At 65.3% G+C, this 56936-nt stretch carries 53 protein-coding genes and 1 pseudogene (2 of these 54 cut by a window edge); 32 read left to right on the forward strand and 22 right to left on the reverse strand.

Annotated elements, in window-relative coordinates; all coding sequences use genetic code 11:
- From ABCN56_RS06470 to ABCN56_RS06525, 12 genes are all read left to right on the forward strand, one after another.
- Positions 1-1067, forward strand: the 3' portion of a protein-coding gene (locus tag ABCN56_RS06470; RefSeq protein ID WP_343079938.1) for an alpha-amylase family glycosyl hydrolase. It extends 526 nt beyond the left edge of the window; only the last 1067 of its 1593 coding nucleotides appear in the window; the start codon falls outside the window, past its left edge; it ends in the stop codon at positions 1065-1067.
- 141 nt (positions 1068-1208) lie between these two features.
- On the forward strand, positions 1209-2606 hold the full coding sequence (gene ligM / locus ABCN56_RS06475; protein ID WP_343079939.1) for a vanillate/3-O-methylgallate O-demethylase: 1398 nt from the start codon (positions 1209-1211) through the stop codon (positions 2604-2606).
- A 69-nt stretch (positions 2607-2675) separates the two neighbouring features.
- The gene (locus ABCN56_RS06480) at positions 2676-3551 is read left to right on the forward strand and encodes an NAD(P)-dependent oxidoreductase (RefSeq protein ID WP_343079940.1); all 876 of its coding nucleotides are present in this window, start codon (positions 2676-2678) and stop codon (positions 3549-3551) included.
- A 145-nt stretch (positions 3552-3696) separates the two neighbouring features.
- Positions 3697-4704, forward strand: coding sequence for a TRAP transporter substrate-binding protein (locus tag ABCN56_RS06485; protein ID WP_343079941.1), 1008 nt, complete (start codon positions 3697-3699; stop codon positions 4702-4704).
- Positions 4705-4723: 19 nt separating this feature from the next.
- Positions 4724-5209, forward strand: a complete 486-nt coding sequence (locus tag ABCN56_RS06490) for a TRAP transporter small permease (RefSeq protein WP_343079942.1) — start codon at positions 4724-4726, stop codon at positions 5207-5209.
- Positions 5206-6510 (forward strand): TRAP transporter large permease, encoded by a 1305-nt coding sequence (locus ABCN56_RS06495; RefSeq protein WP_343079943.1) that lies wholly within the window; start codon positions 5206-5208, stop codon positions 6508-6510. Before ABCN56_RS06490 ends, ABCN56_RS06495 begins: the two co-directional genes overlap by 4 nt.
- A gap of 127 nt (positions 6511-6637) precedes the next feature.
- On the forward strand, positions 6638-7924 hold the full coding sequence (locus ABCN56_RS06500) for a LysR family transcriptional regulator (RefSeq protein WP_343079944.1): 1287 nt from the start codon (positions 6638-6640) through the stop codon (positions 7922-7924).
- A gap of 257 nt (positions 7925-8181) precedes the next feature.
- On the forward strand, positions 8182-9681 hold the full coding sequence (locus ABCN56_RS06505) for a serine/threonine-protein kinase (RefSeq protein WP_343079945.1): 1500 nt from the start codon (positions 8182-8184) through the stop codon (positions 9679-9681).
- A 296-nt stretch (positions 9682-9977) separates the two neighbouring features.
- Positions 9978-10931, forward strand: coding sequence for an LOG family protein (locus ABCN56_RS06510; RefSeq protein WP_343079946.1), 954 nt, complete (start codon positions 9978-9980; stop codon positions 10929-10931).
- 37 nt (positions 10932-10968) lie between these two features.
- On the forward strand, positions 10969-12360 hold the full coding sequence (locus tag ABCN56_RS06515) for an MBL fold metallo-hydrolase RNA specificity domain-containing protein (protein WP_343079947.1): 1392 nt from the start codon (positions 10969-10971) through the stop codon (positions 12358-12360).
- Positions 12361-12478: 118 nt separating this feature from the next.
- The gene (locus ABCN56_RS06520; RefSeq protein WP_343079948.1) at positions 12479-12763 is read left to right on the forward strand and encodes a hypothetical protein; all 285 of its coding nucleotides are present in this window, start codon (positions 12479-12481) and stop codon (positions 12761-12763) included.
- 14 nt (positions 12764-12777) lie between these two features.
- On the forward strand, positions 12778-13152 hold the full coding sequence (locus ABCN56_RS06525) for a SpoIIAA family protein (RefSeq protein WP_343079949.1): 375 nt from the start codon (positions 12778-12780) through the stop codon (positions 13150-13152).
- 7 nt (positions 13153-13159) lie between these two features.
- On the opposite strand, the gene ABCN56_RS06530 is transcribed toward ABCN56_RS06525, so the two are convergent.
- From ABCN56_RS06530 to atpD, 8 genes are read right to left on the reverse strand one after another with little or no spacing between them, the layout of a single operon-like run.
- On the reverse strand, positions 13160-13987 hold the full coding sequence (locus ABCN56_RS06530) for a F0F1 ATP synthase subunit gamma (protein WP_343079950.1): 828 nt from the start codon (positions 13985-13987) through the stop codon (positions 13160-13162).
- Positions 13988-15523, reverse strand: coding sequence for a F0F1 ATP synthase subunit alpha (locus tag ABCN56_RS06535; RefSeq protein WP_343079951.1), 1536 nt, complete (start codon positions 15521-15523; stop codon positions 13988-13990).
- A 4-nt stretch (positions 15524-15527) separates the two neighbouring features.
- Complete coding sequence (locus tag ABCN56_RS06540; RefSeq protein ID WP_343079952.1) at positions 15528-16271, reverse strand: F0F1 ATP synthase subunit delta; 744 nt, start codon at positions 16269-16271, stop codon at positions 15528-15530.
- Between the two features lie 2 nt (positions 16272-16273).
- Positions 16274-16522, reverse strand: a complete 249-nt coding sequence (locus tag ABCN56_RS06545) for a F0F1 ATP synthase subunit C (RefSeq protein WP_343079953.1) — start codon at positions 16520-16522, stop codon at positions 16274-16276.
- A 13-nt stretch (positions 16523-16535) separates the two neighbouring features.
- Entirely contained in the window at positions 16536-17204 is a 669-nt protein-coding gene (atpB, locus tag ABCN56_RS06550; protein WP_343079954.1) for a F0F1 ATP synthase subunit A, read from the reverse strand.
- Between the two features lie 47 nt (positions 17205-17251).
- The gene (locus tag ABCN56_RS06555) at positions 17252-17542 is read right to left on the reverse strand and encodes an AtpZ/AtpI family protein (RefSeq protein WP_343079955.1); all 291 of its coding nucleotides are present in this window, start codon (positions 17540-17542) and stop codon (positions 17252-17254) included.
- 29 nt (positions 17543-17571) lie between these two features.
- On the reverse strand, positions 17572-18000 hold the full coding sequence (locus ABCN56_RS06560; RefSeq protein WP_343079956.1) for a F0F1 ATP synthase subunit epsilon: 429 nt from the start codon (positions 17998-18000) through the stop codon (positions 17572-17574).
- An 8-nt stretch (positions 18001-18008) separates the two neighbouring features.
- The gene (atpD, locus tag ABCN56_RS06565) at positions 18009-19457 is read right to left on the reverse strand and encodes a F0F1 ATP synthase subunit beta (protein WP_343079957.1); all 1449 of its coding nucleotides are present in this window, start codon (positions 19455-19457) and stop codon (positions 18009-18011) included.
- Between the two features lie 421 nt (positions 19458-19878).
- On the opposite strand from atpD, the gene ABCN56_RS06570 reads away from it, so the two are divergent.
- From ABCN56_RS06570 to ABCN56_RS06580, 3 genes are read left to right on the forward strand one after another with little or no spacing between them, the layout of a single operon-like run.
- Positions 19879-20832, forward strand: coding sequence for an HlyD family secretion protein (locus ABCN56_RS06570; RefSeq protein ID WP_343079958.1), 954 nt, complete (start codon positions 19879-19881; stop codon positions 20830-20832).
- On the forward strand, positions 20829-21752 hold the full coding sequence (locus ABCN56_RS06575) for an ABC transporter ATP-binding protein (RefSeq protein WP_343079959.1): 924 nt from the start codon (positions 20829-20831) through the stop codon (positions 21750-21752). Before ABCN56_RS06570 ends, ABCN56_RS06575 begins: the two co-directional genes overlap by 4 nt.
- A complete protein-coding gene (locus tag ABCN56_RS06580) occupies positions 21749-22885 on the forward strand; it encodes an ABC transporter permease (protein WP_343079960.1) in 1137 nt (378 codons plus the stop codon). Before ABCN56_RS06575 ends, ABCN56_RS06580 begins: the two co-directional genes overlap by 4 nt.
- A 12-nt stretch (positions 22886-22897) precedes the next feature.
- Here ABCN56_RS06580 and glgP read toward each other — a convergent pair whose 3' ends face one another.
- Positions 22898-24592, reverse strand: coding sequence for an alpha-glucan family phosphorylase (gene glgP / locus ABCN56_RS06585; RefSeq protein ID WP_343079961.1), 1695 nt, complete (start codon positions 24590-24592; stop codon positions 22898-22900).
- 230 nt (positions 24593-24822) lie between these two features.
- Between glgP and ABCN56_RS06590 the strand changes: the two genes are divergently transcribed.
- From ABCN56_RS06590 to ABCN56_RS06605, 4 genes are all read left to right on the forward strand, one after another.
- Entirely contained in the window at positions 24823-25404 is a 582-nt protein-coding gene (locus ABCN56_RS06590; RefSeq protein ID WP_343079962.1) for an OsmC family protein, read from the forward strand.
- A gap of 57 nt (positions 25405-25461) precedes the next feature.
- Complete coding sequence (locus ABCN56_RS06595; protein WP_343079963.1) at positions 25462-25620, forward strand: hypothetical protein; 159 nt, start codon at positions 25462-25464, stop codon at positions 25618-25620.
- 183 nt (positions 25621-25803) lie between these two features.
- A complete protein-coding gene (locus ABCN56_RS06600) occupies positions 25804-27054 on the forward strand; it encodes a flavin-containing monooxygenase (protein ID WP_343079964.1) in 1251 nt (416 codons plus the stop codon).
- Positions 27055-27068: 14 nt separating this feature from the next.
- Positions 27069-28229 (forward strand): NAD(P)/FAD-dependent oxidoreductase, encoded by a 1161-nt coding sequence (locus ABCN56_RS06605; protein WP_343079965.1) that lies wholly within the window; start codon positions 27069-27071, stop codon positions 28227-28229.
- 125 nt (positions 28230-28354) lie between these two features.
- Here ABCN56_RS06605 and ABCN56_RS06610 read toward each other — a convergent pair whose 3' ends face one another.
- Positions 28355-28510, reverse strand: coding sequence for a YjiS-like domain-containing protein (locus ABCN56_RS06610; protein WP_343079966.1), 156 nt, complete (start codon positions 28508-28510; stop codon positions 28355-28357).
- A 295-nt stretch (positions 28511-28805) separates the two neighbouring features.
- On the opposite strand from ABCN56_RS06610, the gene ABCN56_RS06615 reads away from it, so the two are divergent.
- From ABCN56_RS06615 to ABCN56_RS06650, 8 genes and pseudogenes are all read left to right on the forward strand, one after another.
- Positions 28806-29162: a group I truncated hemoglobin gene (locus ABCN56_RS06615; protein WP_343079967.1), complete on the forward strand. Its 357-nt coding sequence runs from the start codon at positions 28806-28808 to the stop codon at positions 29160-29162.
- A 4-nt stretch (positions 29163-29166) separates the two neighbouring features.
- Positions 29167-30219, forward strand: coding sequence for an adenylate/guanylate cyclase domain-containing protein (locus ABCN56_RS06620; RefSeq protein ID WP_343079968.1), 1053 nt, complete (start codon positions 29167-29169; stop codon positions 30217-30219).
- Positions 30220-30221: 2 nt separating this feature from the next.
- Positions 30222-32165, forward strand: coding sequence for a hybrid sensor histidine kinase/response regulator (locus ABCN56_RS06625; RefSeq protein WP_343079969.1), 1944 nt, complete (start codon positions 30222-30224; stop codon positions 32163-32165).
- Positions 32162-32866 (forward strand): response regulator, encoded by a 705-nt coding sequence (locus ABCN56_RS06630; protein ID WP_343079970.1) that lies wholly within the window; start codon positions 32162-32164, stop codon positions 32864-32866. The genes ABCN56_RS06625 and ABCN56_RS06630 overlap by 4 nt, the downstream gene beginning before the upstream one ends.
- Before the next feature lie 196 nt (positions 32867-33062).
- Positions 33063-33194, forward strand: a complete 132-nt coding sequence (locus ABCN56_RS06635) for a hypothetical protein (protein ID WP_343079971.1) — start codon at positions 33063-33065, stop codon at positions 33192-33194.
- Between the two features lie 30 nt (positions 33195-33224).
- A pseudogene (gene cysK, locus ABCN56_RS06640) lies at positions 33225-34262 on the forward strand (cysteine synthase A); the annotation flags it as partial.
- A 63-nt stretch (positions 34263-34325) separates the two neighbouring features.
- Positions 34326-34709 (forward strand): glutaredoxin, encoded by a 384-nt coding sequence (locus ABCN56_RS06645; protein ID WP_343080130.1) that lies wholly within the window; start codon positions 34326-34328, stop codon positions 34707-34709.
- On the forward strand, positions 34706-36130 hold the full coding sequence (locus ABCN56_RS06650) for a pyridoxal phosphate-dependent decarboxylase family protein (protein WP_343079972.1): 1425 nt from the start codon (positions 34706-34708) through the stop codon (positions 36128-36130). The genes ABCN56_RS06645 and ABCN56_RS06650 overlap by 4 nt, the downstream gene beginning before the upstream one ends.
- A 16-nt stretch (positions 36131-36146) precedes the next feature.
- Here the strand turns inward: ABCN56_RS06650 and ABCN56_RS06655 are convergent, their stop codons facing one another.
- Entirely contained in the window at positions 36147-36737 is a 591-nt protein-coding gene (locus ABCN56_RS06655) for a TetR/AcrR family transcriptional regulator (protein ID WP_343079973.1), read from the reverse strand.
- Positions 36738-36976: 239 nt separating this feature from the next.
- On the opposite strand from ABCN56_RS06655, the gene ABCN56_RS06660 reads away from it, so the two are divergent.
- The 3 genes from ABCN56_RS06660 (at position 36977) to ABCN56_RS06670 (ending at position 39649) form a co-directional block, all read left to right on the forward strand.
- Positions 36977-37582: a YgjV family protein gene (locus ABCN56_RS06660; protein ID WP_343079974.1), complete on the forward strand. Its 606-nt coding sequence runs from the start codon at positions 36977-36979 to the stop codon at positions 37580-37582.
- A 74-nt stretch (positions 37583-37656) separates the two neighbouring features.
- A complete protein-coding gene (locus tag ABCN56_RS06665; RefSeq protein WP_343079975.1) occupies positions 37657-38751 on the forward strand; it encodes a PLP-dependent cysteine synthase family protein in 1095 nt (364 codons plus the stop codon).
- Positions 38752-38881: 130 nt separating this feature from the next.
- Positions 38882-39649 carry an SDR family oxidoreductase gene (locus tag ABCN56_RS06670; RefSeq protein ID WP_343079976.1) on the forward strand — a complete coding sequence of 256 codons (768 nt, stop codon included), beginning with the start codon at positions 38882-38884 and terminating at the stop codon, positions 39647-39649.
- A gap of 158 nt (positions 39650-39807) precedes the next feature.
- On the opposite strand, the gene ABCN56_RS06675 is transcribed toward ABCN56_RS06670, so the two are convergent.
- The 10 genes from ABCN56_RS06675 to ABCN56_RS06720 form a co-directional block, all read right to left on the reverse strand.
- Positions 39808-41604, reverse strand: a complete 1797-nt coding sequence (locus ABCN56_RS06675) for a feruloyl-CoA synthase (protein ID WP_343079977.1) — start codon at positions 41602-41604, stop codon at positions 39808-39810.
- A gap of 105 nt (positions 41605-41709) precedes the next feature.
- Positions 41710-42471, reverse strand: a complete 762-nt coding sequence (locus tag ABCN56_RS06680; protein ID WP_343079978.1) for a crotonase/enoyl-CoA hydratase family protein — start codon at positions 42469-42471, stop codon at positions 41710-41712.
- A 202-nt stretch (positions 42472-42673) separates the two neighbouring features.
- Positions 42674-43351, reverse strand: a complete 678-nt coding sequence (locus ABCN56_RS06685) for a DUF2270 domain-containing protein (protein ID WP_343079979.1) — start codon at positions 43349-43351, stop codon at positions 42674-42676.
- A 149-nt stretch (positions 43352-43500) separates the two neighbouring features.
- Positions 43501-44622, reverse strand: a complete 1122-nt coding sequence (locus ABCN56_RS06690; RefSeq protein WP_343079980.1) for a Gfo/Idh/MocA family protein — start codon at positions 44620-44622, stop codon at positions 43501-43503.
- Positions 44623-44842: 220 nt separating this feature from the next.
- A complete protein-coding gene (locus ABCN56_RS06695) occupies positions 44843-46144 on the reverse strand; it encodes a TRAP transporter large permease (RefSeq protein WP_343079981.1) in 1302 nt (433 codons plus the stop codon).
- 1 nt (position 46145) lies between these two features.
- The gene (locus ABCN56_RS06700) at positions 46146-46637 is read right to left on the reverse strand and encodes a TRAP transporter small permease (RefSeq protein ID WP_343079982.1); all 492 of its coding nucleotides are present in this window, start codon (positions 46635-46637) and stop codon (positions 46146-46148) included.
- Between the two features lie 51 nt (positions 46638-46688).
- A complete protein-coding gene (gene dctP, locus ABCN56_RS06705; protein ID WP_343079983.1) occupies positions 46689-47813 on the reverse strand; it encodes a TRAP transporter substrate-binding protein DctP in 1125 nt (374 codons plus the stop codon).
- 30 nt (positions 47814-47843) lie between these two features.
- Positions 47844-48719 carry an amidohydrolase family protein gene (locus tag ABCN56_RS06710; RefSeq protein WP_343079984.1) on the reverse strand — a complete coding sequence of 292 codons (876 nt, stop codon included), beginning with the start codon at positions 48717-48719 and terminating at the stop codon, positions 47844-47846.
- Entirely contained in the window at positions 48716-49204 is a 489-nt protein-coding gene (locus ABCN56_RS06715; protein ID WP_343079985.1) for a MarR family winged helix-turn-helix transcriptional regulator, read from the reverse strand. The genes ABCN56_RS06710 and ABCN56_RS06715 overlap by 4 nt, the downstream gene beginning before the upstream one ends.
- On the reverse strand, positions 49197-49991 hold the full coding sequence (locus ABCN56_RS06720) for a crotonase/enoyl-CoA hydratase family protein (RefSeq protein ID WP_343079986.1): 795 nt from the start codon (positions 49989-49991) through the stop codon (positions 49197-49199). Before ABCN56_RS06720 ends, ABCN56_RS06715 begins: the two co-directional genes overlap by 8 nt.
- Positions 49992-50095: 104 nt before the next feature.
- Here ABCN56_RS06720 and ABCN56_RS06725 point away from each other — a divergent pair, with 104 nt between their 5' ends.
- Both ABCN56_RS06725 and ABCN56_RS06730 read left to right on the forward strand, forming a co-directional pair.
- Positions 50096-51943, forward strand: coding sequence for a feruloyl-CoA synthase (locus ABCN56_RS06725; RefSeq protein ID WP_343079987.1), 1848 nt, complete (start codon positions 50096-50098; stop codon positions 51941-51943).
- A 243-nt stretch (positions 51944-52186) separates the two neighbouring features.
- A complete protein-coding gene (locus ABCN56_RS06730) occupies positions 52187-54562 on the forward strand; it encodes a DUF3772 domain-containing protein (RefSeq protein ID WP_343079988.1) in 2376 nt (791 codons plus the stop codon).
- Positions 54563-55238: 676 nt separating this feature from the next.
- On the opposite strand, the gene ABCN56_RS06735 is transcribed toward ABCN56_RS06730, so the two are convergent.
- Positions 55239-56936, reverse strand: the 3' portion of a protein-coding gene (locus ABCN56_RS06735; RefSeq protein WP_343079989.1) for a glycosyltransferase family 2 protein. It continues 93 nt past the right edge of the window; the window shows 1698 of its 1791 coding nt (coding positions 94-1791); the start codon falls outside the window, past its right edge; the stop codon is at positions 55239-55241.

A 56936-nucleotide genomic window follows, 5' to 3' on the forward strand; every position in this document is an offset into this window, starting at 1 on the left:
ACCCGGAGGTTCAGGACTATCTCCTCGGCACGATGCGGTTCTGGCTTGAACGCGGCGTGGACGGCTTCCGGCTCGATACGGTCAACTTCTACTTCCACGACAAGCTGCTTCGCGACGACGCGGCCGACTACCGCGTGAAGGAAAAGCCCGACTTCAAGCCCTACGACATGCAGTACCACCTGTTCTCCAAGAACCAGCCGGAGAACCTGGTCTTCCTGCAAAGGATGCGGAAGCTTCTGGACGAATACGACGCCCGCACGACGGTGGGCGAGGTCGGCGAAAGCCACCACCCGATCGAGATGATGGGCGAATACACCTCCGGCGGGCGGCTCCACATGGCCTATTCGTTCGAAATGCTCGGCCATGTGTTCACTGCGGCGCATTTCCGGAAACAGATCGTGCGCTTCTTCGAGGGTGCCCCCGCGGGCTGGCCCTGCTGGGCCTTTTCGAACCACGACGTGATCCGCCACGCGAGCCGCTGGGCAAAGCACGGGGGCGACACGGATCGGCTCGCCAAGCTTGCCGGCGCGATGCTGCTTTCCTTCGAAGGGTCCGTCTGCCTCTACCAGGGCGAGGAATTCGGACAGTTGGAAACCGAACTGGCGTTCGAGGAAATCCTCGACCCGCAGGGCATCGCCTTCTGGCCCGAGGAAAAGGGCCGCGACGGCTGCCGGACCCCGATGGTCTGGGAAAAGGCTGCCCCGAACGGAGGCTTCTCGACCGCCGGGAAGACGTGGCTGCCGATAAAGGAACCGCAGCTCGCGCGCGCCGCCGATATGCAGACCGGCGATCCGGACAGCGTGCACGGCCTCTACCGCGAGATGCTGGCGCTCCGCCGCCGGACGCCCGCGCTCAGGACCGGGCGGACGCATTTCCTCGGCACGCCGGAACCCGTCCTTGCCTTTACGCGGGGCGACGAGATCCTCTGCGCCTTCAACCTCTCGCCCATGAAGGCCAGTGTTCCGCTCGGGCCGCATGGCGAGCACCTGCTTTCGCAGGGCGTGACGCGGGACGGCGACCAGCTGGACCTCGCGCCCAACGGATTCCTGATCGCGCGCTGCAAGTGATTTTCCAACCACTCGGGGCCGCCTCCGACGCCCCGAGCCGCGAACGGCTCGACGCAAAACTTATTTCGGGCACGGAAATCGAATTACCACCGCGCGTCCCGCTGCGCTATCCCCTTCCTCAGCCAGAGGGAGGAGATGATCATGGCAAAATCCCTTGAAGACCTGCTGAAGGAACGCGGCGACACTGTCGGCATGCTCCGCAATTCCCAGATCGGGATGTATGTCTATCCGGTCGTCGCGAACGAGTTCACCAACTGGCGCGACGAACAGAAGGCGTGGCGCGACTCCGCCGTGCTTTTCGACCAGTCGCACCACATGGCCGAGATCATGGTCGAGGGCCCGGACGCCAGGGCTTTCCTCGAGCATCTGGGCATCAACAGCTTCGCCAAGTTCCCGGTGGGCAAGGCCAAGCACTTCGTGCCGGTCACGCCTGACGGCTACGTCATCGGCGACGTGATCATGTTCCACGAGGAAGAGAACCGCTACAACCTCGTGGGCCGCGCGCCGACGATCAACTGGGTGGACTACAATGCCCAGAAGGGCGGCTTCAGCGTGAAGGCCACGCGCGACGAACGTTCGCCCATGCGCCCCGATGGCAAGGCGGTCACGCGGCGCCACTACCGGTTCCAGATCCAGGGGCCGAACGCGGATCATATCCTGACGGAACTGAACGGCGGCCCTCTACCCGACATCAAGTTCTTCAACATGGACTGGATCAACATCGCAGGCCGCAAGGTCCGCGCCCTGCGTCACGGCATGGCGGGTGCGCCGGGCCTGGAAATCTGGGGCCCCTACGCCGACAAGGACGAGATCCAGAACGCGATCATCGAGGTCGGCCGCAAGCACGGGCTGCACCAGGTCGGCAGCCGCGCCTATTCGACGAACACACTTGAATCCGGCTGGATCCCCTCGCCTCTCCCCGCGATCTACACGGGAGACGGGCTGGCCGACTACCGCCGCTGGCTGCCGGCCAACGGCTACGAGGCCACGGGCTCCATCGGCGGCAGCTTTGTTTCCGGCAACATCGAGGACTACTACTCGACGCCCTACGAACTCGGCTACGGGTTCTACATCGGCTTCGACCACGACTTCATCGGCCGCGAAGCGCTGGAGAAGATGAAGGATCGGCCGCACCGCCGGAAGGTCACGTTCGAATGGAACGCCGAGGACGTGATGAAGGTCATCTCCTCCGCCTTCCAGCGGGACGAGGACCCCTTCAAGTGGATCGACTTCCCGCAGCCGAACTACGCCTCGGCGAGTTTCGACAAGGTGATGATGGGCGACAAGCTGGTCGGCCTGTCGATGTTCAACGGATATTCCTTCAACGAACGGTGCCTCCTGTCGCTCGGCGTCGTGGACCCCGAGATCAAGGAAGGCGACGTCCTGACCCTCGTCTGGGGCGAGGAAAACGGCGGTACCGGCAAGACCTCGACCGAACGGCACCGCCAGACGACGATCCGCGTGAAGGTCTCGCCCACTCCCTATGCGCGGGAAGCGCGCGAGAACTACGTCGAAAGCTGGCGGACCCGCTCGCACTGACCCGAGAAACCTCCGGGGGCGGCCACCCGCGCTGCCCCCGGCATCCCGGAAGCGGAAGAAGGTTTCGCCATGCGGATCGCCTTCATTGGCTTTGGAGAGGCCGCCAGGGCCTACGCCGCCTCGCTCCGCGAGGTTGACCCGGCGCTGGACCTCTCTGCCCATGACATCAAGCAGGACGGGCCCGAGGCGGATGCCTTCGCCGATGCCGCGCTGGCCCGTGGCGTGACCCTCGCGGCTTCTTCGGACGAAGCCGTCGTCGGCGCCGACGTGGTGATTTCCGCAGTAACTGCGGCCTCCAGTCTGGAAGCGGCACAGTCGGTCGCGCATGCGTTGCCCGGCGGCGCAGTCTTCATGGACATCAACTCCGTCTCCCCAGCGCGAAAGCGCGAGACGGCGGCGTTGATCGCCGGGACGGGGGCGACCTATGTCGACGCCGCCGTCATGGCGCCGGTTCATCCGGCGGGGCATCGAACCGCCACGCTTCTGGCCGGAGCCCTGCCCGAGAGTTTCCTCAAGACCCTCACAGCGCTTGATTTCCGGTTCGAGGTGGCGGGGGAGGAAGTCGGCTCCGCCACGGCGGTGAAGATGCTGCGCAGCCTGTTCGTGAAAGGGCTGGAGGCGCTGACCGTCGAGGCGCTGACCGCAGCGCGCGCCGCGGGCTGCTATCCGCAGGTCTATGGATCGCTCGCGAAGTCCTTCGCGAGCCTCGGCTGGCCCGACTTCCCGTCCTACCAGTTCGAGCGGGTCATGACGCATGGTCTCCGCCGCGCGGCGGAGATGCGGGAATCTGCGGCGACGCTGAGCGAACTCGGGCGGCCGGAGGCCTCGGTACTGGCGCAGGCGATCGCGTCCGTTCACCAATCGGTGGGCGCGGCGGCCCTGCGCGCGGGGAAGGGCGAAGACCCGGCCCAAGAGGCCGACAAGCTGCTCGCGGTACGCAAATGACCGGCACCCCTACTCTAGGAAGAACTTATATCCCCGTCCCGGCTCGAACTGGACCGGGCGGGAGTCGTCACCTAAGCTTGGCAATCACAAAGCCGTCGCCGGGGCAGCGACCTGCGGGACGGAATAAGAGGGAGGAAATGTCACCATGCTGCACAGGATCCTGAAGAGTGCCGCCGCGCCAGTCGTCGCGGCCGCCATCGCGTTTCCCGGTCTCGCCGGCGCGGAAACGTTGAAATTCGCGCATTTCGTGCCGCCGGCGCACACCATTACCGAAGCGATCGTCGATCCCCTCGTGACGGGAACCGCCGAGGCCACCGGCGGCTCGCTCGAGATCCAGGTCTACCCGGGCGGGGAACTCGGCCCCGGCCCCGTCGAACAATACGTCCGCGCCGTGACCGGCGTTGCCGACATCGTCTGGGGCCTCGCCGGTTACACCTCCGCCCAGTTCCCGCTGTCGATGATCGTCGAGCTGCCCGGCGTGGTCGACGGGAACGGAGACGGCTACGAAAAGATCTGGCGCGCGTATGACGAACACCTCACGGGCGAATTCCCCGGAACGCGCCCGCTGGCGCTCTGGACCAGCGAACCCAACGTCCTCATCATGAAGGACAAGGAGATCCGTGCCCCGGCCGACATGGCTGGCCTGAAGATCCGCGTCTCCGGCGCCGTTCCGGGCCGGGTGATGGAGGCGCTCGGCGCGACCCCGGTGCAGATGCCCGCGAACGAGATGTACAACGCGCTTCAGACGGGCCTCATCGACGGCATCCTGACCGGCGCCAGCGCCATCCGCGACTTCAAGCTGAACGAGGTTTCGAGCGTCTATATCGAGGGTGCGAGCCTCGGCAACATCCTGTTCTACGTCGTCCTGAACGAAGAGAAGTACCAGTCCCTTCCGGACGCGGAAAAGGCGGCGATAGACGCGAACTCCGGCCTGGCCCTGTCGAAATCCGGCGAGGAGACCTGGAACCGCAACGCCCAGAGCATGATGGACGAACTGAAGGCCGACCCGGCCAAGACGGTCATCACGCTTTCGGCTGACGAGGCCGCCGCGTTCAACGCCGTCACGCTTGGCATCCGCGACACGGTGATCGACGAACTCGAGGGGCAAGGCCTGCCGGCGAAGGCCGTTCTGGCCGCGATGCTCGGCGAATAAGTCAGGCGGACGCCCAGCCATGCTCGCTCTTGCGCGCACCATCGCCGACAGGCTCGTCAGCCTGTCGGCGTTCCTTGGCGCCGTGGCTCTTGCAGTGATAAGCCTTACGGTGATCGTGGACGTGGTCGGCCGGCTCTTCGGCGCGCCACTCTACGGGTCGCGCGACATCGTGCAGATGGCCGCCGTATTCGTCGTCTTCGGCGGCATGGCCTATTGCGAGCGAACCGGCGGGCACATCACCGTCGACATTCTCGAACCCGTCTTCAGCGCCCGGGTGAACCGGGCGCTGAACATCCTCGGCAGCCTCATCGGCGCGGTCGTCTTTGCCTTGATCGCCTGGCAGATCTGGGAGGCTTCCAAGCTTTCGGTTCTCCTGAAAATGTCCACGAACATCCTCTTCCTGCCGCGCGCACCGTTCCAGTACGCCATCGCCGCGATGTCGGCGCTGGCGAGCCTTTACCTCGTTCTCAAGGCCCTGGCCGGGCTTCTGGAGCGCAGCGAATGAGCCCGGAAGCCTTCGGCATAACGGGCGTCGCCGCGCTTTTCGCCTTGCTTGCGCTGCGTGTGCCCGTCGCCTTCGCGATGATCGTGGTCGGGCTCGGCGGGGTCAGCATCCTGAACAGCCCGAAGGCCGCCCTGTCGCTCCTGGCCTCCGAGGGGTTCAACCTCGCGTCGAATGCCGACCTGATCGTGATCCCCCTGTTCATTCTTCTCGGCAACATTGCGACCGAGGCCGGGATGAGCCGCAAGCTCTACGATGCGGCTTATGCCTGGATAGGGCGGTTCCGCGGCGGCCTCGCCTCGGCGACGGTCGTCGGCTGCGCGGGCTTCGCCGCCCTCTCGGGGTCATCGGTCGCGTCGGCCCTCACCATGGGACGCGTGTCCTTGTCGGAGATGAAACGGTTCGACTATTCGCCGAGATTGTCGACCGGGGTCGTTGCCGCCGGCGGAACGCTCGGCATCCTGATCCCACCCTCGACCGGGTTCGTCCTCTACGCGATCCTGACGCAGGAATCGATTGGTCGTCTCTTCCTCGCAGGCGTCCTGCCCGGGCTGCTGCTTTCCTTCCTCTTCATCCTGACCGTCTGGTTCCTGACGCTGATGCGCCCGGAACTCGGGCCCGCCGGGCCCTCCACGAACTGGGCGGAAAAGGCCCGGAAGAGTTTGGGCGCCCTCCCGATCGTCATGATCGTCTTCATCACCATCGGCGGCATCTACTTCGGCGTCTTCTCCCCCGTCGAGGCTTCGGCCGTCGGCGTCGGCCTCGCAGCCGTCATCGGCGCCGCCTCCCGGACGCTGTCGCTCCGCGGCTTCATCGTCGCGCTCAAGGACAGTGTCGCGACGACTGCGACGGTCATGCTGATCCTGATCGCCGCGCATGTCATCGGTCCGTTCCTCGCGTTGAGCCACCTGCCCACGCTCGTGGGCGATACGCTGACCGGGCTCGACATCGGCCGCTATGGCGTGCTGGCTGTGATCCTCCTGTCCTACCTCGTTCTCGGCTGTTTCATGGAGGGCTTCGCGATGCTCGTCCTGACCATGCCGATCTTCCTCCCCGTCATCACCGCGCTCGGCTTCGACCCGATCTGGTTCGGCGTTCTCGTGGTCATCACGCTGGAAATGGGGCTCATCACGCCGCCCGTCGGCATCAACGTCTTCATCGTGAAGTCGGTCGCGCGCGACGTGCCCGTGAACGACATCTTCCTTGGCGTCCTGCCCTTCCTTCTCGCAATGATCGTCACGGTCGTGCTGATCGTGCTTTTCCCTTCGCTGGCCCTGTACCTTCCAACGACGATGATCGGATAGGCCCCGGCGACCGTGCACGGGCGCGCTCGTGTGAACCCTCGCCGGCGAGCCCGCCCTTGCCGGGCCGCTTGACCCCTCGTCCAATGTAGCCAAAGCTGCGGACCTCAAGACGGCAGGAAGCTCTTCGATGGGTAAGTCTCCGGACGAGAAGACAAGACCGCACGACACACAGCGCCCCGAGTATCCGAACCTGAGGCACATACGCCTTCTCACGGCCGCGATCCGCCTGCAGTCGCTGTCGGCGGCGGCAGAGACGATCCACGTCTCGCAGCCGGCGGCCTCGCAGGCGATCGCGAAGCTTGGAAAGCTTTTCGGCGCGGACCTCCTGACCCGTCAGGGCAATGGGGTTTCGGCGACCCCTTCCGGCGAAATCCTGGACCGCCGCGCCCGCCGTGCGCTGGCCTATCTTGCCGAGGCGGCCCGCCGGATGGCGACGAAGTCGCGCCTTTCCAAGGGCCTCGTCGTCGACTCGCTGGAAAGACACGCAACCGTCGCGCAGCTCCGCGCCATATCCGCCTTCGCCGAAAACGGTAGCTTCGCGGCCGCCGCCCGCGCTCTGGGTCAGGCCGAGCCATCGTTGCAGCGCGCCGCTCGCGATCTGGAACGGATCGTCGGCGTGCCTCTTTTCGACGGGGCCTACCGAAGCCTTCACCTGACCCCGGACGGAGAGATGCTCGCGGCGCGGGCGAGCCTGACACTCAAGGAATTCCAGGCCGCGAGGGAAGAACTTCGCGCGCTGCGGGGCGTATTCGACGGCCGCCTCGTGATCGGAGCCCTTCCGATGGCCCGCACGCGGATCGTACCTTCGGCCATCGTCGCCGTGGCGGCGAAATACCCCAGCGCGCGGATCGCGCTGGTCGAAGGCTCCTACGAGTCGCTCGCCCACCAACTGGCCATAGGCCGGCTGGACATGATCGTTGGCGCTTTGCGTGAAACCGGGGTCCCCGCCTCTTTCGTCGAGGAACCCCTGTTCGAGGACGAGCTTTCCGTCGTCGCGCGCGCGGGCCACCCTCTGACCGGGATCGCATCTCCTACCGCCGCCGACCTGTCGCGGCACCCTTGGGTTCTTGCCCGCCAAGGCACGCCGAACCGCGCGATCTTCGACCGGCTGGCCTCCGGTTTCCCTCCAGGCGCGCCCGAAGGCCATGTGGAGACCGGCTCGCTCGTCGCGCTGCGCGGCATTCTCCTGCAGTCCGACCACCTTACGCTGATCTCTCCGGCGCAGGTCGAATACGAGCTGGCGACCGGCCTTCTCGCCGAAATCGCCTTCAACGTTCCGGGAACCCGGCGCTCGATCGGAATTACGACCAGGGCGGACTGGCAGCCGACCGCGCTACAGCAGGATTTCCGGTCCGCACTCATGGCCGCGATTGCCGAAAAACCGGCGCTTCGGGGCCAGCGACATCTCGGCTGAATCAGGACCCCCGCAGGATGTCGACCGATCGCCTGAGTCGGTGGTCGAAGTAATTCGAGTCATTTAATCGTTGCGATTCGGGCAAAATCTTGCCCATAGTTCAACTAACGATTGAATGGTGGATATTGTTTGCAACCGGTGTGTAATGGCCGACCTAGTGAAGTTTTGTCGCCGCACGCGAAACAAACAAATGTGATAGTGGAGTAGATCCCGCGCATTCGTTTCGCTGCGAGCAGCGAAGGATGACGGGGGATCGGATGTCTGTTGCACTCGCCACCGAAAGCGCGCCCGGCCTTTCGGACTACGTTGACGAGCTACTTCCGGGCACGAAGCTGTTCCACGGCCAGTATACGATCCAGAGCTTCCTCAACAGCGGCGGCTTCGGGATCATTTATCTTGCCACAGATAGCCTCGACCGGAAGGTCGTGGTGAAGGAATGCTTCGCGGACGCCCTGTGCCGACGCGCCAACAATGCCGTGGCGGTGCGGACCCGCGACCACAAGGAGGCGTTCCGGTCGCTCGTCCGCCTCTTCATCCGCGAGGCCAAGGCGCTTTCAAGGCTCGCACACCCGAACATCGTGGGCGTGCACCAGGTCTTCGAAGACAACGACACGGCCTACATGGCGATGGATTATGTCGAGGGACACGACCTCCTCGCGCTGATCGAAGACGAACGCGCGCCCCTCGCACCAGACGAAGTCATCACGCTTCTGAAGAAGCTCCTGCGGGCCGTGGCGTTCATCCACCGCAAGGGTGTGCTGCACCGCGATATCTCTCCCGAGAACATCCTGATCAGGCCCGATGGCGAACCCGTCCTGATCGATTTCGGCGCCGCCCGCGACCAGGTGTCCGCGACGGGACGCGCCGCCTCCGCCATGCGGGTGGTCAAGGACGGATATTCGCCGCAGGAATTCTACCTCGCCGGCGGGGCACAGATCGAATCCAGCGACCTCTATTCGCTCGCGGCGACCTTCCACCACCTGATCGCCGGCACGGCTCCGCCGGACAGCAAGCACCGTCTGGCGATGGTGGCCAAGGGCAGGCCCGACCCGTGTCCTCCTCTGTCGGGCCGCATCGTGGGCTATCCGGAAAGGTTCCTCACCGCGCTGGACAAGGCGTTGCGCGTGCTGCCCGAGGATCGCATTCCGACCGCCGATGTCTGGATCGACATGATCGAGGACGGCATCGCCCCGGCCCGGCATGAGCCTGCGGCCGCACCGCACGATGCCGCCCAACCCGGCGGCGGGTCGGACCCGAAGTCACCGTCAGAGATGCCGGCGACCGCCGCTCTGCCGAAGTCTTCCGACACGGTCGACCGCCTCATCAGCGAGGTCCTGAGGACGGCTGCGGAGCGCACCAACGCAGCTGAAGCAGAGGTGGTTGCGGCGAAGCCCGAGCCGCCCGTCGTCGCTCCCTCCGCGCAGCGCATCGTCCCGCCAGAAGTGGCGCAGGAGCCTACGGCCGAAACCGAAGTAGCCGTCGCCGAGCCGGCAAAGGCTCAAACGGCCCCGACGAGTTCCCGTCGCGGCTTGCCGATCAGCCCCCTCGCCATCATTGCCGCGTTTGCCGGACTGACTCTCCTGCTGATCGGCAGCGTGCTGATTCCGCAGCGCAGCTCCGGCGAGGATCTGAGCGGCGCGGTATGCGAGGAACGGGTCGTTGCGTCCTTGGCCGGGTCAACTTCGGCAGCGGCCGCACTCGAGACGATCCGCGGTGGCGGCACGTCCGTCCCGCTCCAGTCGCAGGCGAGACAATAGCCGGAAATCAGCATCCGAACGGCTTTCGGGACGGGCAAGTGCCAGGCCAAAGGGCGATGCCGGCCACGGCATCTCTTTGACCTCCCCGAGGTTCGTGCGCTCGGAATGAAGCGCGATCCCATTGCTGCCCGGCATCGCGACGGCACGCTTGACGCGGCCGCAGGCCGGCGTTCGGATTACCGTAGCGGACAAGGCGGCGCATCGTCTTGTCCGGCCACCGACGGCCGGACAACGAAGCCCAGACCGCAGCGGGCGGACAGCCCGGTCTCGCCGGAACATTACGGAGCAATCATTCCATGCCGAAAACCACGGAACCGCCCCCCGGAAAACCATCGCCCGCGCATCCGCTCCAACGGCGCTGCGGCCTGCCCTGGTGCGCGCCGAAACCCGGCCACGAGGATGCGGCCGCCCCCGGCCTCGTGGCGGCCATCATGCAAAGCCCGAACTACCGCCAGGCCGATCAGGACGTCGAGTTCCTCGAACGCGACGACACCCGCGGCATCCGTCTGCAGCTTGACTATCAGAAGGCGGAAACGCTTCTGGAAGAACATGGCATCGCCCATTCCATCGTGGTCTTCGGAAGCACTCGCGTAGGCGAGCCGAAAGCCGCGCGCCGGCGGGTTGAGGAATTGACCTCGGAACTGAAAGCCGACCCGACCAACCCGGAGCTTCGGCGGAACCTGTACGTCGCCGAGCGCATTCTGGCCAAGAGCCGCTTCTACGAAATCGCCGCCGAATTCGGGCGCATCGTCGGCAAGGCGGAAAACCGGATGGGCGACCGGCTGGCGATCGTCACCGGCGGCGGGCCAGGGATCATGGAGGCCGCGAACCGCGGGGCGCACGATGTTGGGGCAAGATCGGTCGGCCTCAATATCACACTGCCGCACGAACAATACCCCAACCCCTACATCACTCCCGAACTCTGCGTCAGGTTCCACTATTTCGGGCTGCGCAAGCTCCACTTCCTGCTCCGCGCGCGGGCGCTTGTCGTCTTTCCGGGAGGCTTCGGAACGCTCGACGAGTTGTTCGAGACGCTGACGCTGATCCAGACCCGAAAGATCACTCCCGTCCCGGTCATCCTCGTCGGACAGGATTACTGGATGAACGTGTTCAACCCCGATTTCCTCGTCGAAGAGGGCGTCATTGACCCCGAGGACCGGGATCTTTTCTGGTTCGCGGAGACGGCGCAGGAGATATGGGACGACATCGTCCGGTGGTACGAACTTGCCGGAAGGCCCCTTACCGAATAGCCTCGAGGCACAAAGCGTTGGAAATCAGGGGGCTGCCATGCATGTCTCATTTCATGGCGCTGCGGAGGGTGTTACCGGCTCCTGCCATCTGATCGAATGCTCCGGGCAACGGATCCTCGTCGATTGCGGCATGTTTCAAGGCGGGCGCGAGCTGCACGAGGAGAATGCCGAGCCGTTCGGCTTCGATCCCGCCGGCATCGACATCCTGCTGCTGACGCATGCGCATCTCGACCATTGCGGACGTATTCCCCTTCTCGTCAAACGCGGCTTCAAGGGCGAGATCATCACCACGGCGGCGACGCGAGAGCTGGCGCGGCTCGTTCTTCTGGATTCCGCGCACCTGCACGAGGAGGAAGCGCACCGCCGGCACCGGAAAGCCTCGCGGAACCACAAGGGCGAACAGCCTGCCGGCCCGCTCTACGACACGATGGACGCGCTGAACAGTTTCGACTGCTTCGGCCGGACGGCCGAATACGGCACGCCGATCACGCTTGGGGACGGCGTGAGGGCGACCTTCGTGGATGCCGGGCACATCCTGGGTTCGGCCAGCGTGCTTCTGGAATTGGAAGAGCACGGTTACCGCAAGCGCGTCCTGTTCTCTGGCGACATCGGCGGCCACGATCGGCCGCTTCTGAACGATCCGCAACCGCCGTCGAACGTCGACGTGGTCGTCATGGAGACGACTTACGGCGACAGGGATCATCGCTCCCTCGAGGACTCCGTGGATGAATTCTACGAGGCAATCCGGGATGCCGACGCGCGGGGTGGCAACGTGATCATTCCGACCTTTGCCCTCGAACGCGCGCAGGAGCTGCTTTTCTTCCTGCGTGAAGGCATGGAACGGGAGGAGATCCGGAAGAACCTCCGGGTCTTCCTCGACTCGCCCATGGCGATCTCGGCCACCGAGCTGTTCCGCCGTCACCCGGAAGCCTACAAGCCCGGTATCGCCGAGATGCTGAACCACGGCAAGGATCCATTCCGGCTGCCAGACCTGCATTTCACCCGGGACGCTTCGGAATCCATCGCGCTGAACCAGATCCGGTCCGGAGCCATCATCATGGCGGGGTCCGGCATGTGCACGGGCGGCCGTGTCCGACATCACCTGCGCCACAACCTCGCGCACAACGATTGCAGCGTGATCTTCGTGGGATACGCCGCGGAGGGAACGCTGGCCCGCATCATCATCGACGGCGCCAAGAGCGTGAAGCTTTTCGGCGACGAGATTCCCATCCGCGCGCGCATCCACACGATCAACGGTTTCTCCGCGCATGCGGACAAGACCGAGCTTCTCGAATGGTATCGCCGCACCGGACAGCCGGAAAGAACCTTCCTTGTCCACGGCGAACGCCGTGCAATGGACGTCTTCGTGGAAGAGCTTGGCGAGACGCAGGTCGAAGTGCCGGGGATGCATCAGCGGTTCCGGCTTTGACGCCTCGACGGCAGCTTCAGGACCCTCACGCAAGCGCGGGTTGACCGAAGTTAATGCCCGCTCCTTCCCCCGCGCTACGCAGTCTGTGCGAAGGCTCGGATGCTGGAGGGCTCGGCGCATGACGGCTCGCACATATGTCGACCACCTCAAGGAACAGCTCGAACGGGTCGACGGGGAAATCGAGATGGCGCGCCGTAACCTGGATGAAGCCGGCATGGCAGGCAAGGTGGAGGCGTTGAAGGCTCTCGTGGTGCTGAAGGACCGCCACGACGAACTGCGCGACCGGATCGAACACGCCTCGGAACGACATGCCGAGGAGTGGTCCGCCCTTCACGCGAGTTTCCAGGAAGAGGCGGACGCGCTGAAGGATGAACTCGAGCGGTGGATCACGAAGAACACGTAAGGGCGGGTGATGGCATGATAGAATTCATGGAAGGCAGCATGGGCAGGATCGTCGGCCTGAGGGCCACGGGTCGTCTGAAGGAAGCGGATTACCGTGATCTCCTGCCGAAACTCGAAGAGCTGTTCAGACAGCACGGCAAGCTCGACCTTCTCTTCTACATGGACGAGGGGTTCGAAGGCTGGGACATGCAGGCCGCCTGGGACGACGCCTCCTTCGGCTTTTCCCACGCCGGGGATTTCGAACGCCTCGCGGTCGTCGGTGCTCCTGCCTGGGTGAACTGGTGCATCCGGCTCAGCAGCTTCCTGTTCAAGTGCGAGGTTCGGATCTTTCCCGGCGAAGCCCTTGAAGAAGCCTGGGGCTGGGTCAAGGGCGCGAGCGTGGTGATCTAGACCGGCCTCAGTCCTCGATGACTGCGGCGACCCCCGTGACGACATCCAGAAGATCGGACGTGATCTCTTCCTGGCGTACGGCCCGTTCGTCCCGGCGCAGCTTGTCCAGCTTGTCCTCGATGTTCCGGCTCGCGGCCTCCATCGTGCGCAACCGCGCGGCGTTCTCGCTGGCGAGGCTTTCGACGAGGGCATCCGCGACCTCCGCGAAGAGGTATTCCGAGGCCAGCCCCTGCATGAGACGCGCGAGGGGCAGATGGTGCAGCGGAGCCGCGTCCTTAGCGGCGCTGCCGGTCAGGCTCCTTTTCAGAGGCAGGACGCGCTTGATCGTCACGTCGTATGCCGCCCCATGGCGGTAACGGGCGAACGCGATCCGCGCGCTGCTCGCCTCCGTCAGCCGGGCGCTGATCCTGCGGGCCAGGGGCGTGATGCCGGCGACATTGGACGTCATCGGGAAGCTTCGCTCGACGGCCAGACCGACCTCTCTGGCGCGTGCCTCACCCCGCCGGCCAACGACGATGAGAGCCTCCCCCTCCTCCATCTCCGACCGGACCCGGTCAATCAGTTGCTGGTTGAACCCGCCCACGAACCCGTGCTCGGAACCGACAGCGATCAGGACCCGGTCGTTTTCCGCCCCGCCGCTGACGGCCGCACCGTTCGCCATCGCAGCCAGGCTGCCGATCGCCCGTTCGATAATGCGGCAATAGCTGCGCGTGGCCTGGAACGCCGCCTGCGCCGCGCGCGCATGCGAAGCCGACATGGACCTCAGCGCCCCGACGAGATCGTCCAGCTCGCCAAGGCTTTCGATCCGCGCCTCGATCTTTGGCAGCTGCTCCACCTATCCGGTCGCCTCCTTCGCTTCGGCTTTCATGTCGGCCAGGCAGTCGTCGATCACCTCCACAAGCGCGGCGCGGTTATCATCGGACAGCTGTTTCGTGTTCTCGATATCCGCAACGGCGCGCGGGCGAGCATTCGGAAGGCGCTCGGCGAGCATGGACTTGAACTCGCCGACGCTCCCAATGGGAAGCTTGTCGAGCCGCCCCGTGGCGACCGCGAGAAGCAGTGCGACCTGCTGCGACAGCGGGACGGGTTCGTATTCCACCTGCCCGAGGATGGCGCGCAGGCGGCGGCCGTGCTCGATCTTCTGAGCCGTCCGTTCGTCCACCATCGTGCCGAAGCGGGTGAATATCTCCAGTTCCAGGAACTGCGCGTAGTCGAGCTTGAGCGACTCCGCGAGCGCCCTGATAGCCTTGGCCTGCGTCGCGCCGCCCACCCGCGACACGCTCATCCCGACGTTCACGGCTGGCTTTTGCCCTTCGTAGAAAAGCTTCGGCTCCAGATAGACCTGCCCGTCCGTGATGGAGATGAGGTTCGTGGGGATGTAGGCCGTCAGGTTCCCGGCCTGCGTCTCGGCGATTGGAATCGTCGTGAGAGAGCCGCCGCCAAGGTCATCCGACAGCTTCGCCGCCCGCTCCAGAAGCCGCGCGTGAAGGTAGAATACGTCGCCGGGATAGGCTTCCCGCCCGGGCGGCTTCCGAAGGAGGAGGGAAATCTGGCGGTAGACGATGGCGTGTTTCGTCATGTCGTCGAGGATCAGCAGCGCGTCCTGCCCGCGATCCCGGAAATATTCCGCCATCGTGCAGGCGGCGTAGGGCGTGATCCACTGGGCGCCGGGAACGGCGTCGGCGGAACCGACGACAAAGATGCAACGCTCCGGCGCGCCGTATTTGTTTACCGCCTCGATCACCCGCGCGACGGTCGAAGCCTTCTGCCCGATCGCCGCGTAGACACAGATGACGTCGGACCGGCGCTGGTTGATCATCGTGTCGATGGCGATCGTGGTCTTCCCGGTCTTGCGGTCGCCGATGATCAGCTCCCGCTGCCCCTTCCCCAAGGGGATCATCGCGTCGATCACCGTGAGCCCGGTCAGCATCGGATCGGTGACGAGTTCGCGGTCCACGATGCCGGGGGCCGGCCGTTCGATGGGGTCGAAGCGCTCCGCCTCGATCGGCGGCCCCTCGTCCAGCGGTTCGCCCGTCGGAGAGATGACGCGCCCGAGCAGCGCCTCTCCAACTGGCACGCGGATGATCTCGCCGGTTCCGAAGACCTTGCCACCGGCCGAGATACCCTCGCCCGCGGCTAGAAGTACGCAACCGATGGACTGTTCCCCGACCTTCATGGTGAGCCCGACGGTTCCGTCCTCGAACCGGAGAAGCTCGTCGAGCTTCGTGTGGGGAAGGCCCGAAACCGTCGCGACGCCGTCCCCGATTTCCTCGACGCGCCCGATCCGCTCCAGCCTGGGTCCTGCGGATAAGCGGCTCAGCCTGTCGCGCGCTTCGGAAATCCAGGCTCGGGCTTCATCCTCCAGCGCCATCCGCCTATCCCCTCACCCGTTCCGCTGCTGCCCTGAGCGCCTCGGCGATGGAAAAGCTGAGAACTCCATGCGCGAAATGAAGCTCCACGCCTCCGATTATCTCCGGCTTCACCTCGAATTCGATTCGCGCACCCTGCCCGATCCATTCCCGAAGGCGCGATCGCCACCTGGACTGCTCATCATCCGGGATCGGGGCGGCGGAGGTGACGACAACCGACGCCCCGGCGCGGGCGGCGTCTTCCTTCAGTTCCGTCAGATCCTTTTCGGGCAATGCAGAGAGGTGCCTTGCCACCCGCTCGAGCATCGCTTCACCCGCACCCGCCATTCCCGCCCCGGCGAGGGCCTTGGCGGCGAGGTCGGCGGCAAGCGACGTGATCTCTTCCCTGAGCGCGTCCAGCGCTTCTTCCCGTTCCCGTTCTATCCTCTCTTTCGCATCGGCGAGCAGGTGGTCGGCCTGCTTCTTCGCCTCGCCGATCGCCGCCTGCCGTTCCTTCTCCATCTCGGTGTGAAGCTCGGCCTCGCGCTCACGCTGCGCCGCAGCCAGGTTGGAACGTTCCTCTTCGTAGTTTCGGCGGGCCTCCTCGGCTTCCTCGGTTTTCTTCCGAGCCCCCGAAAGGGCCTCCTCGGCAATGGCCTGCCGCTTCGCGATGACATCCTTGACCGGCCGGTAGAGGAACCGGGTCAGAAGCCAGACGACGACGATGAAGTTGATCGTCTGGATCGCCAGTGTCCACCAGTCGATCTGCATCGTCAGCCGACGAACGGATTGGCGTAGAGGAGCAGGAGCGCGATGACGAGGCAGTAGATCGCCATGGTCTCGATCATCGCGAGGCCCACGAAGAGCGTCCGCGAAAGCGTGCCCGCCGCTTCCGGCTGCCGGGCGATGGCCTCCATCGCGGCTGCCAGGGCGCGCCCCTCGCTGAGCGCGGGGAAGATCGCCCCGAAGGACACTGCCACCACCGCGCCGATGATGCTCAGGAGTTCTGCGGCATTTTCCATGAAGTCTCCTCTGTCAAGCTTCCACGGCCCCGACGGCGGCGGCCACATAGACCGTCGCGAGGATCGTGAAGATGTAGGCCTGGATGATCCCGATAAGGATGCCGAGCAGCATGAATGGGACGGGAAGGAACAATCCGGCCAGGAACACGACGATTGCGATGACGAACTCGTGGCTCATCATGTTCCCGAACAGCCGGATCATGAGCGAGAAGGTGCGGGTCAGTTCGGACAGCACGTTCAGCGGAAGGAGGAACGGGTTGGGCTGGAGGTAGTGGCGCAGATACCGGCCAAGCCCGCGCGACCTGACGCCATAGAAATGAACCGACAAGAAGACGATCGCGGCCAGCGCGGCGGGCGTTTCGATGTGGCCCGTTGGCGGCGCGGCGCCGGGAAAGACCGCCGCGAGGTTCGCAAGAACGAGGAATATGAAAAGCGAGCCCAGAAGCGGCAGGAACGGCCCGGGATCACGCGCCAGGACGTCCTTCAGCTGTCTCTCGATCGTGTCGACGATGACCTCCAGGAATGCCTGCAGGGGACCTGCCTCGACCTTGGGCCTGCGCAGGGCGATCAGGAGGAAGGCGGCAAGGGCCAGCATGATCGCCCATGTCGTGACGACGGCCCGGCTGATCTGGACCGGGCCGAGTTGCAGGACGATATCGGGAACGAGCGGGTTGCCTTCCATCCCTCAGCGCCCTCCGGCCGGGCGAGACCTGAATGGCTCGGTCCGTTTCACTCTTCGTTCATCCTCTTCCAGGCCAGGTAGAAGCCCAGGCTGACACCGAGAAACGTGAGCGACCCGCTGAAGAAGACGCCGGTGTCGAACCGGCCATCGATCCATCTTCCTATCATCACGCCGAGGAGCGTCGGCGTCACGATGAGCCAACCGAGCGCGCCGACCATCGACAGGTTTCTCCAGACCGGCCTTTCGCCCTCCTTTTCCCACTGCTCGCGGCGCGACTGGCGGAGGCGTATGGCCTCCTTCATCTTCTCGCGGCCTTCGTGGTTCGAGTTTTCCGTCATGATCCGGTCCGGTCCTGAGCCAATTCATCTTAGTCCTCGGGTGACTGCGGCGAAAGCGCTCCGGGCTGCGAATTCCGCCCTCCCTGGAGCACCCGTTGGATTTGCCGGATCGTCGCCAGATGCAGACGCGTCGCGGTCGTGCGCGAAACCTCCTCGGTCTCGTCAGAGCGCTGCAATTCCTCCAGCATCGTCGTGTCGAGGTTGGCGAGGTCGTCCTCGCAGAAGGCTCCTCGTGCGGCGATCTCGACACGCTCGCCCGCGTTGACCGTCAGAACGCCGCCATGCACCACGACGAAACGTTCCGCGCCGTCCGTTCTTCGCCATGAGACGACGGAAGCCGGCAGGATGGTCAGGAAATCGGCGTGCCCCGGAAGAATTCCGAAGGCGCCGGTCTCGTCTTCGGCCCGGATGTGGCTGACGTCGGACGCGTCCGCGATGACCTCAGTCGGTGTTGTCACGACCAGCCTCATCCGTCCTCGCTCACGCCGGCTTCCTTGGCACGCGCATCGTCGAGCGTCCCGACCATGTAGAGCGAGCTTTCCTGCCAGTCGTCTGTTTCTCCGTCGAGGATAGCACGGCACCCGGCCAGAGTATCCTTGAGCGACACGGAGGCCCCCTTCCGCCCCGTGAACTGCGACGTGACCGCGAACGGCTGGGTGAGAAAACGTATCAGCCTGCGCGCGCGCCCAACAGCCTGCCTGTCCGCCGCGCTGAGTTCCTCGATCCCGAGGAGCGAGATGATCTCTTGAAGTTCGCGGTACTGCTCGATCAGGCGCCGCACCTCCTCCGCCGTCTCGTAATGCTCCTGGCCGATGATCGCCGGATCCTGAAGCGTCGAGCTTGACGCAAGCGGGTCCACGGCTGGGTAAAGGCCCTGGCTCGCCATCTCGCGGCTGAGGACGATTGAGGAATCGAGATGCGTGAAGGTTTCGGCCACCGCCGGGTCCGTGAAGTCATCGGCAGGAACGTAGACCGCCTGGATCGATGTGACCGCTGCCCCCTTGACCGAGGCGATGCGCTCTTCGAGTTCCGCGATCTCGGTCGCCAGCGTGGGCTGGTAGCCGACGCGCGAGGGAAGGCGCCCCAAGAGGCCCGACACTTCGCTACCCGCCTGCACGAACCGGAACACGTTGTCGATCAGCAGCAAGACATCCTGGTGGGCCGCATCCCGGAAGAACTCCGCCACGGTCAGCGCGGTGAGGCCCACGCGCCAGCGTGCCCCGGGCGGTTCGTTCATCTGGCCGAAGACCAGAACAGCGCGGTCGAGGACGCCCGACCGCTTGAGTTCCAGCCAGAGTTCGTGACCTTCCCGCGACCGCTCCCCCACGCCGGCAAAGACCGAAGTGCCCTTGTAGCGGTCCGACATCGTGCGGATCAGTTCCATGATCAGAACGGTCTTCCCCACGCCGGCGCCGCCGAACATCGCTGCCTTGCCCCCGTGCGCCAGCGGAGCGAGCAGGTCTATGATCTTGATGCCGCTCAGAAAAAGCTCGCTCGACGTGCTCTGCTCCGACAGGCTCGGCGGCTTGCGATGTATTCCGCGCCGGGGAACCTCGTCGTCCAGTGGCGCCCCGTGATCGATGGGCTCTCCAACGACGTTGATGAGCCTTCCAAGCACCTTTTCGCCCACCGGTACGGCGATCGGCGCTCCCGTGTCCCGGACAGGCGTTCCGCAGGCCAGCCCGGCCGTTTCCTGGATCGCCACGCAGCGCGCGGTCCGGGGGTCGGAGTGATGCTGGACCTCGAGTGTCAGGCGATGCGGCCCATCCCAGAGGACCTCCAGCGCCGTGTTGATCTCGGGCAGCTCACCCGCGGGGAACCGGACGTCGACAACCGAACCCGTCGCGAAGGAAACGACGCCTCGCGCGGCGGGATGGGTTTCGGCCCGTTCTGACATCTCGGTGGCGCCTGTCATCCGGCTACCGTCCGATCCGGCCGCCTAGGCGCAGCCCCTGCGCGGTCGGAGGCGCCGTGAGAAGGTTCAGGTGCGGGTTCGAACATAATGCGGCATCCCAGGAATGCTCCCTCGCGTCGCGGCGCCGGCCCAGCAGCGGGGGATGGCCGCCTTGACACCGGGTGACCAAAGGGGCTCTGCAATTGGCCCAAACTTCACAAGTCCCGCATGGAAGGGCATTGATCCACGTCAAGCGCCGACCGTCCTTGGGGCTTTGGGCTGCCTGGCGGCAACAGAAGCCGGCATGGCATAAGCCGGGGCTGGCATCGGTGGGCAATCTCGGTGATCCTCTGGAAAAACTGGGAATGCCGGACCGAGCTTCCGGACTTCGCCCCCCGGCGATCCGGAACGTGTCCGGCCCTGACCGTTGGAAGTCGAAACGATGTCAGATCTTGTCTGTTCGATCACCGTCCTTGCCAGCTTCTTCGCGGCCTGCGCGTCGCCGCCCCCGCTCGCGACCGGCTATGTCGAGGGCGAATTCGTACTGATCGCGCCGGTCGCCACCGCGCGGATCGAGGAGATGGCCGTTCGGCGCGGCGATCGCGTGGCGCAGGGGCAGACGCTCGCCCGGATGGAGACGCGCGACGCCGAGATCGCGGTGGCAGAGGCTGTCGCGGCTCTCGCCCAGGCCGAGAGCCAGCTTTCAAACCTCAAGGAAGGCATGCGGGAAGCGGAGATCAGGGTTATCGAAGCCTCGCTCGCCTCGGCCCAGGCGCAGGAACGCGAAGCCGAGAGGGAAGCGAACCGGCAGATCGACCTGTTCGACCGCGGAATCACGCCGCAGTCTCAGGTGGACGACGCGCTGACGCGGCTCGACGTGGCGCGAGCCCAGGTGGCGGAGATCCAGGCCAATCTGTCGGTCGCCCGGCTTCCGGCGCGGCAGCACCAGATCGAAGCGGCCGGGGCCGCGGTCTCGCAAGCCAGTGCCCGGCGCGATTCCGCCTCCTGGCAACTGGAACAGCGCACCCTCACGGCACCGGCCGAGGGCGCCGTGTTCGAAATCCTGCGCCGACCGGGCGAAATGGCCGGCCCGCAGGCGCCGGTCCTTTCGGTCCTGCCGGACGGAGCCGTACTCCTGAGGCTTTACGTGCCCGAGGCCTCGATCGCCGATATCGCGCCCGGCACCCGACTTGCCGTCGATTGCGACGGCTGCGCGCCGGACGAATCCGCCACCGTCACCTATGTTTCGGACGCGCCCGAGTTCACGCCGCCGGTCATCTACTCGCTCGAGAACCGGCAGAAGCTCGTCTACCTGGTCGAGGCGCGCCCATCGGATGACTCGTTCGCGCTGAAACCCGGCCAGATCGTCGACGTAAGGCTGGACGAGACGAAATGACCGACGCGGCCATCGACGTCAAAGGCCTCGTGAAACGGTTCGGCGGGAAGGCGGTCGTCGACAAGGTCTCCATGACCGTCCAGAGAGGCGAAATCTCGGGCTTCCTCGGACCAAACGGATCGGGAAAGACGACGATGATCCGCGTCATGTGCGGGCTCCTGACGCCCGACGAGGGCAGCGGCACCGTGCTCGGGTATGACCTGCTGACCGAGGCCGACCGGATCAAGCGAGAGATCGGCTACATGACGCAGAGCTTCTCGCTCTACCAGGATCTCACGATCGAGGAGAACCTGCGCTTTGTCGCTGGCCTGTACGGGCTCGACCCCGCTGGCACCGACGTCCGCGACACGCTGGAGACGCTCGGACTCACGGCCCGCCGTCACCAGCTGGCCGGGACGCTGTCCGGCGGATGGAAGCAGCGCCTCGCCCTTGCCTCCTGCGTCATGCACCGGCCGAAGCTGCTGCTGCTGGACGAACCGACGGCGGGTGTGGACCCGAAGGCGCGGCGCGAATTCTGGGAAGAAATCCACGAGCTTGCCGCCGGCGGGATGACGGTTCTCGTCACCACGCATTACATGGACGAGGCGGAACGCTGCCACCAGATCAACTACATCTCCTTCGGAACACTCATCGTCAGCGGCACCGTCGACGACGTGATCGCCCGCGCCGGGCTTCATACGTTTCTTCTTGAGGGAGGCGGGATCGACGAGGCGGAGCGGCTGCTACTGCACCAACCCGGCGTGGACCAGGTCGCCCCGTTCGGCGCGAAGCTTCACGTCGTGGGCCGGGACAGGACCCTCTTGCGGCAGTCCGTCGACAAGGTCGCCGCAGAAACCGGTGTTCGCGTGTCACCGGCGGACACGAGCCTTGAAGACGCGTTCATCCGCTTCATCGGAGAGAAGAAGGGGACCACCCAATGATCCGGCGCTTCTCGCCACGCAGGCTTCGCGCGCTTCTCGTCAAGGAAGCGATCCAGATGCGGCGTGACCGTATCACCTTTGCGATGATGCTGGGCGTGCCCTTGATCCTCTTGGTTCTCTTCGGCTTCGCGATCAACACGGACCCGAAGCGCCTGCCTGCCGCCCTCGTGTCCGCAACGCAGGACCGCTATACACGCGCGATCGTCACCGCGCTCGAACTGACAGGATATTACCGGTTCGAACATGCCGGTGTCAGCGCGACCGAAGCGGAAGCCTTGCTGGAACGCGGGGCGGTCTCCTTCATCGTCACGGTTCCTTCGGACTTCGGCCGGCGCGTCGAGCGCGGAGACGATCCGCAGATCCTGATCGAGGCGGACGCGACCGATCCGGCCGTCGCATCGGGGGCCATTTCCACCCTCGGCCAGGTCGCGGCGGAGGCTCTTCTCCACGAGCGTCACGCCGAGGCGCAGGCGGCCGAAGCCGCCCGCAGTCAGCTGCGCGTGGTCGTCCACCGCCGGTACAATCCGGAAGGCATCACGCAATACAACATCGTGCCGGGGCTTCTTGGCGTGATCCTGCAAATGACGATGGTGATGATGACCTCCATCGCACTGACCCGGGAGATCGAGCGCGGGACGATGGAGAACCTTCTTGCCATGCCGGCGACGGCATTCGAGATCATGCTCGGCAAGGTCCTGCCCTATTTCGGGGTCGGTGCGGTCCAGGTCCTCGTGATCCTCGTCGCGGCGAAAAGCCTCTTCGGCGTGCCTTTCGTGGGAGGACTCTGGCTTCTGCTCCTTGGCGTCCTCATCTTCGTGCTGTCGATGGTCATCCTCGGCTACACGATCTCCACCTTCGCCCGGACGCAGATGCAGGCGATGCAGCTCACGTTCTTCTTCTTCCTTCCCTCGATCCTGCTTTCAGGCTTCATGTTCCCGTTTCGTGGGATGCCGGGCTGGGCGCAGATCCTCGGCGAGCTCTTTCCGCTGACGCATTTCCTGCGGCTCGTCCGCGCGGTGATGCTGAAAGGGGCCGACATTCAGAACGTCAGCGGCCCGGTCTTCGCCCTTCTCGGTTTCGTCGCCGCCTTCTCGCTCATCGCGCTGGCCCGCTTCCGCCGCACGCTCGATTGACGGGAAAGCGCCCTACTTGAGATAGGCCTCGGACGCGTAGCGCCGCATCATGCGCTGGCTGTTGAAGCGGCAGCCGATCTTGCCCATCGCCTCCTTCATCATGCGGATCCAGCCCCGACGGTCGTCGTAATAGAGCGGCAGAACCGTGCCTTCGAGCTTGTCGTAGAGCATCCGGGCGTGCCGCTTCGGGTCGCTGCCATCCGCCCCGATCGACCAGCCCGTATCGCCCTCGATCCAGCCTTCCAGCCACCACCCGTCCAGCACGCTGAGATTGAGCCCCCCGTTCACCGCGGCCTTCATTCCGCTGGTCCCGGAAGCCTCGTACGGGGGCAGCGGTGTGTTGAGCCAGATGTCGGCCCCGGAAACGAGGACCTTCGCGAGCGACATCCCGTAATCGGGCAGAAACGCCATCGGGATGTCGTCCGAAAGCTTCCGCGCATGTTCGTGCAGTTCCCTTATGATCGCCTGACCCGTCGCGTCGTTCGGATGCGCCTTCCCGGCCATCACGACCTGGAATGGCCGATCCTTGGCGATCCGGCGCAGGCGGTCCGTATCCTCGAACAGGAGGTCGGGCCGCTTGTAGCCCGTCATCCGGCGGGCAAACGCGATGAGAGGGATGTCGGGCGAAAGCTCCTGCCCGGTCAGCCTTTTCACCTCCGCGATCAGTTCTTCCTTGGCGCCCTGGTGCGCAGACCAGATCGCCTCGTTTTCGATGAGGTCGGCATTGACCAGTTCTTCCGGCTCGTGGCGCCAGCTTGGTGCGACCTTATCATAGAGCTTCGCCACGGCCGGATGCGCCCAGGTTGCGACATGTATTCCGTTCGTGATCTCCCGTATCCGGAAGACCGGGAACATCTTCCGGGTGATGTCCGCGTGGCGTTCGGCCACGCCGTTGATGAAGCCGCTGAGATTCAGGGCGAGCCGCGTCATGTTGAGGTGGTTCTCGCCGCCGAGGAGCCTCAGTTGATCGACCGGAAGGATCTTCCCGACGAACCGCTCCACGGAACCGTAGTCGAACTTGTCGTGCCCTGCCTCGACCGGCGTATGGGTCGTGAAAACGCACCGCTCGCGGACCCGGTCGGCGTCGAACTTCAGGCCATCGGCAGTCTTGTTCCCGAATTGATGCGGGTAGCGGCAGAGCAGCGACGCGGCCAGAAGCGCCGAGTGCCCCTCGTTCATGTGAAAGGTTTCGATTGCGAAGCCCAGCGCGTTCAGGATCCGCACACCGCCTATGCCGAGGACGATTTCCTGCTTCAGCCGGTACTCGTCACCGTCGCCATAGAGGCTGTCGGTGATGCCCCGGTCCTCCGGGTCGTTCTGGTCGAGCCGGGTGTCGAGCATGAGGACCGGAACCACGCCCCCCGCCGGACTGCGCAGAAGGTAGAGCCAGGGCCCCACCCAGACCGCGCGGTCCCCGATTTCGAGGGCAATCATCGCGTCCAGGGGCCGCGCCCAATCCTCCGGCGTCCAGGGATCCGGCTTCACGACCTGCGAGCCGGCGCCGTTGATTTCCTGTCGCAGGTATCCTTCGCGGTTGATGAGCGTCACGAACACGACCGGCAGCGACAGGTCCGCGCAGGACCGCGCCGTATCCCCCGCAAGCACGCCAAGCCCGCCGGCATAGGTGTGCATCTCGGGGCGGAGCGCGATCTCCATCGTGAAATAGGCGATGCGCGTCCGCGGAAGAAGGTCTGCAAACTCGGACACGTCCGGGCCTCGGGTCTTGTGCGTCTGGCGGGACGATTACAGACCGCGCGGACGCCCCATGCAATGGCATTGTCCCCGCCCGCGCTGAAATCATTGAAACGCCGCGCCCCGGCCCCTGGCATCCGACTGAAACACCTGCCTCCTAGAACCGCCCTGTCTCGGGCGACGGCCGAAAGGAAAAGCCGCCGTCCCGAAGAGACGACGACAGAAGCACAGAGGAGACGATACAAATGACCACCGAAACCAAGGACAAGAACGCCAAAGTCGCCGTGAACGGCGTCGACGTTCCCACGCTCGTCGCGACGCTGGGCGTCGTGGACGGGAACCGCGACCTCGCGAAGTTCACCTTCAAGGCCAAGGGCAGCTGGGTCGCCGGAACCCACAGCAAGACGGAGTTCACGACCTTCTACGGAGCGGGCGGCGAACAGGCCCATGACGTCACCCAGGTCGTGAACGCGGACCACCCGAAGGTGCTGGTCGGCGGCGACAACGGCCCGACCCCGGTCGAACTGGTGCTGGCCGCCCTGTCCTCCTGCATCACGGCGGGGATCGGGAACATCGCCTCGATCCGCCAGGTGAAGCTTCACTCGGTCGAAACCGTGATCGAGGGCGATATCGACCTCGTCGGCATCTTCGGCATGGACAAGACGGTGCGCAACGGCTTCGGCGGCATCCGCGCCACCTTCAAGATCAAGGGGGACGCGCCCGACGAGGAACTCGAGAAGATCGTCCAGCAGTCGGTTGCGCGCTCGGCGGTGTTCGACATCCTGACGAATGGCGTTCCCGTCACCGTCGCGGCCATCGCCAACTGAGACACCGGCCGGGCGGCCCGCCGCCCGGCCGAATCCGATCCGAAAGGAGGAACGGCAGTGAACACCCAAACCTCACATTCAAAGGGCACGCTCTATCACCACACGGGGATTGGCAGACGCGGCAACCGCTCCTTCCGGAGCGCGGTCACACGAAGCTGGGCCAGCCCCGTGACACTCGCCGAGGCCGAGGCGACCCTGTCCAGCCCCGGAGCCTGACGGCCAGCCCAATCCCCCTGGAAGCGCCCGCCTCGTCGCGGGCGCTTCTTCGTGTTCGGGGGCGCGACCTTTCTGGCCGTCAGCCCTGGGACACAAATGAAACACGACGGCCCATTCTCCGGCGTCAGCCTGAAACACCGCGTCCGTAAACCTCCCCGCAGAACAGAACTGCGGAGCGACAAGATGACCATGCGGACTGACGTAGCGATTATCGGAGGGGGGCAGGCCGGTCTCGCGATGAGCCGGTGCCTCACCGACCGGGGCATAGACCACGTTATCCTCGAACGGGGCCGCGTGGGCGAGCGCTGGATTTCGGAGCGCTGGCCCTCCCTCCGCCTTCTCACGCCGAACTGGATGACGCGGCTTCCCGGCCATGCCTACGCGGGCAGCGACCCCGACGGCTTCATGGCTTCGGCGGAATTCGTCGATGTCCTGTCCGGCTACGCACAAAGCTTCGACGCACCGGTCGTCGAAGGCGCGGAGGTGTACAGCCTGTCCCGGATCGGCAGCCGCTTCCTGATCTCCACCAGCAAGGGCACCTGGGCCGCGCGCGCCGCCGTGATCGCGACTGGTGCCTGCGACCGCCCGAACGTGCCCGACTGGGCCGGGGAACTGCCCGACGGCGTGCTTCAGATCACGCCCGACCGTTATCGCGGCGCGGATGACCTTCCCTCGGGCGGCGTTCTCGTCGTGGGGTCCTCCGCGACCGGCATCCAGTTCGCCGAAGAGATCAGCACCTCGGGGCGCTCGGTCGTTTTGGCCGCGGGCAGACATGTCCGCGCGCCGCGCCGGTATCGCGGGCGTGACATCTTTCACTGGCTCGATGCCAGCGGCTTCCTGACGGACCGGCGCCCGCCGGACGCCGATCCGCGGCATCTGCAGTCTCAGCCGTCACTCCAGCTGATCGGAACCGAGGACGGCCATGACATCGACCTCCACCGCCTCGCGGCACGCGGGGTGCGGGTTGTTGGCCGGGCGCTCGGCGCCACCGGGCGTCTCGTGCATCTCTCCGACGAACTGGCCGAGGAATGCGCCGCCGCCGAGGCACGCCGGCAGAAGCTTCTGACCCGGATCGACGCGCATATCCGCACCTCGGGGCGCCCGGTGGCCGAGGAACCTTCCGCCTGGACCGCGCCGCCACCGTTCGCCGGAACTCCGACGACGCTCGACCTGCGGGCGAACGGCATCGAGACCATCGTCTGGGCCACGGGTTACCGGAGACGCTACCCCTGGCTCAACCTGCCAGTTTTCCGGGACGACGGAGAAATCCGTAACCACGGCGGCGTGACGCCGGTGGAGGGCCTCTACGTGCTTGGCCTTCCCTTCATGCGCCATCGCAGCTCGGCCTTCATCGACGGGGTCGGCCAGGACGCCGCAGCCCTGTCCCGCGACATCCTCCGTCAATTGTCCACCCCAACAGCAATAGCCGCATGAAAGGAGCATTCGAAATGACGGCGAACACGAAACAGAACCACTACGACGCAGTGATCGTTGGCGCACGCTGCGCCGGAGCGGCCACCGCCATGCTGCTTGCAAGGCAGGGCGCGAAGGTCCTCGTGATAGATCACGACAAGCCGGGGACCGACACGATGTCCACGCACGCCCTGATGCGCGGCGCGGCCATGCAGCTCGGCAAATGGGGAATTCTCGACCGTATCCGGGCTGAAGGCACGCCGGCGATCCGTCGGACCTCCTTCATCTACGGCGACGAGACCGTTGACGTCGACATTCGCCCGATGCACGGCACCGACGCGCTCTATGCGCCACGGCGCACGGTCCTTGACGCGGCGCTCGTCGAAGCCGCGGCCGACGGCGGCGTGAGTTTCCGGTACGGAACGGGCTTCGCGGGCTTCCTCCACGGAATCGACGGCCGCGTGGCCGGCTTGCGGACCAGGCGGAGCACGGACCGGATCGAGGAGATCGGCGCGGACATCGTGATCGGCGCGGACGGGCGCCGCTCCGCGGTCGCGCGCCGCGCCGGCGCAGAGGTGGTCAAGCAATCCCGCTTCGCCTCCTCCGTGGCCTACCGCTACTTCGAGGGCATCCCCAACCGCGGCTATCGGTGGTATTTCCGGCCGGGCGCCTCGGGCGGCATCATCCCGACGAACGATGGGCAGAGCTGCGTCTTCGTCGCCGTTCCCCAGTCGGCGTTCGGGGAGAAGCTGCGCGGCAAGGGTGCCGAAGGCATGGACGCCGTGATGCGCGAGCATCTTCCCGAGATGGCGGCGGATCTGGCCGGGGCACGCCCGACCGGAGAGGTCGTGGCCTTCGCGGGCGAACGCGGCTTCCTGCGCCAGTCTCATGGGCCGGGCTGGGCGCTCGTCGGCGATGCCGGCTATTTCAAGGACCCGATCACCGCGCATGGCATCACCGATGCGTTCCGTGATGCCGAGATCCTCTCCGACGCGATCCTCGCCGGCCGGCCCGAAAGCTATCCGGCGCTGCGCGACGGACTCTCCGCGGGCTTCTTCGAGATCACCGACCAAGTCGCCTCATTCGCCTGGACGATGGACGGGGTGAAGGGGCTCCACGTGGCGCTCAACAGGGAGATGAAGGCAATCCAGAACTGGATCGCCGACGGCATGGACGGGCAGCGCGCAGCGGCGTGATCCGGCCCGCCAACACAGAAAGGCCCCGCTCACATCGAGCGGGGCCTTTTCATTTCCTGCACATCCGGGACAAAAAAAGCCCGCCTTGGAAGGCGGGCCAGTTCAAGGGAGGAAGTCGGCGTGTTTCACCCCACGCGGTAGGCCATGCGGCTTACATCGTCCCGGCTCAGGCCGATGTCCTTCAGCATGTGATCCGAGAGGTGGCGCGTCGAACTGTAGTCCAGCCGCGCCATGCGGCGTTCGCCCCGGGATTGGTGGAACTCCTTGAAATACTTCATCATCGTTCGCTCTCCTTTGTCTGAACCTTGATGAAGACAAGTTGCCACCGCCGGGTTTCAGGCGGATTTCGCAGACATAGATTTCGTGTTTCGAACCTTCGCCGCGACCCCGCACGCCAGAAACAACTGAAACATTCATACCGGTAGCGCGAAACACGGCTGAAACGGCCGGCACGGACACTTCGCGGGAGCCATGAAGTCAAATTCCTTGCCAGAAAGGCCCGATTTGCCGATGATTTCCGGATATGCACGCGGACCGCGCGTGAATGTGCGGCACCGCATAACCAAGGGTGGACGCATGGACAGGACACTCTTCGACAAGTACGGCGGCTTCTCGGTTGTCAGCAAGATCGTCCTCGATCTCTATGATCGGCTGCTGGACGATGACGAGGTCGGGCCATTCTTCGATGAAGTGGAAATGAGCCGGATCGTAGATCACCAGACGAAATTCGTATCCTCGCTGATGGGAGGTCCCGCAGCCTACACGGACGACCAGATCCAGAAGATGCATGCCCGGCTGAGCATCGCTGACGCGCATTTCGACACGCTCAAGCGGATCCTCGGCGAGACGCTGGCGGATCACGGGGTGGAGCCGGACGACGTCGAAACGATCACCAAGGCGTTCGAACTGCGCCGCGGCCTCGTGGTGGATTGAGGCCATGTCAATCGAGGCGATCAACGAACAGCTGTTGCGCGCGATCGGCGTCGGGGTCGCCCTTCTCGACACGGAGACGCTGCGTTTCCGGTTCTTCAACGACACCTTCCGGGAATGGTTCGGCGACAGCGAACTGGGCCAACAGCTGAGCGACCTCTTTCCCGATTTCGACATCGCCGCGCTCAAGAAGGCGCTGACCGACGACGGACGTTTCGCGACCGAAGCGACGTTCCGCGTCCGCCGGCGCACCATGTCCGTCGCGATGGTCTTCAACCGGGCCCTGGACGGCGAGGAACCGATCGCGGTTCTGGTGCTTCAGAACATCACGCGTATCAAGGAACTGGAGTCGATGATCGATTCCTATTCGATGATGGTCGAGCGCAACACGCGGGAGATAAAGCGGGAGAAGGAGCAGGTCGAAAAGCTCCTGCTGAACATGATGCCCCGGTCGGTCTACGAGGAATACAAGACCTTCGGCGTCGTGACCCCAAGGCTTTATGAACAGGTCTCGGTCCTCTGCCTGGACTTCTCGGGCTTCTCCGACCTGGTCAGCCAGCACGATCCCGGCGTCATCGTCAGCGAACTGAACGACATCTACACCGCCTTCGACCGCATCGGCGAACAGTTCGGCTGCGAGCGGATCAAGACGATCGGCGATGTCTACATCACGATGTCGGGCATGCCCGACCCGGCCGACGGGCACGCGCTTTCCGTCGCGAATGCCGCGATCCGTTTCATCCGCTACCTCGAAAGCCGGAATGCCGGTCATCCGATCCACTGGCACTGCCGGATCGGCGTCTCGTCCGGGGCGGTCATCGGTTCGGTGGTCGGTGTCCAGAAATACATCTACGACGTGTTCGGCCCGGCGGTCAGCCAGGCGAACCTTCTCTGCCAGCATGCCAGGCCGATGAAGATCGTCGCCAATCACGCCCTTGCCGACCAGCTCGACGAACGCTTTTCGGTCCGGCCGTCGGGAAAGCTGGACCTCGGTCAGCAGGGAACCGAGGAAATCCTGAGCCTTGAGGCCGAGGTCAAGGCCAACCAGGGTGTGGGTTGACGATGGCCGCGCGGGCCGGGGCCACTCACGTTCGCAGCCGCGAACACAGGATAGCCGGAGCGGGCGAGCAGCCGTATGACCTTCTCGGCGAGGTCATCGAGGCGCTCTCCGAGGGCCTCGCGATCTTCGACGAAAACGCCTGCCTCGTGCGCTGCAACGCGGGATACCTGGGCCTCAACCCCACGCTGACCGGCATCATCGTGCGCGGCGTCACCTGGGACATGCTCCTGCGGGAGTCCGTCACGCGCGGGGCGATGTCGCCCTCGGCGAGGGACCGGCTGCAATGGATGGAGGCACGCCTCGCCGACGGCGACCGCTACGTTCAGCCCCTTGAGCTGGAGGCGGCGAACGGTCGAACCCACGAAATCGGCATCCGCCAGACCGCCACGGGCGGCTTCCTCGTGACCCAGCGCGACATAACGGAGCGCCGAAAGCTCGAGGACAACGAACGCGAGGCGGACGTCCTCCTGCGCAAGGTCCTCGAGGCATGCCCGGCGAACGTGGTGATGTCGCGCGTCGGCGACGGACGGATCATCTACCGCTCGCCCGCGGCGACGGAGCTGTTTGGCCCGGCGCGCCATTCGCATGAACATTTCGCGGCGCGGGAAGAACGGGCCGATTTCATCACGGCACTGCTTCCCGATGGCCGGGTCGATGACATGCCCGTCACCGGCGTCCGGCCCGACGGGACGCACTTCCCCTGCCTCGTCTCCGCCCGCCTCATCGAATACAGGGGCGAAGAAGTCGTCGTGTCCTCGACCGTCGATATCACCAAGGAAATGGACATGCGCCGCACCCTCGCCGAGCAGCGCGAACAGATCTTCCAGGCGGAAAAGATGTCCGCGCTTGGCGAGCTGCTGGCCGGTGTAGCGCATGAACTGAACAACCCCCTTTCCGTCGTGGTCGGGCACGCGCTCATGATGCGCGACGAAACCGCCGACCCGGAAACGCTCCGGCGGATCGAGAAGATCAGCGATGCCGCCGAACGCTGCGCGCGGATCGTCAAGTCCTTCCTCGCGATGGCGCGGCAGCAGCCGGCGAAGCTTTCCGCGATCGACCTGTCGGAAACGCTGGACATGGCGATCGACGCCTTGCAGCAGGGCGCGGACGGGTTGGACACTCCGGTCGAGACCGACGTCCCGGAAGACCTGCCCCCGATCCACGCGGATGCGCACCAGATCGCGCAGGTCCTCATCAACCTGGTCAAGAACGCCGACCAGGCGATCCGGGACAGCGGCACCGGCGATCTGATCCGGATTTCCGCGCGGTTCGACAAGGCGGCGCAGGCGGTGGATATCCGCGTCGCCGACAACGGGCCGGGGATTCCCGAAAAGATCAGGAGCCGGATCTTCGACCCGCTCTTCACGACGAAGGAGGTAGGACAGGGCACGGGGATCGGCCTTGCCTTCTGCCACCGCGTCGTGACCGCCCATTCCGGACTGATCCGCGTGGAACCCCCCACCGCGGAGGGGGCGACGATCTTCATCCGTCTGCCGATAGCGGCCACCGGGACGGCACCGCAATCGGAAGCCGGAACGACGGAGGAAGGCGAGGCGCGGGGCAGCATCCTCGTCGTCGACGACGAACCGGATGTCGCCGACCTCATCCGCGAAATCCTGACAAAGGACGGTTACGAGGTCGACAGCGCCGCCTCCGCGCGGGAAGCGATAGGGCTCCTGAGGGAGCGGACATATTCGCTGGTCCTCAGCGACCTCAACATGCCAGGGATGAACGGGCGCGAGTTCTACGAGACCATTCAGCGGGATTTCCCCGGCCTCGCAAGGCGCGTCGGCTTCGTGACAGGCGACACGATGAGCCCGCAGGTGCGCGGTTTCCTGGAAAGCGCCGGCTGTCCGTTCCTGGAAAAGCCGATCGCGCCCGGAGAACTGCGCAAGCTTGCCCACAAGATGCAGGAAGCGATGCAGAACCCCGGAGGTCCGGGATGAGCGAGACACAGCATATCGTCGTCTGCGACGACGAAGCCGACGTGCGCGAGATGCTCGCCGAATACCTCGGGAAGCGAGGATTCAGGATCAGCTGCGCCGGCAACGCCGCCGAACTTCGGGAGATACTGGACGCGGATGCGCCCGGGCTCGTCCTTCTGGACATAAACATGCCGGGTGAGGATGGCCTTTCGGTGCTGCGGAGCCTTCAGGACAGCGACGCACCGGCGGTGATCATGCTGACGGCCGCGGGCGAAGTGGTCGACCGTATCGTCGGCCTCGAAATGGGCGCGGACGACTATCTCGGGAAGCCCGTGGACCTTCGCGAGCTGACGGCGCGGATCAAGGCGGTTCTCCGCCGCCGTGCCGCGCAGGAGGTCGTCCCGGAAGCCGAGCGCACGCGCTTCCCCTTCGGCAAGGCCTGGCTCGATATCGAGGCGGCGAAGCTGACGGACGCACACGGAAACGAGATCCCCCTAACATCGATGGAGTACAACCTCCTGAAGCTCTTCGCGCGGAACCGCGGCCGTGTCCTGAACCGTGACCAGATCCTCGAGGGCGCGCACGACCGGTCCTGGGACCCGTTCGACCGCAGCATCGACATCCGGATTTCGCGGATTCGCAAGAAGATAGAGCTCAACCCGCAGAAGCCGGAAGTGATCCGCACCGTTCGCGGCGTGGGCTACATATACGACCCGCAGTAGGCTTCCGGCCGCCACCCGTTTCCGCTGAAACAATCGAAACGAAACCCCGGCCAGCGCGATATCCCGCTGAAACGGCCGGGGGGCAGTCTGTCTGACATCAACAATTTCCCATGTGACGCGGAAGGCATGGCCCCCGTCGCCCACCGGACGAAGGCACCAGAAGTCCCCTTCGTCGCAGACCGGAAAGGAAAGAACGATGTCTGCCACCGTCAAGTATCACCGCTTTGGCACCACTGCCCCCGAGGTCGTCGGCCCCTATTGCGAATGGCCTCGCCGCACGAAGCGCCGGACGAAGCCTGCCGTCGCGACCGCAACCTTCGCGCAGTGAATCCCGCACCCGTCTGAAAGGAGATCCGCAATGCCGGGCATCAAGTCATCCATCCTCGATACCGTGGGCAACACGCCCGTCGTGCGGATCAACAACCTCGCGCCTGAAGGCGTCGAGCTTTTCGTGAAGCTCGAATCCTTCAACCCCCTCGGCTCGATCAAGGACCGGCTCGCTCTCGGCATCATCGAGGCGGCGGAGCGCGACGGAAGCCTGAAGCCGGGCCAGACCGTGATCGAGGCGACCAGCGGCAATACCGGGATCGGACTCGCCATGGTCTGCGCCCAGAAGGGATACCCCCTCGTCGTCACCATGGCCGAAAGCTTCAGCGTCGAGCGGCGCAAGCTCATGCGTTTTCTCGGCGCGAAGGTGATCCTCACTCCCGCCTCGGAAAAGGGCAGCGGCATGGTCGCCAAGGCGCGGGAACTGGCCGAAAAGCACGGCTGGTTCCTCTGCCGCCAGTTCGAGAACGAGGCCAATCCCGACATGCATTCCCGCACGACCGCGGAAGAGATCCTCGAAGATTTCGCCGAAACCGGCCTCGACTACTGGGTCAGCGGTTTCGGGACGGGCGGAACCATGAAGGGCGTCGCGCGCGTGCTGAAGGCGAAAAGCCCGCGGACGAAGGTCATCGCCTGCGAGCCCGACAACGCACCGCTTCTGTCCTCCGGGATAGCCCAGAGCTACCTTGCCGATGGCAGCCCCGAAAAGAGCCACCCGAATTTCCGCCCGCACCTCATGCAGGGCTGGTCGCCCGACTTCATCCCGAAGCTCGCCAACGACGTTCTCGAGGCGCGGCTCATCGACGAATTCTGCCCGATCCCGGGCGATGCGGCGCTGAAATGCGCCCAGGAGCTTGCGCGCAAGGAAGGCATTTTCTGCGGCATCAGCGGCGGAGCGACCTTCGCCGGCGCGCTCGAGATCGCGAAGACGGCCCCCAAGGGGTCGCGCATCCTCGTCATGCTGCCCGACACGGGCGAACGCTATCTCTCGACCCCGCTCTTCGCCGACGTTCCCGAGACCATGACCGGGGAGGAGATGGAGATCGCCGCTTCGACCCCGCGCTTCCGTTTTGACGCGGCGCCCGCCCCCGCAGCGGCCTCCGCAACGCCGCCCGAGCCATCGGCCGAGGCGATGGAGCATGTCGAAGAACTCATCTCCGACCGGGAGACACCTGTCGTTCTGTTCGCGCTGGAATGGTGTGAATTCTGCTGGTCGGTCCGCAAGCTCTTCGCCGCCGCCGGCATCGAATATCGCTCGGTCGATCTCGATTCCGCCGAGTACCGCGAAAACGGCTGGGGCGGAGAGGTGCGCCAGGCGCTTGCCAAGAAGACCGGCGCCGTGACCATTCCGCAGATCTTCGTCGGAGGCGAACACCTCGGCGGCGCGACCGAAACCTTCGACGCGTTCAATAGCGGCGCGCTCAAGCGCAGGCTGGAAATGCTGGATCTCGGCCTGGAGGCAGAGGCGATCCAGAACGCCTACAACTTCCTCCCGACCTGGCTGCACCCGAGATGAAACAGGAATTCTTCCCCCGCCTCACCCCTCCCGAGCTTCTCTATGCGGCGCGCTATGCGGCGTCGTTCCGAGAGGGGCGACGGCCGCTCGATCCGACGGCGAGCCTCGACGAACTGCGCCGGAAGTTCAACCGCCCCCTGCCTGTCGAGGGCCGCGACGGCATGGACATCATCCGGGACCTGATCGAGGCCGCCGAACCGGGACTGGTCGGCAACACCGATCCGGGCTTTCTCGCCTGGGTCATGGGTGGTTCGCACCCGACCGGCGTCGCGGCGGACTGGCTGACCTCGATCTGGGGTCAGAACGCCGCGATCTACCAGTGCTCCCCCGCGGCGGCCGTGGCCGAGGAAGCGGCCGGGGCCTGGCTGCTCGACCTACTCGGGTTACCCGAGGAAAGTTCCGTCGGCTTCACGACCGGCGCGACGATGGCGGGCTTCGTCGGCCTTGCGGCGGCCCGTGGCGAGGTGCTGCGCCGTGCCGGGCATGACATCGAGAAATCCGGCCTCGCCGGTGCACCGCCGATCACCGTCTACATCGGCGCGGACGCGCACGTGGCCAACCATTCGGCGCTGCGCTACCTCGGCTTCGGCAACGACCAGATCCGCCGCATCGCCGTCACCGATCAGGGCGTCATGGATACGGATGCGCTTGCCGAAGCGATGGCGGAACCGGCCACCGCGCGCATCGTCATCTGCCAGGCCGGGCACATCAACTCGGGCGCCTTCGACGACTTCAACCGGATCGCGGACCTCTGCGAGGCACACGGCGCGTGGATGCATGTCGACGGCGCCTTCGGCCTCTGGGCGCAGGCCAGTCCGCGCCTTCGGCACCTGTCATGCGGGGTGAGCCGGGCACAGTCGTGGTCGGTGGACGGGCACAAGTGGCTGCAGGTGCCCTACGATTCCGGCTTCGCCATCGTTCGCGACGCGGACGCGCATCGCCGGGCGATGGACGTGACGGCGGGCTACCTCAACCATTCGCCGGAGGACGGCCGGAATCCGACCGAATACAACCCTGAACTCTCACGCAGGGCGCGCGGGTTTGCGGCCTGGTCCATGATCCAGGCGCTCGGCCGGCGCGGCGTCGCGCGCATGGTCGAGGGCCATTGCGCCGCGGCCCGGGCGTTGGCGGAGGCGATCCGCGACGTTCCGGGCGTGACCGTCCGCAACAGGGTCGACCTGAACCAGGTCGTGCTGTCCTTCGGAATGGAGGAGGGCGTCGAAGCAGCGGCCGCCTACGCGCAGGCCGTGGCGGAGAGGCTGAACGCGACCGGGCGATATTTCCTTCGGACGGCCGTCTGGCGCGGGGCGACCGTGCTCAGGATCTCGGTGATTGAGGACGGCACGAACCGGCTCTTCACCGAGAAGCTCGCCGCCGACATCACCGAACATTGGAACGCCGTCCGCCGCACCGCAAGGTGACGGCGGACAGGCCATCTCACTCCACCGGCGCGGGCTCGGGGCGGAACAGAAGCTCCAGGTAGCTTCGGAACTGTTCTGACTGCCGCGCGGCGATCTCCACGTTGCCGTAGGCGCGCTGCAGGACGAGCGCGCCTTCGATGATCGACACTATCATCTCCGCCAGCTGCCGCGCGGTCACCGGGCGCACAGGTGTGTAGGTGTCGAGGATCTCGTGGAACTTCCTCACGTAGATCGCGGTCCAGTCCCTGAGCGTGTCCGAGACGAAGTCCCGGACCTCCGGCGCGAACTGCATGCTTTCATAGGTGTAGACCGCGTACATGCAGCCCGGTGAGGGGTCCTCGGAATTGCTGATGTAGTCCTCGAACAGCTTCAGGAACAGCATCATCTGGTCCAGAGGATCGTCGCGGCGCGCTTCGACCTGCGCCGCGAGCGTGCGGAACATCGCGAGGTCCTGGGCCGAGTGCCAACGGACGAGTTCCTCGGCGAGTTCCGCCTTCGACTTGAAGTGATGGAAGAACGCACCCTTCGAGAACCCACCGTTCTCGAGGATGTCGTCTATCGACGTTCCGGCGAACCCCTTCTGCATCACCAGCTTCTTCGCGGTCATGAGAATGCGTTCGCGAGAGGCTTGTCCTTTCCGGGTCATGCTCACCTCGAACAGGATCTTTGGTTCCTTTTACCAGAACAATGGGCCTTCGGACAATGGCGCGCCAGGGCAATGAAACAACTGAAACGCTCAACCCGCTGTTCTGAAAACAAAGAAGCACTCCGTCACGCATCCAGAAAACAGACCGAAAAGTCTGCCTTTTACAAACCATTCAGTCGGTTTTTCTGGAGGTTTCGAAAATGCAGACGCTCGCAGAGGTTTTTCAGGGCAATGTGCTTGCCACCTGCTTCGGTGCGATGGGGCTCGCCTGTCAGCTTGCCTGGCCCATGTTCCGGCAGCGCCGGTCCATCCTGACGGTGCAGTTCGGCATCGGGGCCGACTACGGCGCGCAATACGCGCTACTCGGCGCATGGAGCGGTGCGGGCGTCGCCTTTCTTGGCGCTACGCAGACGGTGATCGCGCTCATCGCCGGTGACCGCCCGTGGCTCAGGAAGCTCGGTTTCGGCTTCATCCCTGCCGCCGCCCTGATCGGCTTCCTGACCTGGAGCGGCGTTGCGTCCGTCTTCGCCATCGCCGCCTGTTCCCTCATCATGGCCGGGCGGATGCAACGTGACACGATCCGGATGCGGAGCCTCATGCTCGCCGCCGCGCCTTTCGGCATCGGTTACGATCTTTCCGTCGGTGCCGCACCCGCCTTGATCGGCGCCATCGTGTCGGCTTGCCTGGGCATCGCCGCCCTTCTGCGTGAGGTGCGCGCGCGCCGTGGCACGCCGGCGATGCCCGACCCGATCCGCCTGTCTGCCGCGTGGCGCCCCGCGCCGATCCCAAAGCGTGTTACACTTTGAATAGGCAGTCAGCGACATATGCCCCGTCAGAGGGTAGAAGCCCGAACAACTGCGCCTGGCAGAAGGAGGATGAAATGAAGAACTCGACAGGAATTCAGGAAACGCCCCGAAGGACTTCCGGACGTAAGCGTCTTTACGACAGCATTCTGGACACGGTGGGCGACACGCCCTCTGTCAGGGTGCGCAACCTCGCCCCCGAGGGTGTGACGATCTACGTCAAGTGCGAGTTCTTCAATCCGGCGGCCTCCGTGAAGGACCGGCTCGCGCTCAACATCATAGAGGCGGCGGAACGCAACGGAACGCTGAAGCCCGGCCAGACCGTGGTGGAGGCCACGTCCGGCAATACCGGCATCGGGCTTGCGATGGTCTGCGCATCGAAGGGCTACCCGCTCGTCGTCACGATGGCGGACAGCTTTTCCGTCGAGCGGCGGCAACTGATGCGCTATCTCGGCGCGAAGGTGGTTCTCACTCCCCGGGCCGAGAAGGGCACGGGCATGTACATGAAGGCGAAGGAACTGGCGGAAAGACACGGCTGGTTCCTGGCCCGGCAGTTCGAGACCGAGGCCAACGCCGAGATGCACGAGAATACGACCGCACAGGAAATCATCGGCGATTTCGACGGGCAGCAACTCGACTACGTCGTCACCGGCTACGGCACCGGCGGCACGGTCGCCGGACTGGGACGCGCGCTGCGGAAGGCCCGCCCCGGCCTGAAGATCATCCTGTCCGAACCCTCGAATGCCCAACTCGTGGGGTCCGGGATCCCGCAGGAGCGGTCGGGCGACGGGGGGCCGGCGAAAAGCCACCCGGCTTTCGAGCCACACCCGATCCAGGGCTGGACCCCGGATTTCGTGCCGCTCGTGCTGCAGGAGGCCATCGACGGCGGCTACTATGACGATCTTGTCCCGGTCAGCGGCGCCGACGGGATGCACTGGGCGCGCGAGCTTGCCGCGAAAGAGGGCATCATGACCGGCGTCTCCGGCGGATCGACATTCGCCATCGCCCGCAAGATCGCCGAAACGGCCGCTCCGGGAACGGTAATCCTCGCCATGCTGCCCGACACCGGGGAGCGCTACCTGTCAACGCCGCTTTTCGAGCCGTTCGGCGCCGACATGGACGTGGAGGAACTGTCCATCTCGAACTCGACCCCCGGCTATCGGATGACCTGAACCGGCGAAGGCGGCAGCCGCCCCGGCCGACCCGAAGACATTCATGCTTCGGGTCGCCCTGAGGCCGGGCGCGGCTTCGTCATCTGTGCTATCGGTAGAGTCCTGGTGACGATTCAAACGGGACGGATGGATGAACCTCGACCTTTTCTCGCTCAAGGCGCGCCGCGCACTGATCACAGGCTCTTCCCAGGGGATCGGCTTCGCCCTCGCCAAAGGGCTCGCCGCGGCAGGGGCGGAGGTAGTCCTGAACGGACGCGACGAGGAAAAGCTCAGAAGTGCGGCAGAAGCCCTCAGGGCGGACGGAGCGACCGTCCATGAGCTTCCGTTCGACGTCACGGATCATGCCGGGGTCCGGGAAGCCATCGATGCGTTCGAGGATCGGGTCGGGCGGATCGACATCCTCGTGAACAACGCCGGCATGCAGCATCGCGCCCCGCTGGAGGACTTTCCGCCGGACGCCTTCGAGCGGCTTCTTCAGACAAACGTGAGTTCGGTCTTTCACGTCGGACAGGCCGTCGCGCGCCACATGATTGGCCGGGGCGCCGGGAAGATCATCAACATCGCCTCCGTCCAGACTGCCCTCGCCCGCCCGGGGATTGCCCCCTACACCGCGACCAAGGGCGCGGTCGGGAATCTGACGAAGGGGATGGCAACCGACTGGGCGCGCCACGGGCTTCAGTGCAACGCGATCGCGCCCGGCTACTTCGACACGCCCCTGAACGCCGCGCTCGTCGCCGATCCGGCCTTCTCCGCCTGGCTCGAAAAGCGGACTCCGGCAGGACGCTGGGGCAAGGTGGAGGAACTCGTTGGCGCCTGCATCTTCCTGGCCTCCGACGCTTCGAGCTTCGTCAACGGCCATGTCCTCTACGTCGATGGCGGGATCACCGCGAGCCTGTGACGGATATCCGGGTTCGCACGGGTATCTCGGACTGAAGAAAGTCCAAGGTCGGGGTGGCGTTCGCCCGGGCCGTCCGCGCCCAGTTCATCGACCCCGAGCGGCTGAATCGTCGGATCGTTTTCCGTTTCCGGCACGGCACGAGGTGAATGCCTAGTACGTCAGATCAGTATCGCCGCCGGATCGTCATCGTCATAGAGCCGGTCGAGGAACTGCGCGCGCCGCGTCAGAAGTTTCCGGAAGTTCAGGTTGCCCTTCGCGGTGATCTCGCCGTCGGAAACCGAGGGCGGCTCCGACAGGATAAGGGCACGGGTCACGCGCGTCGCCGATCCTTCGGAGGCCCGGGCCTTGAGGCGGCGCGCAATCTCGGCGGCTTCGGAAGGCACTATGAGCGCCCCCTCATTCTCTGAGGCATCGGGATGCGCCCGCAGGGACGCCGTAGGAATGATGAAGACGCCGATCTCGTTCCGGTCGGCCCCGGTCACGATGACGTCGGCAGCAAGTCCGCCCAGATGCGCCAGCACGTCCAGCCGCAGGTTCGCGGCCCTCACCCATGTGCCGGTCAGAAGCTTGAAGTCCTCCGATATCCGCCCGTCGAAGACCATGCCCTTGTTCATGTCGGACGGGTCGAGGAACTTCATCGCGTCCCCGGTGATGAAGTAACCCTCCGCATCGAAGGACTTCGCGGTTTTCGCCGGGTCCTCGAAATAACCCGGCGTCACGGTCGGCCCCTGAACGCGGACCTCGCAGCGCATGTCCTCGTCCGGGACAAGCTTGATAGTTACGCCCGGCACCGGAACCCCCACCACTCCCGAGCGGTTCGTCGGCTCGTGCTGGATCAGGCAGGCGGGCGCCGTTTCGGTCAGCCCCCAGGAGGATGTGAAAAGCGGCACCTCGCCCCGGACCTCGCGCGCCATCGCCTCCAGATCGGCCCAGACATCCTGCGGCAGGCTCGCGCCCGCGTAGAAGAGCAGGTCGAGGCTCTCGAAATAGCTGCGCCGCAGGTCGGCGTCCTGTTTCATCGCGTCCCGGAGGAAGGCAAAGCCCACGGGGACGTTGAAGGCGAGGGTCCCGGTAACCAGCCGCTGGTTCTCGATCGTCCGGCCGATGAGCGCGGGCATGGGCTTTCCGTCGTCGATGTAGAGAGCCCCGCCATTGGCGAGCATCATGTTGAAGTTGTGGCTGCCTCCGAAGACATGGTTCCACGGAAGCCAGTCCACGATGCGCGGCGGCTTCCTCTTCAGGAACGGCAGGCAGACCGCGAGTTGGGCCTGATTGGTGCACATCATCCGGTGCGTCGTCAGCACCCCCTTGGGCGAGGAGGTGGAGCCGGACGTCATGAGGATCTTGGCGAGCGTGTCTGGCCCGACCATGGCATTGGCCGCGTCAACGTCGGGCCCTGCGACCGTCGCGAGGTTCGCGAAGGCTGTCGTTCCTTCCGGAACATTGACGCTGACGACCCTCTCCAGCCCATCGAACCACGGCAGGTTCAGCGCAGCGCCGAACCGATCCCCGTCGACCGCGTAGACCATGCGCGGATGCGTGAGGCGCGTCACATGTTCCAGCTGCCGGTTGGCCTCGGGGATCAGCGCGTATTGCTCGGCCACCGGCACCGTCGGCACGCCGACATACTGGGCGGCGAGCGTCAGCAGGCCGTGATCCACGCCATTGCCGGAAATGATGAGGATCGGCGTCTCCGCCCCCAGCCCGCGCGCCAGAAGCCCCGCGGCGATCGCCCGAACCTGCGTCAGAGCCTCAGTGTATGTGACCTTGCGCCAGCCTTCCCCATCGCGCTCGGCCAGGAAGACCGCATCCGGTGTCCTCTCCGCCCAATCGTGAAGCCAGTCCGTCGTCCGCGACGCCACGGGGCCGAGGCCGTGAGCCGAGCGAAGAAGGATGGAACCGTCGGGACGATCCTCCCGGATCACCTCGTGCGAGAGATATCGAGTCCGCGCCATTCTCCCCCCAAGCCGGCATGCTTCAGTGTCCGGTCCACCCTTCGATTTCGAGGCACCTCTGCCCCGCCGCGCTCACCCCGTGCAACCCCCGTTTACGATTTCAGCTCAGCGGAATTTCGGCGCCCGCTTCTCAAGAAAAGCAGCCAACCCCTCCAGCGCGTCCGGGCTCGTTTGCGTGATGGCAGCGCAGAGGCTTTCGGTGAAAAGCCCGTCCTGCTTCGACATGTCCTCGATCCGTGCCAGCGCCTGGATCATGATGTAGTTCGACAAGGGGGCGTTCCCGGCGATCTGGTGCGCGAGTTCCACGGCCCGGGCCAGAGCTTCGCCCTCGCCGACGACGTAGTGCGTCAGACCGAGCCGCAACCCTTCCTCGGCGCCGTACTTCCGCCCCGTGAGCATCATCTCGATCATCCGGTCCGCGCCGAGGATCCGACCGACCCGCACGCTCGCGCCACCCCCGACGAAGATGCCCCGCCGCCCCTCGGGCAACTGGAAGATCGTCGAGGGCTCGGCAATCCGCACATGCGTTGCCGCTGCCAGTTCCAGCCCGCCTCCGATGACCGCGCCAAACATCGCGCTGACGACCGGCAGGCCGCCGAACTGGATCCGGTCCATGACCTGATGCCAGCCCCGCGAATGGCGCATCGTCCCCTCGGCGTCGCGGGCGACATGTTCGGAGAGGTCGAGGCCCGAGCAGTAGTGCCCCGCCGTGCCGGTCAGGACAACCACCTTCACGCCTTCGGGCGGGTTCGAGAAGAAGGCGTCCAGTTCGGCAAGAAGCGCGTCCGACATCGCGTTGCGCTTGTCGGGGCGGTTCATGGTCAGCGTGGCGATGGGGCCATCAATGGCGACGGTGACGAGCGGCACGGACGATGGTCCTTTCAGCAGGAACGAGGGCGAGGCGCGAAATCTGCGGGTGGCATGACCGGCACTACTCCCTCCGGGATTCTATCCGGCTTGCGGATGGTCGGCCGGGACGCCGCACATGCTAATAACTGCTATACCGTATATCAATTTGAATGTTGAGCCGACGAAAACGCCGGGACGGGCAAGAACCACGCACTTGCCGTCAGCCCATGCTTGAGGGGGCCCTCCGCGTCGCGGCCCTGCGGACGTCGTCGCGCCAGCTCCACACGGCGACCGCACCCCAGGTCGCGCAATATATCCCGCCGAGGGCAAGCACGTAGCTGCCGGGAACGAGCCCGATCGCGGCGCGTTCCGGAATCTGCGCCAACTCGGTGATCGGTTCGGGGTGCACGATGAGCTTGCCGACATAGGCGATGGTCTGGATCAGGAGTATCCAGAAGTAGTTCCGCCTGATCCGGCGGCCCAGCGCCACCCAAAGCGAAACGTGGTAATGGGGATGCAGGTAGTCGTCGGCCAGTCTCTGCTGCCAGCCTTCTTCCAGATGAAGATCACCGTTGCCCAGCATCGGCGCGAAGAAGTGGATCTCCATCCATCTGCAGCGGGCGCGCCAGACGTTGAAATACCGGTAGCGGCGCGCTTCGAGCATCAGGAAGAAGAAGATCAGGATCCCGACGAGGATCAGCGGGATCGGCGAGGCTCCGGGCGACGTGAAGGAGATCGACAGCGCGACGCCGAGGGTCACCACCGCCCAGTTGGTCGTCGTGTCCAGCCGCGTTCGCCAGACCGTCGAACGGTAGACCTCGCCGCGATACAGATGTGCGATGGCGCCGATTTCCGCGGCATCCAGCGACTTCCGTTCGCTTGGATCTCGATCCGGCATGTGCCTCCCCCTGACGGGAAATGTCGCACAGCCGGGCGAACGTCGGCAAGCCATTGCGGTGTGGCTCAGGAATGCGGATCTAGCGCGAAGCGAGCTTCGACGCCGGTCTCTTCTTCAAGGTGGTCACCGGCCCCGCACGGACGCCACGCTCAGGCCAGGACGACGTCCATCCAGGCCCCCTTGGCCGAGGATCTCTGGATCGTCTCGACAATCGTCTGGATGCGGTAGCCAGCGCGGAAGTTGAAGGGTTCAGGACCTTCGCCGGCCAGCGCGGCGAGATAACCCGCCACCTCGATCGCCTTCAGGTCGTTGAAGCCCAGTTGGTGACCCGGCGCGACGCAGAAACGCCCGTAGGGGTAATGGTCCGGCCCGGCCTCGATCCGGCGGAAGCCCTGGCGCCCCCTGGCGTCGGAGGTCGAGTAGTAGTGGAGCACGTTGAAATGCTCCTGGCTGAAAGCAAGAGCCCCCTTGGTCCCATGGACCTCGAAGTCATGCTGCATCTTTCGGCCGGTTGCGATCCAGTTCCCCTCGATGGAACCCGTGGCGCCGTTTTCGAAGCGCAGGAAGGCCCGTCCGACATCGTCCACCTCGACATTTCGGACGCCGCCTTTCCCATCGGGGCGGCTGCCGATCATCGTCACGCAGTCGCCCATGACGCGGACGATCGGGCCGATGAGGAACTCGGCGGTGGCCAGCGCGTGGCTGCCGATATCCGCAAGGGCCCCGCCGCCCGCCGGGTCGTGGCGGAACGTGAACGGCGAGGACGCGTCGATCATGTAGTCTTCGGCGTGGAGCCCGCGATAGCCGCGGATCTCGCCCAGTTCGCCCCCGGCGATCATCTCGCGCGCAAGGGCGAGCATCGGGTTGCAGAGGTAGTTGAAGCCGACCTGCGTCTTGATGCGTGCCGCTTCGGCTGCCTCGGCCATCTCGCGCGCATCGGCGGCAAGCGGCGCCAGCGGCTTTTCGCAGTAGACGTGCTTGCCTGCGGCAATTGCCGCCAGCGCCATTTCCTTGTGGAGCGCGTTGGGGGCGGTGATGTCGATCACGTCGATTTCGGGATCGTTGACCAGATCCCGCCAGTCGTGCGTCGCCTTGGCGAAACCGAACGCGGCCCGCGCTGCTTCGGCGGCTTCGACCGAGACGTCGGCGATCGTGTGAAGAACGATCTCGTAGGGCAGGTCGAAAACCTTCTGCGCCGAGGCGAAACCGAAGACATGGGCCTTGCCCATGAAACCGGAGCCGATGAGGCCGATGCGGAGTTTCGGTTTCATGTTTCTCTGTCCTTCCCTCAGGGCGCCCCGGCGCGCCGGGGCCGAATACTTTGCCTGGCAGGTCCGCCCGACTCGGCCGCCTTCCCTGCGACGTTGTTCTATCACCGCGGGGCCGCAGCGCCACAAAAATTGCGGCGATCACTTTCTCGCAATGTGCCGTTCGGAAAGCGACGTGTGCAAGGGGTCATCCGGGGGATGCGTCGCGTCTATGCAAGTGCCGCTACATGAGTCCCGGCAACGCCAGCACGAGCGTCGGGAAGATGATGACGATGGCCGTGACGACGAGGTCGGCAACGAAGAAGGGCGCCACGCCACTGAAGATCTGGAGCGTCGAGACATGTTCGTGCGCGACGTTGCGGATGACGAAGACGTTCAGTCCGACGGGCGGCGTGATCATCCCGATCTCCAGAAGCTTCACCACGAGCACGCCGAACCAGACAAGGCTTATCCCTTCGGCGTTTAGAATCGGGATGAACACCGGAAGCGTGACGAGAAGCGCGCCGAACGGCTCCATCACCATGCCGAGAAGCAGGTAGATCACGACGATGATGAGCATCAGCTCGTAGTAGCCGATATCCGCGGCGCCGACCTGCGTCGACAGGAAGCCCGAAAGGCCCGTGATCCCGAGAAACCGGGTAAACATGGACGCGCCGATCCCGATGATGAGAAGCGAAGCCGTGGTCATCAGCGTCTCGAGGAGCGCCTGTTTCATGACCATCCAGTTCAGCCGCCCGATCAGCCCGGCGCAGAAGATCGCGCCCGCCGCACCGATCGCGCCCGCCTCGGTCGCGGTGAAGAACCCGGAGAACAGGCCGCCGAAGACGAGGACGATCAGAAGGAGGACAGGCCAGATTCTTTCGATCGCGGCGCGCGCGCTGAGCGGCTCTTCCTCGATCGGGCGCCGCGGGACGAGGTCGGGGCGCATCCAGGCGAGGACAAGGACGATGGCGGAGTAGCTCAGCGCGGTCAGAATGCCGATCACGACACCCCCGAGAAAGACGCCGGTGATCGAGGTTTCGGCAAAGATCCCGTAGAGGATCATGAGGATCGACGGCGGGATCAGCGCGCCGATCGTCCCGCCGGCGGCAATGGCGCCCGCCGCGATCGAGGGGGAATAGCCTGCCCGCACCATCTCGGGGATGGCGATGCGCCCCATCGAGGCCGCCGTCGCCAGCGAGGAGCCGCAGACAGCGGCGAACCCAGAACAGGCGAAGATCGACGAAATCGCGAGCGCGCCCGGGACACGGCGCAGAAGGGCCTTGGCCGCGTCGAAGAGGCCCGAGGTCAGTTGCGCGTGGAAGGCGACGAAGCCCATGAGAAGGAACATCGGGACCGCGCTCATCGTCCAGCTCGCGACGAAGCTGTAGGGCGTGTTCGACAGGATGCCCAGTGCCGGGCTCAGACCCAGAAGCCAGGCGATACCGCCGAAGGACACGGCGATGAGGGCCAGCGCCACGGGGACCCGCGCGATCAGCAAGGCGAAGAGGACCGCGATGCCCCAGAATCCTGTCTCGACGCTCATTTCAGGCTTGCCCCCGAACCGAATGCGCGGCGCGAAGCAGCGTCACCAGCGCGGCCAGGCAGAAGCCCGCCGGGGGCAGGAAATAGGTTGGCCAGACAGGCACCTCGCGTCCGAGGACGTCGACGAAGGAGCCCACCCGCCATTCGGACAGGGCCGATTGCAGCGTGACCCAGGCGATGGCCGCGTAGATGACCGAAGCTATCAGGGCGACGAGCAGGTCCGACACCCGCCGGAGGCCAGGGGGCATGGCCATGTCGAGAAGCTCGACCGAAACCATGGCGTTGCCTCTTTCGACCCAGGCGAGCGGCAGGAAGGCGATCAGGACCATGTAATAGCGTGAGACGATCTCGTTCGTCGCGGGGATCGGCCGGTCGAACAGGTTCCGCGCGACCACGTCCGCGCCCACATGCAGAAGCATTGCGACGACGCCCAGCGCGCCGATCAGGGCTAGGCCCTGCGCCACCCGGTCCGCCGCGCGTTCCAGCATCTGCATCGTGATCGCCCCGGAAGGACGGCCGGCGCAGGATTGCGCCGGCCGATTGCCTCACATGCCGTAGGTCGAGAGATCCACCTTGCTCCAGACCTCGTCATAGACCCTCTCGGCCATCGCGGAGGGATCGTGGTTCACCTCGGCGGAGATCGCCTCCCACTTCTCGACGAGCCCGATGAACTCGGCCACGCGGTCGGCGGCGTCGGTCATGCCGAAACGCTCGGCCGAGATCGCAGCCGCGGTTTCACGGTCGGCGATGGCGAATTCCCGCGCCGCTTCGGCGAAGGCCGGGTCCGCGTCGACTATGGCAATGCCCGCATCCTTCGCCGCCTGCGCCGCGACCGCAGGGAATTCGTAGCCCCAGCGGTTGGTGAAGTTCGCATTGGCCCGGTTCGCCGCCCGCAGGAGCGCGCCCCGCTCCTCTGCCGAAAGCTCGGCCCATGTGTTCTTCGCCGTGGCGAAGTTCGAGGTCGAGAAGTAGGTTCCGAGAGGTACGGCCGTTACCTGCTTGACCAGTTCGACGAGCCGGAAGGACAGCAGGTCCCCGATCGAGGCCATGGACCCGTCGATCGTGCCCTGCGACATCGCCTCGAAGGTCTCGCCCACCCCGATCGACACGGGCACCGCGCCGAAATGCTCCGCCCAGCGGGAGAACGGGGCCCCGCCCGACCGCAGCCGGAGGCCCTTCACATCGTCGGCCGAGGCTACCGGCTTGGTCGTCAGGAGGACGTAGGGATCCGACGATCCCGAGCCGAGATAGACGATGCCGAATTTCGACATCTCCTCCTGGCAACTGGCGCAGTTGACCGTGTATTCGGTCAGCGCCGCGCCCATCGCGTGGGGATCCGTGCCTGACAGCGACAGTTCGCCCGCGAGCGCGAAGTTCGGAAGCTCCGCCGGGAAGTAGAGTGGCAGCAGGTTCCCCACGTCGACGAGCCCGGTCTGAAGCGCGTCCTTCATCTGGCCGAGGCTCACGACCTCCGGGCCCAGCAGGATGGCGTTCATGCCGCCGTCCGACTCTTCCGGCAGATATTCGACGAGGCCGCCGTAGAGGTGGCTCGACGCCGGATGCGCGGGCGGCGCCCCCGGGGCGACGCGCAGGTCGCGCGCATCCGCCGATGCAGCCACACCCAGACCGAGTGCGGCCGCCAGTGCGAACGTGTGGTGCAGTTTCGTCATGATCATTCCTCCCTGATCATTCTCATGACTTCAGATCTTCAGAAGCCGTCTTGCGTTCTCCTTCAGGATGAGCGGCCGCACCTCCTCCCGTACGGCAATGGTTTCGAAATCCGCGAGCCAGCGATCCGGCGTGATCGCGGGCCAGTCCGAGCCGAACAGCATCTTCCTCTTCAGGATCGTGTTCGCGTACTGGACGAAGATCGGCGGGAAATATTTGGGCGACCAGCCCGACATGTCGATGTAGACATTGGGCTTGTGCTGGGCGACGGACAGGCCCTCCTCCGTCCAGGGGAAGGAGGGATGCGCCAGCACGATCGGCATGTCCGGGAAATCCACCGCCACATCGTCCACGTGCATCGGGTTCGAATACTTCAGCCGCATTCCCATGCCGCCGCGCATCCCGGAGCCGACGCCTGTCTGCCCGCTGTGGAAAAGGGCTATCGCCCCCTCCTCCGCGATGGCCTCGTAGAGCGGGTAGGCCATGCGGTCATTGGGCCGGAAACCCTGCATCGTCGGATGGAACTTGAAGCCCCGGACGCCGAATTCCCGCACCAGCCGCCGCGCTTCGCGCGCGCCGGCGCGCCCCTTCGCGGGGTCGATCGAGGCGAAGGGGATCAGGATGTCGCTGTTCTCTGCGGCGATCCGGGCGACCTCCTCGTTCGAATAGCGGCGGAAACCGGTTTCGCGCTCGGCATCGACGGGGAAGATCACCGCGCCGATCCTGCGCTCGCGGAAATAGGCCGCCGTCTGCTGGACGGTCGGCAGCATCCCCTTGGCCCCGACGGGGTTCTTGAAATACGCGGCCATCCCGGCCTGGAACTCGTCGTAGCCATCGTCGCGCGGGCCGCAGCAGGGCTCCTCCGCGTGGGTGTGGAAATCGATGGCAACAAGGTCGTCCGCGTTCATGGCCTGGAGTCCTTCGGGTCCTGCGGAAGGTCGAGATACTTGCGGAGCAGGCGCTTCAGCGTCTCGGCCTCGCGCGCCGTCAGACCGGGAACGGGGCGCGCCTCGTGCGCGAGGAACGGCTCGCGCAGCCTGTCGACCCGCTCCGCCCCCTTCTCCGTCAGCCAGAGCTCGACCGATCGCTTGTCGTCATCGGGGACCGACCGGGTGATGAGGCCGTCGTCTTCCATGGCGCGCGCCATCTTCGTCATGTGCGCGCGTTTTATCATCAGTTGCCGGGCCAGAACGCCCTGCCGCACGCCCGGGTTCCGTCCGACCAGCATCAGGACGGAGACTTCGCCCGGGCGGATGCCGAGATCGTCGAAGCGGTCGAAGAAATCACGGAAAGAGGCGAGTTGCGAAAGCCTCAGGAGAAAGCCGAGAGAGTCGGACAGCGGCCCGAGATCGACATCATCCGGGCTTCGCCCCTTCGCCGGATCTTCAGACATCACGGGGCGCCATCACTTTCTTCGCACGTTTCTCGAGGAACGCGCGAAGCCTTTCCTCTGCCTCGGGCGTCACGGAAGTCAGCGCGGACATGATGGATTCCATGAACAGCCCGTCCTCGGAGGACATGTCCTGAATCCGTGGCAAAGCGTTCAGTATCGCGTAGTTCGACATCTGCGCGTTCCCCGCCGTCGCCTCGGCCAGTTCGATGGCCTTCTCCAGCGACTGCCCCTCGGGCGTGACGTAGTTGATGCCGCCCCATGCCTCCATCTTCTCGGCCGTGACCGTCCTGCCGGTGAGCATCATGTCGCCCATGCGCGCGGCGCCGATCAGGCGTGCGATGCGCACCGAACCGCCACCGCCCACGAATATCCCGCGCTGGCCCTCGGGCATCCCGAAGAAGGCCGAGGCATCCGCGACACGGATATGGGTGGAAGCCGCCAGTTCGAACCCGCCCCCGACCACGGCGCCCTGGAGCGCGGAGACAAAGGGGATCGTCCCGCGTTCGATCATGTCGAAGACGCGGTGCCAGCGGCGCGAACCGGCGATGGCATCGATGAGAGGCTTCTCGACATGCTCGCCAAGATCGAGCCCCGCGCAGAAATGCGGCCCCGTCCCCATTATGACGCCGGCGCGCGCTTCGGCTGAGGCGCGCTCCACCGCACGGGCCAACGCCTCGACCACCCGGTCACTGATCGCGTTCCGCTTCTCGGGCCGATTGAGCCCGATGACCGCAACCGCGCCGCGGAGTTCATAGGTGACGAGATTTTCCCCGGCCGTTCGATCCATGCGCCTTCCTCCGGCGGCCCGCAGCGAAACGGATAATGTTTACTAGTAGACAAACTTTCCGATTCGAGTCAACGTGAGCACAGTTCGGAAATGGCTGGGGAGACATGACCGATCCTTCCGCGAAAGTGGCCCTCTGGACCCCCTCGGTCCGCAGCGAAACGCGGCCCGACGGCTCCATCCTCGTCTGGCAGGAGGAACCGCTCGGCGCCTACCCGCGCTGCATCACGGCGCGGTTCATGGAATGGGCCGAAAGGGTTCCCGAAAGGGTCTGGATGGCCGAACGCGGGCCGGATGACGCCTGGCGGGCCACGACCTACGGGGAAGGAGCCCGAACGATCCGCGCGATCGGTTCGGCGCTCCTCGCGCAGGGCCTGACCGCCGAACGGCCGCTTCTCATCCTCTCGGGCAACAGCGTCGCTCACGCGCTGATGGCGCTCGGCGCGCAGCATGTGGGCGTGCCATCCGCCGCACTCGCCCCCGCCTACTCGCTCGCCTCAGGGGACTATGGCAAGCTGAAGGACATCGCGGCGCAGCTGACCCCCGGCATAATTTTCGCCGATGACGCCGCGAAATTCGCCCCGGCCATCCAGGCGGTCTTCGGGGCGGACATCCCCGTGGCCTCGGTCGAGGGAGTCCTCGGCGACCGCGAAACGCTGTCTTTCACGCAACTCGCGGCGACGGAGCCCTCTGACCGGATGGAGGCGGCCCACGCGGCGGTTGGCCCCGACACGGTCGCCAAGTTCCTGTTCACCTCCGGCACGACCGGATCCCCCAAGGCCGTGATCCAGACGCAAGGGATGCTGTGTTCCAACCAGGAGATGGTCGCCTCCTGCTACGCCTTCATGCGCGAAACACCGCCCGTCGTCGTGGACTGGGCCCCGTGGAACCACACGGCGAGCGGGAACAAGGTGTTCAACATGGTCGTCTACAACGGGGGCACCTATTACATCGACGACGGCCGCCCCACCCCCGACGGGATCGGACGCACTATCGCGAACCTTCGGGAAATCTCTCCCACCTGGTATTTCAACGTCCCCTTGGGCTTCCAGATGCTGCTCGACGCGATGGAGACGGAAGCAGAGTTGCGCAAGACGTTCTTCGCCCGCGTCTCGATGCTGATGTATGCCGGCGCCGGGATGAGCCAGCCCGTCTGGGACCGCATCACCCGCGTCGCCGAAGAGATGGTGCCGGGCGGCGTCCTCCTCTGCACCGGGTTCGGCTCGACCGAGACCGGCCCCTTCGCGCTCATGTGCACCGAACGGCAGGAACACGCAGGCAATCTCGGCATTCCGGCGCATGGCGTCCTGTTCAAGCTCGTGCCGCAGGGCGACAAGCTTGAGGGGCGGGTGAAAAGCCCTTCCGTCACGCCCGGCTACTGGCGGAACCCGAAGCTCACCGCCGAGGCCTTCGACGAGGAGGGTTTCTACCGGTTCGGCGACGCCTTCCGTTTCGCCGTGCCGGGGGACGCGGCGGCGGGTTTCGTCTTCGACGGGCGGCTCGCGGAGAATTTCAAGCTCGCCTCGGGGACCTGGGTTGCCGTGGGGCCGCTTCGCGCGACCCTGACGAATGACCTCAAGGGCCTTGCGAGCGACGCGGTGATCGCGGGCGAAGGACGCTACGAGCTTGGCGCGCTGGTCGTGCCGGACTGGGCGAAGCTCCGCTCGATCGCCGGCGATCCGAAGCTTGAAGGCGAAAGCCTGCTGCACCACCCCAAGGTGCGCCGGGCGGCGGCGGAAATGCTCGCCGCTCATGCCGCCAGGGCGACGGGATCGGCCTCGCGCGTCACGCGGATCATGTTCATGGAAGTGCCCCTTTCCTTCGACAAGGGAGAGGTCACGGACAAGGGCTCGATCAACCAGCGCGCCGTGTTGCGCCACCGCGCAGACCTTGTCGAGAGCCTCTGGTCGGACGATCCGCGCGTGATCGCGCTCGCCTCCGAGGGGAAAGCCTGAGGCGACGCAGTCGCGGCCCCCTGAGATCGCGGGACCGCGCCCGACGCGGCCTATCCGCGATGCTCGGACGGTTGGACTGCATCGCATGACGCTGCGCCAAGCCAATATTCCACACACAGCGCACTAGCTTTGACGGCGCTTTGGGTGCCAAAAAGGATCACGAGCAGAGACCAGAAAGGGGGAGAGACCTTCCTGATGCCATCGCTTCGTCTGACGCCTCTTCGGCTACATCGAAGATTTCCCGTGGGAATCCTCGCCATCCTGTCGGTCATCGCCGTCGCCTTCTGGCTTGCGTTATCGGCAGCCCCGGCGGCCGCTCAGGACACCCCTCAGGAAGAACCCTTCGTCACATGGGACCGGACCGCCGAGGAAGCGGAGAGGCTTCTCGAGCAGGATGGTGTAAGCCCCGAAGTCCTTCAGCGGCTCAGGGACACACTCGCCGAGCAGCGCGACGAAGCGTTCGAAATGGCCAACGAGGGCTCGGTTCGCGCGAAGACCCTGCAGGCGCAGATGGACTCGCTCGGAACCCCGCCGCTCGAAGGCGAGCCGGAAGCCGAAGACGTCGCGGCCCGGCGCGCCGAACTGTCCAAAGCCATCGCCGAAGCCAACGCCCCGGTCCTCGATGCGCGCGAGGCACTGGAGCGCTCCGAGATCCTGATCTCCGAACTCGACAGGAAGATCCGCGCCGCCGGAACGAAGCGGCTTCTGGAGCGCTCCCCTACCCCGCTTCTGCCCGTGGCATGGGCGGAGCTTCCAGGGGACCTGACCCGGTTCGGTGATCGCTTCCTCGAGGACGTCGCGATCTTGCAGTCCTCCGAAGCGAAGATGGCCGCGCTTCGCGCCGGCCTTCCGTCCGCGATGATCTTCGCCGCCATCGGCATTCTTCTTGTCCTCGTCGTCGAGCCGCTGGTGACGTCGCGCCTCGTCCGGGCCAGAGAGCATACCTTGGGGAAGCATCGGCGGCGGGCGCTTGCGGTCACCTCGCTGTTCCTTCGCCTGCTGATACCCTTGGCCGGGCTTGCGCTTACAGTATTCGCCCCGGCGATGATCACGCCGGACCTGCCGCGCATGAGAAGCGTCGCCTCGATGCTGACGGGGGTGATCCTCTTCCTGATGGGCGCGCATATCCTGGGCGGGCTGCTCTTTTCCCCCGCGCGGCCGAAGCAAAGGATACTCCGGCTCGACGACGGTCTCGCGAGACGGGGTTACTGGCTCAGCCATCTGCTCGGCATCCACCTCGCGATCAAGACCGTGCTGGATGCGATGGAGGCGGATTACACCTTCGCGCCCGGGTCGCAATCCGTATTGGCCTTCCTCGTCATCCTGACGGGCATCTACCCGCTCTACCGGCTTGGTGCCTTCCTGATGGCGACCGTGAAGGACGACGAGGCCAGCGACAGGATCACCGTCGACGTGACGATCCTGTTCGGACGGTTCCTCAAGCTCGCGGCCGTTCTTGCGGGCATCTTCGCAAGCCTCGGCTTCGTCAACCTCGCACGGGAAGCCCTGGAGCCGGCGATTCTCACGGCCGCGCTCGCCGCGGCGGGCATCTACCTGCGGACCCTGATCGTCACCGCGATCGAAGACATGCTCGGCATACCCACGGCGGACGAGGAAGAGGGCGCCATCCTTCTCCCGATGCTCGTCTCGTCGCTCATCTTCCTCGGGGCGCTGCCGCTTCTGGCGATGACCTGGGGGGCGCGCACCAGCGATATCTCGGAAGTCTGGCGCCTGCTGACGGCGGGAGTCGAGGTCGGCGACACTCGCATCTCGATCACCACCGTCATCACGCTTATCGCCGTCTTCCTCGTCGGGCTTGTGGTGACGAGGTGGATCCAGCGGCTTCTGCGCCAGACATTCCTTCCCCGGACCAAGCTGGATCGCGGCGCGCAATCGTCGATCGTCACCGGCGTCGGATATGTCGGCATAACGCTTGCCGCTCTCATCGCCGTCTCTTCGGCGGGTCTCAACCTTTCGAGCCTCGCCGTCGTCGCCGGAGCGCTCTCGGTCGGCATCGGCTTCGGGATGCAGAACATCGTCTCGAACTTCGTTTCGGGGATCATCCTGCTGATCGAGCGCCCGGTTCAGGAGGGCGACTGGATCGAGGTATCCGGCTATTCGGGCTACGTCCGCAAGATCGCCGTCCGCTCCACGCGGATCGAGACCTTTGACCGCTTCGACGTGATCATCCCGAACGCCGACCTCATCGCCGGGACCGTCAAGAACATGACCCTTATGAACCGGGACGGCCGCCTGGTGCTGCCAGTGGGCGTCGCCTACGGCAGCGACCTTCAGAAGGTGAAGAGCATCCTCCTCGAAGTGACGGAAGGCCGAGCGGACATCATGAAGGATCCGGCGCCGACGGTTCTGTTCACGGGGCTCGGCGAAAGCTCACTCGACTTCGAGCTCCGGTGCTACCTGCCGGACGTCGGAACCACGCTGACGACCCGGTCGGAACTGCTGTTCGACATCTACACGAAACTGACCGAGGCGGGGATCGAGATACCCTTCCCGCAGCGGGATGTCTCGCTCAAGGGAATCGAGAAGCTGACCGAGGCGATTCGGATGTTGTCTCAGAAGAACACCGGGCACGAAGAGGACAAGCCTTCGCCGACCTGACGTCTTCCCCCGAGGATTTCCTCCCCGCGCCATCTGGCGGAAGGCATCGCGACGGCGGCCGTCCGGCCCGTTCAACGTCGCTTGCGCAACCGATATCGGGCCACGTCTGCTTGGCCCGTGCGTCTCGTCGCCGGAACCGTATCGGGCTGGCCTTTTCCCATGCGAGGCGGCGTGAACGAATTGTTTCGGTGAAAAATCGCCGAAACAGGGTGATTTGCCAATCACTTCAGGTTAAGGAGGGGTATCGTTGTTGTAGCGATCAAAAGGGCCCGTGTGTGTTTGTGGGCCCGCGTAACAAGTGGATTGTGTGTTATGAACTCGTCCAAGCGTCATGCGCCGGACACTCGCGACAAAGCTGCCAGGCTGCGGGTATCCGACAAATCATCACCCGGTACCGGGCCGTTCGCGCCCCTGGTTTCCCAGTCCGAGCTGGACTGGATGAGCAATGCGCCAGCCAAAGGCCGACCCCGAAGCGTTCCACAACGCCTGCTGAGACGGGATTACGGTCCGTTCTCCCTTCCCGCACTGGAGTTTTGCGGGTTGATCGGCCTCCTGCTTTACCTGACGGTTGGAGGCGCTTGAAAGGCTGTGGCCTGACTGGTCCGCACCGCGTATCCGGGGCTGAAGGCCCGAACTTGTTCCGCCGCGCCCGTCCCGGGGCCCGGTGCCACCGGCATCAACTCCGCCGATATTCCGACGTACCGGACTTCTGGCCATCCGATATCCGCTCGAACCCGGCAGCGGTCAAAACGTCATTCCACGCTTCCGCGAGCGCCTCGTCGGCCTCGCGCAGCAGTAGAACGCGCTTCAGCGGGGCCAGGTCCACGGCCTTCACCCAGGCCGGCGCCAGCGCCGCGGCCCCGATGCGAAGCACGTCCGGACGGAAATCGCGAATGCAATGGGCAAGGCCGCGCGCGCCGGTCTCCTCGCTGTCGCCCGGCATCACGAGGGGGCCGTTGGCGTAACTTACGCGGCCGACAAGACCGTTCAATTCCGCTACGCGTCGGGCGAATTCGATCAGGTCCGAGCGTTCCTGCTGGATCATGACCCGCAACGCCGGATGAGCCTGCGCGGCCAGTTGCGCGACAAACCCGAAGCCTTCCGTCGCGTCCAGCATGCGCCGGGCGTCCACGGTCGCTCCGACGATCTGTCGCGCCGCGCGCCGTTCGAACTTGCCGGCGATCAGGGTCTCCAGCGCATCGGGCGCGAAGAGACGCAGGTCGGCTGGTACCTTCAGCCCTCGGTTCTCGACGATTTCGACCGGCACGGGCGAGGAGAGGTCCACCGGGCCGGGCAGATACGGGCTGCCGGTCATGTCTCCGAATTCGGCCGAAGGCTTCGTGCGCCGCTCCTCGACGGGGCGCGAACCGGATTTCTTCTCGACCTCGGACATGAGCGAGGCGATCTTCAGAGGATCGCGCGCCTGGGGCGGTTTTGCCGTGACCTGCGTGATCGGCACCTCTCCGGCCCGCAGAAGGCTCTCCTTCAGTTCGGCGTAGGCGTCGGTCTTCCTGTAGTCCTCGAGACGCGCCTCGACCCGTTGCATCGCCGCCTCATGGAGCCTGCCGAGAACAGGGTCGGCCAGAAGCTCGTTCATGATCTCGCGACGCCGGGCGAAGTGGCGAGAGATCTTTTCGTCGCGCACTTCGTTGCGGTCCTGAAGCGACCAGTAATCCGCGTTGTACTTGTCCTTCTTGTTGTTCACGTTGCCGCGGAACTTGCGGATCGCGTAGCTGTCGATCGACTTGATCGCATAGTGGTTCAGCTGCGCCCAGTCGTAGCCGAGGGTTCGCCGGATCGACCGCCAGCCGCGAAACTTGAAGTAGTCTTCCATCGGCTGGCCCGAGCCGTTCAGCCAGCGGACCGTGTCGGGAAAACCGTCTTCCAAGTGCTTGTTCTTGATCTTCGGCCGATGGATGCCGAGCCGCCAGTATTCCGGATCATACTTGAATAGCGTCTTGACCCCCCACCCCATGCGCCAAAGCGGCGGGGCGGCATAGAGGTACTGTTCCGTCACGGGCGCGCGCGACCAGTCGGTGACGAAACCGGATCCGAAGATGCGCCAGGTGATGACGATCCCGTTGGCATCGCGCGCAACCGCGTCGGCCAGCATCCCGTCCAGCGTCCCGGACGGATGGTTGATGCACAGGAATTCGTCCGCGTCGAAGAGCATCACCCAGTCGGCGGCAGCGACCAGGGGTTCGTTTTCGGCATGGGCGATGGCCGAGGGCTGTGGCTTCACGCCCTCCCTGATGACGTTGTGGCGGTGGTAGCCCAGCCCGAGTTCCTCGAGCCGCTGCAACATCTCGACCGTGCCGTCGGTGCAATCGTTCGTATAGACAAGGATGTCCGTGAAGCCGACGGCAAGGTGATG

It is taken from the genome of Ostreiculturibacter nitratireducens (assembly GCF_032670585.1).
GTDB classification, from domain to species: Bacteria; Pseudomonadota; Alphaproteobacteria; order Rhodobacterales; family Rhodobacteraceae; genus Ostreiculturibacter; species Ostreiculturibacter nitratireducens.

Coding starts and splice junctions, on each gene's coding strand:
- ligM (WP_343079939.1), top strand. CDS start 1,209: ATGGCAAAATCCCTTGAAGACCTGCTGAAGGAACGCGGCGACACTGTC.
- ABCN56_RS06480 (WP_343079940.1), top strand. CDS start 2,676: ATGCGGATCGCCTTCATTGGCTTTGGAGAGGCCGCCAGGGCCTACGCC.
- ABCN56_RS06485 (WP_343079941.1), top strand. CDS start 3,697: ATGCTGCACAGGATCCTGAAGAGTGCCGCCGCGCCAGTCGTCGCGGCC.
- ABCN56_RS06490 (WP_343079942.1), top strand. CDS start 4,724: ATGCTCGCTCTTGCGCGCACCATCGCCGACAGGCTCGTCAGCCTGTCG.
- ABCN56_RS06495 (WP_343079943.1), top strand. CDS start 5,206: ATGAGCCCGGAAGCCTTCGGCATAACGGGCGTCGCCGCGCTTTTCGCC.
- ABCN56_RS06500 (WP_343079944.1), top strand. CDS start 6,638: ATGGGTAAGTCTCCGGACGAGAAGACAAGACCGCACGACACACAGCGC.
- ABCN56_RS06505 (WP_343079945.1), top strand. CDS start 8,182: ATGTCTGTTGCACTCGCCACCGAAAGCGCGCCCGGCCTTTCGGACTAC.
- ABCN56_RS06510 (WP_343079946.1), top strand. CDS start 9,978: ATGCCGAAAACCACGGAACCGCCCCCCGGAAAACCATCGCCCGCGCAT.
- ABCN56_RS06515 (WP_343079947.1), top strand. CDS start 10,969: ATGCATGTCTCATTTCATGGCGCTGCGGAGGGTGTTACCGGCTCCTGC.
- ABCN56_RS06520 (WP_343079948.1), top strand. CDS start 12,479: ATGACGGCTCGCACATATGTCGACCACCTCAAGGAACAGCTCGAACGG.
- ABCN56_RS06525 (WP_343079949.1), top strand. CDS start 12,778: ATGATAGAATTCATGGAAGGCAGCATGGGCAGGATCGTCGGCCTGAGG.
- ABCN56_RS06535 (WP_343079951.1), bottom strand. CDS start 15,523: ATGGCGCTGGAGGATGAAGCCCGAGCCTGGATTTCCGAAGCGCGCGAC.
- ABCN56_RS06540 (WP_343079952.1), bottom strand. CDS start 16,271: ATGCAGATCGACTGGTGGACACTGGCGATCCAGACGATCAACTTCATC.
- ABCN56_RS06545 (WP_343079953.1), bottom strand. CDS start 16,522: ATGGAAAATGCCGCAGAACTCCTGAGCATCATCGGCGCGGTGGTGGCA.
- atpB (WP_343079954.1), bottom strand. CDS start 17,204: ATGGAAGGCAACCCGCTCGTTCCCGATATCGTCCTGCAACTCGGCCCG.
- ABCN56_RS06555 (WP_343079955.1), bottom strand. CDS start 17,542: ATGACGGAAAACTCGAACCACGAAGGCCGCGAGAAGATGAAGGAGGCC.
- atpD (WP_343079957.1), bottom strand. CDS start 19,457: ATGACAGGCGCCACCGAGATGTCAGAACGGGCCGAAACCCATCCCGCC.
- ABCN56_RS06570 (WP_343079958.1), top strand. CDS start 19,879: ATGTCAGATCTTGTCTGTTCGATCACCGTCCTTGCCAGCTTCTTCGCG.
- ABCN56_RS06575 (WP_343079959.1), top strand. CDS start 20,829: ATGACCGACGCGGCCATCGACGTCAAAGGCCTCGTGAAACGGTTCGGC.
- ABCN56_RS06580 (WP_343079960.1), top strand. CDS start 21,749: ATGATCCGGCGCTTCTCGCCACGCAGGCTTCGCGCGCTTCTCGTCAAG.
- ABCN56_RS06590 (WP_343079962.1), top strand. CDS start 24,823: ATGACCACCGAAACCAAGGACAAGAACGCCAAAGTCGCCGTGAACGGC.
- ABCN56_RS06600 (WP_343079964.1), top strand. CDS start 25,804: ATGACCATGCGGACTGACGTAGCGATTATCGGAGGGGGGCAGGCCGGT.
- ABCN56_RS06605 (WP_343079965.1), top strand. CDS start 27,069: ATGACGGCGAACACGAAACAGAACCACTACGACGCAGTGATCGTTGGC.
- ABCN56_RS06610 (WP_343079966.1), bottom strand. CDS start 28,510: ATGATGAAGTATTTCAAGGAGTTCCACCAATCCCGGGGCGAACGCCGC.
- ABCN56_RS06615 (WP_343079967.1), top strand. CDS start 28,806: ATGGACAGGACACTCTTCGACAAGTACGGCGGCTTCTCGGTTGTCAGC.
- ABCN56_RS06620 (WP_343079968.1), top strand. CDS start 29,167: ATGTCAATCGAGGCGATCAACGAACAGCTGTTGCGCGCGATCGGCGTC.
- ABCN56_RS06625 (WP_343079969.1), top strand. CDS start 30,222: ATGGCCGCGCGGGCCGGGGCCACTCACGTTCGCAGCCGCGAACACAGG.
- ABCN56_RS06630 (WP_343079970.1), top strand. CDS start 32,162: ATGAGCGAGACACAGCATATCGTCGTCTGCGACGACGAAGCCGACGTG.
- ABCN56_RS06635 (WP_343079971.1), top strand. CDS start 33,063: ATGTCTGCCACCGTCAAGTATCACCGCTTTGGCACCACTGCCCCCGAG.
- ABCN56_RS06645 (WP_343080130.1), top strand. CDS start 34,326: ATGGAGCATGTCGAAGAACTCATCTCCGACCGGGAGACACCTGTCGTT.
- ABCN56_RS06650 (WP_343079972.1), top strand. CDS start 34,706: ATGAAACAGGAATTCTTCCCCCGCCTCACCCCTCCCGAGCTTCTCTAT.
- ABCN56_RS06655 (WP_343079973.1), bottom strand. CDS start 36,737: ATGACCGCGAAGAAGCTGGTGATGCAGAAGGGGTTCGCCGGAACGTCG.
- ABCN56_RS06660 (WP_343079974.1), top strand. CDS start 36,977: ATGCAGACGCTCGCAGAGGTTTTTCAGGGCAATGTGCTTGCCACCTGC.
- ABCN56_RS06665 (WP_343079975.1), top strand. CDS start 37,657: ATGAAGAACTCGACAGGAATTCAGGAAACGCCCCGAAGGACTTCCGGA.
- ABCN56_RS06670 (WP_343079976.1), top strand. CDS start 38,882: ATGAACCTCGACCTTTTCTCGCTCAAGGCGCGCCGCGCACTGATCACA.
- ABCN56_RS06675 (WP_343079977.1), bottom strand. CDS start 41,604: ATGGCGCGGACTCGATATCTCTCGCACGAGGTGATCCGGGAGGATCGT.
- ABCN56_RS06685 (WP_343079979.1), bottom strand. CDS start 43,351: ATGCCGGATCGAGATCCAAGCGAACGGAAGTCGCTGGATGCCGCGGAA.
- ABCN56_RS06690 (WP_343079980.1), bottom strand. CDS start 44,622: ATGAAACCGAAACTCCGCATCGGCCTCATCGGCTCCGGTTTCATGGGC.
- ABCN56_RS06695 (WP_343079981.1), bottom strand. CDS start 46,144: ATGAGCGTCGAGACAGGATTCTGGGGCATCGCGGTCCTCTTCGCCTTG.
- ABCN56_RS06700 (WP_343079982.1), bottom strand. CDS start 46,637: ATGCAGATGCTGGAACGCGCGGCGGACCGGGTGGCGCAGGGCCTAGCC.
- dctP (WP_343079983.1), bottom strand. CDS start 47,813: ATGACGAAACTGCACCACACGTTCGCACTGGCGGCCGCACTCGGTCTG.
- ABCN56_RS06710 (WP_343079984.1), bottom strand. CDS start 48,719: ATGAACGCGGACGACCTTGTTGCCATCGATTTCCACACCCACGCGGAG.
- ABCN56_RS06715 (WP_343079985.1), bottom strand. CDS start 49,204: ATGTCTGAAGATCCGGCGAAGGGGCGAAGCCCGGATGATGTCGATCTC.
- ABCN56_RS06720 (WP_343079986.1), bottom strand. CDS start 49,991: ATGGATCGAACGGCCGGGGAAAATCTCGTCACCTATGAACTCCGCGGC.
- ABCN56_RS06725 (WP_343079987.1), top strand. CDS start 50,096: ATGACCGATCCTTCCGCGAAAGTGGCCCTCTGGACCCCCTCGGTCCGC.